Source organism: Tessaracoccus pujii, from assembly GCF_055326215.1.
The window spans coordinates 396980-452917 of sequence record NZ_JBUZNP010000002.1 but is presented as its reverse complement, the minus strand read 5'-3'; the positions used below and the strand labels follow the sequence as shown (position 1 = coordinate 452917).

The 55938-nt window shown below is 71.1% G+C and carries 52 protein-coding genes, 2 pseudogenes and 1 riboswitch (2 of these 55 only partly in view); of the genes and pseudogenes, 25 read left to right on the top strand and 29 right to left on the bottom strand.

All coding sequences use genetic code 11. The features are described 5' to 3' along the window. Nucleotides 1-872: the 3' portion of a glutamine synthetase family protein gene (locus ACZK5N_RS04160; protein WP_459020414.1), read on the top strand. Its footprint begins 421 nt before the window's first position; the window shows 872 of its 1293 coding nt (coding positions 422-1293); the start codon falls outside the window, past its left edge; it ends in the stop codon at nucleotides 870-872. 147 nt (nucleotides 873-1019) lie between these two features. Here the strand turns inward: ACZK5N_RS04160 and ACZK5N_RS04155 are convergent, their stop codons facing one another. After that, nucleotides 1020-1439: a sterol carrier family protein gene (locus ACZK5N_RS04155; RefSeq protein WP_459020224.1), complete on the bottom strand. Its 420-nt coding sequence runs from the start codon at nucleotides 1437-1439 to the stop codon at nucleotides 1020-1022. A gap of 104 nt (nucleotides 1440-1543) precedes the next feature. On the opposite strand from ACZK5N_RS04155, the gene ACZK5N_RS04150 reads away from it, so the two are divergent. The 3 genes from ACZK5N_RS04150 (at nucleotide 1544) to ACZK5N_RS04140 (ending at nucleotide 6553) form a co-directional block, all read left to right on the top strand. Continuing rightward, the gene (locus tag ACZK5N_RS04150) at nucleotides 1544-4462 is read left to right on the top strand and encodes a bifunctional [glutamine synthetase] adenylyltransferase/[glutamine synthetase]-adenylyl-L-tyrosine phosphorylase (protein WP_459020223.1); all 2919 of its coding nucleotides are present in this window, start codon (nucleotides 1544-1546) and stop codon (nucleotides 4460-4462) included. 46 nt (nucleotides 4463-4508) lie between these two features. Further along, a riboswitch (FMN riboswitch) is annotated at nucleotides 4509-4641 on the top strand. An 86-nt stretch (nucleotides 4642-4727) separates the two neighbouring features. Next, entirely contained in the window at nucleotides 4728-5567 is an 840-nt protein-coding gene (locus ACZK5N_RS04145) for an ABC transporter permease (RefSeq protein WP_459020222.1), read from the top strand. Beyond that, complete coding sequence (locus ACZK5N_RS04140) at nucleotides 5564-6553, top strand: ABC transporter substrate-binding protein (RefSeq protein WP_459020221.1); 990 nt, start codon at nucleotides 5564-5566, stop codon at nucleotides 6551-6553. The genes ACZK5N_RS04145 and ACZK5N_RS04140 overlap by 4 nt, the downstream gene beginning before the upstream one ends. Nucleotides 6554-6574: 21 nt before the next feature. Here the strand turns inward: ACZK5N_RS04140 and ACZK5N_RS04135 are convergent, their stop codons facing one another. The 6 genes from ACZK5N_RS04135 to ACZK5N_RS04110 form a co-directional block, all read right to left on the bottom strand. Then, nucleotides 6575-7540, bottom strand: a complete 966-nt coding sequence (locus ACZK5N_RS04135) for an MDR family oxidoreductase (protein ID WP_459020220.1) — start codon at nucleotides 7538-7540, stop codon at nucleotides 6575-6577. A gap of 9 nt (nucleotides 7541-7549) precedes the next feature. Continuing rightward, nucleotides 7550-9697 carry an MMPL family transporter gene (locus ACZK5N_RS04130; RefSeq protein WP_463624611.1) on the bottom strand — a complete coding sequence of 716 codons (2148 nt, stop codon included), beginning with the start codon at nucleotides 9695-9697 and terminating at the stop codon, nucleotides 7550-7552. A gap of 129 nt (nucleotides 9698-9826) precedes the next feature. Then, nucleotides 9827-11248: a type I glutamate--ammonia ligase gene (gene glnA / locus ACZK5N_RS04125; RefSeq protein ID WP_459020218.1), complete on the bottom strand. Its 1422-nt coding sequence runs from the start codon at nucleotides 11246-11248 to the stop codon at nucleotides 9827-9829. A 128-nt stretch (nucleotides 11249-11376) separates the two neighbouring features. Further along, nucleotides 11377-12159: an ABC transporter permease gene (locus tag ACZK5N_RS04120; RefSeq protein WP_459020217.1), complete on the bottom strand. Its 783-nt coding sequence runs from the start codon at nucleotides 12157-12159 to the stop codon at nucleotides 11377-11379. Beyond that, nucleotides 12156-12875, bottom strand: coding sequence for an ABC transporter ATP-binding protein (locus ACZK5N_RS04115; protein ID WP_459020216.1), 720 nt, complete (start codon nucleotides 12873-12875; stop codon nucleotides 12156-12158). The genes ACZK5N_RS04120 and ACZK5N_RS04115 overlap by 4 nt, the downstream gene beginning before the upstream one ends. A 97-nt stretch (nucleotides 12876-12972) precedes the next feature. Then, on the bottom strand, nucleotides 12973-14322 hold the full coding sequence (locus ACZK5N_RS04110; RefSeq protein WP_459020215.1) for a dicarboxylate/amino acid:cation symporter: 1350 nt from the start codon (nucleotides 14320-14322) through the stop codon (nucleotides 12973-12975). A 192-nt stretch (nucleotides 14323-14514) separates the two neighbouring features. Between ACZK5N_RS04110 and ACZK5N_RS04105 the strand changes: the two genes are divergently transcribed. Then, nucleotides 14515-14937 carry an RDD family protein gene (locus tag ACZK5N_RS04105; RefSeq protein WP_459020214.1) on the top strand — a complete coding sequence of 141 codons (423 nt, stop codon included), beginning with the start codon at nucleotides 14515-14517 and terminating at the stop codon, nucleotides 14935-14937. A 6-nt stretch (nucleotides 14938-14943) separates the two neighbouring features. Here the strand turns inward: ACZK5N_RS04105 and ACZK5N_RS04100 are convergent, their stop codons facing one another. The 4 genes from ACZK5N_RS04100 to ACZK5N_RS04085 all read right to left on the bottom strand — a co-directional run bounded on the left by ACZK5N_RS04100 (nucleotide 14944) and on the right by ACZK5N_RS04085 (nucleotide 19796). Continuing rightward, nucleotides 14944-16089, bottom strand: coding sequence for an AAA family ATPase (locus ACZK5N_RS04100; RefSeq protein ID WP_459020213.1), 1146 nt, complete (start codon nucleotides 16087-16089; stop codon nucleotides 14944-14946). 239 nt (nucleotides 16090-16328) lie between these two features. Continuing rightward, on the bottom strand, nucleotides 16329-18089 hold the full coding sequence (locus ACZK5N_RS04095) for an ABC-F family ATP-binding cassette domain-containing protein (RefSeq protein ID WP_459020212.1): 1761 nt from the start codon (nucleotides 18087-18089) through the stop codon (nucleotides 16329-16331). A 3-nt stretch (nucleotides 18090-18092) separates the two neighbouring features. Then, the gene (locus ACZK5N_RS04090) at nucleotides 18093-18848 is read right to left on the bottom strand and encodes a DUF4191 domain-containing protein (RefSeq protein ID WP_459020211.1); all 756 of its coding nucleotides are present in this window, start codon (nucleotides 18846-18848) and stop codon (nucleotides 18093-18095) included. 12 nt (nucleotides 18849-18860) lie between these two features. Next, a complete protein-coding gene (locus ACZK5N_RS04085; protein ID WP_459020210.1) occupies nucleotides 18861-19796 on the bottom strand; it encodes a lipoyl synthase in 936 nt (311 codons plus the stop codon). 58 nt (nucleotides 19797-19854) lie between these two features. On the opposite strand from ACZK5N_RS04085, the gene ACZK5N_RS04080 reads away from it, so the two are divergent. After that, a complete protein-coding gene (locus tag ACZK5N_RS04080) occupies nucleotides 19855-20787 on the top strand; it encodes a DMT family transporter (protein WP_459020209.1) in 933 nt (310 codons plus the stop codon). Here the strand turns inward: ACZK5N_RS04080 and lipB are convergent, their stop codons facing one another. After that, nucleotides 20788-21429, bottom strand: a complete 642-nt coding sequence (lipB, locus tag ACZK5N_RS04075) for a lipoyl(octanoyl) transferase LipB (protein ID WP_459020208.1) — start codon at nucleotides 21427-21429, stop codon at nucleotides 20788-20790. 20 nt (nucleotides 21430-21449) lie between these two features. After that, complete coding sequence (locus ACZK5N_RS04070) at nucleotides 21450-22232, bottom strand: DUF554 domain-containing protein (RefSeq protein ID WP_459020207.1); 783 nt, start codon at nucleotides 22230-22232, stop codon at nucleotides 21450-21452. A gap of 101 nt (nucleotides 22233-22333) precedes the next feature. Here ACZK5N_RS04070 and ACZK5N_RS04065 point away from each other — a divergent pair, with 101 nt between their 5' ends. Genes ACZK5N_RS04065 through ACZK5N_RS04050 form a run of 4 tightly spaced genes read left to right on the top strand, consistent with a single transcriptional unit; the run spans nucleotide 22334 to nucleotide 26333 of the window. Further along, complete coding sequence (locus ACZK5N_RS04065; RefSeq protein ID WP_459020206.1) at nucleotides 22334-23056, top strand: CPBP family intramembrane glutamic endopeptidase; 723 nt, start codon at nucleotides 22334-22336, stop codon at nucleotides 23054-23056. Nucleotide 23057: 1 nt separating this feature from the next. Continuing rightward, nucleotides 23058-24071: an NAD(P)H-binding protein gene (locus ACZK5N_RS04060; RefSeq protein ID WP_459020205.1), complete on the top strand. Its 1014-nt coding sequence runs from the start codon at nucleotides 23058-23060 to the stop codon at nucleotides 24069-24071. A gap of 1 nt (nucleotide 24072) precedes the next feature. After that, complete coding sequence (locus ACZK5N_RS04055; protein WP_459020204.1) at nucleotides 24073-24819, top strand: class I SAM-dependent methyltransferase; 747 nt, start codon at nucleotides 24073-24075, stop codon at nucleotides 24817-24819. Beyond that, on the top strand, nucleotides 24816-26333 hold the full coding sequence (locus ACZK5N_RS04050) for an FAD-dependent oxidoreductase (protein ID WP_459020203.1): 1518 nt from the start codon (nucleotides 24816-24818) through the stop codon (nucleotides 26331-26333). The genes ACZK5N_RS04055 and ACZK5N_RS04050 overlap by 4 nt, the downstream gene beginning before the upstream one ends. Nucleotides 26334-26346: 13 nt before the next feature. Here the strand turns inward: ACZK5N_RS04050 and ACZK5N_RS04045 are convergent, their stop codons facing one another. The 4 genes and pseudogenes from ACZK5N_RS04045 to idi all read right to left on the bottom strand — a co-directional run. Then, nucleotides 26347-27243: a phytoene/squalene synthase family protein gene (locus tag ACZK5N_RS04045; RefSeq protein WP_459020202.1), complete on the bottom strand. Its 897-nt coding sequence runs from the start codon at nucleotides 27241-27243 to the stop codon at nucleotides 26347-26349. After that, nucleotides 27240-28757, bottom strand: coding sequence for a phytoene desaturase family protein (gene crtI, locus ACZK5N_RS04040; RefSeq protein WP_459020201.1), 1518 nt, complete (start codon nucleotides 28755-28757; stop codon nucleotides 27240-27242). Before crtI ends, ACZK5N_RS04045 begins: the two co-directional genes overlap by 4 nt. Next, nucleotides 28754-29665: pseudogene (locus ACZK5N_RS04035) on the bottom strand (polyprenyl synthetase family protein); the annotation flags it as partial. The gene crtI and the pseudogene ACZK5N_RS04035, both read right to left, overlap by 4 nt. A 207-nt stretch (nucleotides 29666-29872) precedes the next feature. Next, nucleotides 29873-30415, bottom strand: a pseudogene (gene idi / locus ACZK5N_RS04030) (isopentenyl-diphosphate Delta-isomerase); the annotation flags it as partial. A gap of 133 nt (nucleotides 30416-30548) precedes the next feature. On the opposite strand from idi, the gene ACZK5N_RS04025 reads away from it, so the two are divergent. After that, nucleotides 30549-31445, top strand: a complete 897-nt coding sequence (locus tag ACZK5N_RS04025) for a MerR family transcriptional regulator (RefSeq protein ID WP_459020200.1) — start codon at nucleotides 30549-30551, stop codon at nucleotides 31443-31445. A 256-nt stretch (nucleotides 31446-31701) separates the two neighbouring features. Here the strand turns inward: ACZK5N_RS04025 and sucB are convergent, their stop codons facing one another. Together sucB and ACZK5N_RS04015 are read right to left on the bottom strand one after the other, a co-directional pair. Continuing rightward, nucleotides 31702-33528, bottom strand: coding sequence for a 2-oxoglutarate dehydrogenase, E2 component, dihydrolipoamide succinyltransferase (gene sucB, locus ACZK5N_RS04020; RefSeq protein ID WP_459020199.1), 1827 nt, complete (start codon nucleotides 33526-33528; stop codon nucleotides 31702-31704). A 51-nt stretch (nucleotides 33529-33579) separates the two neighbouring features. Next, nucleotides 33580-34980 (bottom strand): FAD-dependent oxidoreductase, encoded by a 1401-nt coding sequence (locus ACZK5N_RS04015; protein ID WP_459020198.1) that lies wholly within the window; start codon nucleotides 34978-34980, stop codon nucleotides 33580-33582. A gap of 55 nt (nucleotides 34981-35035) precedes the next feature. Between ACZK5N_RS04015 and ACZK5N_RS04010 the strand changes: the two genes are divergently transcribed. Then, nucleotides 35036-35365: a hypothetical protein gene (locus ACZK5N_RS04010; protein WP_459020197.1), complete on the top strand. Its 330-nt coding sequence runs from the start codon at nucleotides 35036-35038 to the stop codon at nucleotides 35363-35365. A 32-nt stretch (nucleotides 35366-35397) separates the two neighbouring features. Here the strand turns inward: ACZK5N_RS04010 and ACZK5N_RS04005 are convergent, their stop codons facing one another. Beyond that, nucleotides 35398-36894 (bottom strand): leucyl aminopeptidase, encoded by a 1497-nt coding sequence (locus ACZK5N_RS04005; RefSeq protein ID WP_459020413.1) that lies wholly within the window; start codon nucleotides 36892-36894, stop codon nucleotides 35398-35400. A 69-nt stretch (nucleotides 36895-36963) separates the two neighbouring features. Between ACZK5N_RS04005 and ACZK5N_RS04000 the strand changes: the two genes are divergently transcribed. Continuing rightward, entirely contained in the window at nucleotides 36964-37272 is a 309-nt protein-coding gene (locus tag ACZK5N_RS04000; RefSeq protein WP_459020196.1) for a hypothetical protein, read from the top strand. Here ACZK5N_RS04000 and ACZK5N_RS03995 read toward each other — a convergent pair. Then, the gene (locus ACZK5N_RS03995) at nucleotides 37241-37447 is read right to left on the bottom strand and encodes a hypothetical protein (RefSeq protein WP_459020195.1); all 207 of its coding nucleotides are present in this window, start codon (nucleotides 37445-37447) and stop codon (nucleotides 37241-37243) included. The two genes, ACZK5N_RS04000 and ACZK5N_RS03995, sit on opposite strands and share 32 nt — an antisense overlap. After that, nucleotides 37447-38097, bottom strand: a complete 651-nt coding sequence (locus tag ACZK5N_RS03990) for a DUF3043 domain-containing protein (RefSeq protein ID WP_459020194.1) — start codon at nucleotides 38095-38097, stop codon at nucleotides 37447-37449. Before ACZK5N_RS03990 ends, ACZK5N_RS03995 begins: the two co-directional genes overlap by 1 nt. Before the next feature lie 148 nt (nucleotides 38098-38245). Between ACZK5N_RS03990 and ACZK5N_RS03985 the strand changes: the two genes are divergently transcribed. The 7 genes from ACZK5N_RS03985 (at nucleotide 38246) to ctaF (ending at nucleotide 43865) form a co-directional block, all read left to right on the top strand. Beyond that, on the top strand, nucleotides 38246-39064 hold the full coding sequence (locus ACZK5N_RS03985; protein ID WP_459020193.1) for a PspA/IM30 family protein: 819 nt from the start codon (nucleotides 38246-38248) through the stop codon (nucleotides 39062-39064). Then, a complete protein-coding gene (gene pspAA, locus ACZK5N_RS03980) occupies nucleotides 39061-39396 on the top strand; it encodes a PspA-associated protein PspAA (RefSeq protein ID WP_459020192.1) in 336 nt (111 codons plus the stop codon). Before ACZK5N_RS03985 ends, pspAA begins: the two co-directional genes overlap by 4 nt. After that, a complete protein-coding gene (locus tag ACZK5N_RS03975; RefSeq protein ID WP_459020191.1) occupies nucleotides 39393-40283 on the top strand; it encodes a glycerate kinase in 891 nt (296 codons plus the stop codon). Before pspAA ends, ACZK5N_RS03975 begins: the two co-directional genes overlap by 4 nt. A gap of 99 nt (nucleotides 40284-40382) precedes the next feature. Further along, the gene (locus ACZK5N_RS03970; RefSeq protein ID WP_527252172.1) at nucleotides 40383-40727 is read left to right on the top strand and encodes a HesB/IscA family protein; all 345 of its coding nucleotides are present in this window, start codon (nucleotides 40383-40385) and stop codon (nucleotides 40725-40727) included. Between the two features lie 95 nt (nucleotides 40728-40822). After that, nucleotides 40823-41740, top strand: coding sequence for an aa3-type cytochrome oxidase subunit II (ctaC, locus tag ACZK5N_RS03965; RefSeq protein ID WP_459020190.1), 918 nt, complete (start codon nucleotides 40823-40825; stop codon nucleotides 41738-41740). 74 nt (nucleotides 41741-41814) lie between these two features. Next, nucleotides 41815-43470: an aa3-type cytochrome oxidase subunit I gene (ctaD, locus tag ACZK5N_RS03960; protein WP_459020411.1), complete on the top strand. Its 1656-nt coding sequence runs from the start codon at nucleotides 41815-41817 to the stop codon at nucleotides 43468-43470. Next, complete coding sequence (gene ctaF / locus ACZK5N_RS03955; protein WP_459020189.1) at nucleotides 43467-43865, top strand: cytochrome c oxidase subunit 4; 399 nt, start codon at nucleotides 43467-43469, stop codon at nucleotides 43863-43865. The genes ctaD and ctaF overlap by 4 nt, the downstream gene beginning before the upstream one ends. A gap of 82 nt (nucleotides 43866-43947) precedes the next feature. Here ctaF and ACZK5N_RS03950 read toward each other — a convergent pair whose 3' ends face one another. After that, nucleotides 43948-44457, bottom strand: coding sequence for a hypothetical protein (locus ACZK5N_RS03950; RefSeq protein ID WP_463624609.1), 510 nt, complete (start codon nucleotides 44455-44457; stop codon nucleotides 43948-43950). A 175-nt stretch (nucleotides 44458-44632) separates the two neighbouring features. Beyond that, a complete protein-coding gene (locus tag ACZK5N_RS03945; protein WP_459020187.1) occupies nucleotides 44633-46093 on the bottom strand; it encodes a GuaB1 family IMP dehydrogenase-related protein in 1461 nt (486 codons plus the stop codon). Between the two features lie 289 nt (nucleotides 46094-46382). Between ACZK5N_RS03945 and ACZK5N_RS03940 the strand changes: the two genes are divergently transcribed. Continuing rightward, nucleotides 46383-47363, top strand: coding sequence for a pirin family protein (locus tag ACZK5N_RS03940; protein WP_459020186.1), 981 nt, complete (start codon nucleotides 46383-46385; stop codon nucleotides 47361-47363). 68 nt (nucleotides 47364-47431) lie between these two features. Here ACZK5N_RS03940 and qcrB read toward each other — a convergent pair whose 3' ends face one another. Genes qcrB through ctaE form a run of 4 tightly spaced genes read right to left on the bottom strand, consistent with a single transcriptional unit; the run spans nucleotide 47432 to nucleotide 51813 of the window. Further along, nucleotides 47432-49222 carry a cytochrome bc1 complex cytochrome b subunit gene (gene qcrB, locus ACZK5N_RS03935; RefSeq protein WP_459020185.1) on the bottom strand — a complete coding sequence of 597 codons (1791 nt, stop codon included), beginning with the start codon at nucleotides 49220-49222 and terminating at the stop codon, nucleotides 47432-47434. After that, nucleotides 49222-50286: a cytochrome bc1 complex Rieske iron-sulfur subunit gene (gene qcrA, locus ACZK5N_RS03930; protein ID WP_459020184.1), complete on the bottom strand. Its 1065-nt coding sequence runs from the start codon at nucleotides 50284-50286 to the stop codon at nucleotides 49222-49224. The genes qcrB and qcrA overlap by 1 nt, the downstream gene beginning before the upstream one ends. Continuing rightward, nucleotides 50283-51083, bottom strand: coding sequence for a cytochrome bc1 complex diheme cytochrome c subunit (gene qcrC / locus ACZK5N_RS03925; RefSeq protein WP_459020183.1), 801 nt, complete (start codon nucleotides 51081-51083; stop codon nucleotides 50283-50285). Before qcrC ends, qcrA begins: the two co-directional genes overlap by 4 nt. 25 nt (nucleotides 51084-51108) lie before the next feature. Beyond that, on the bottom strand, nucleotides 51109-51813 hold the full coding sequence (ctaE, locus tag ACZK5N_RS03920) for an aa3-type cytochrome oxidase subunit III (RefSeq protein ID WP_459020182.1): 705 nt from the start codon (nucleotides 51811-51813) through the stop codon (nucleotides 51109-51111). A 99-nt stretch (nucleotides 51814-51912) separates the two neighbouring features. Here ctaE and ACZK5N_RS03915 point away from each other — a divergent pair, with 99 nt between their 5' ends. The 3 genes from ACZK5N_RS03915 to trpD are packed head-to-tail and all read left to right on the top strand — an operon-like array spanning nucleotide 51913 to nucleotide 54328. Further along, nucleotides 51913-52887 carry a cytochrome c oxidase assembly protein gene (locus ACZK5N_RS03915; RefSeq protein ID WP_459020181.1) on the top strand — a complete coding sequence of 325 codons (975 nt, stop codon included), beginning with the start codon at nucleotides 51913-51915 and terminating at the stop codon, nucleotides 52885-52887. Continuing rightward, complete coding sequence (locus ACZK5N_RS03910; protein ID WP_459020180.1) at nucleotides 52884-53291, top strand: response regulator; 408 nt, start codon at nucleotides 52884-52886, stop codon at nucleotides 53289-53291. The genes ACZK5N_RS03915 and ACZK5N_RS03910 overlap by 4 nt, the downstream gene beginning before the upstream one ends. Further along, nucleotides 53291-54328 (top strand): anthranilate phosphoribosyltransferase, encoded by a 1038-nt coding sequence (trpD, locus tag ACZK5N_RS03905; RefSeq protein WP_459020179.1) that lies wholly within the window; start codon nucleotides 53291-53293, stop codon nucleotides 54326-54328. The genes ACZK5N_RS03910 and trpD overlap by 1 nt, the downstream gene beginning before the upstream one ends. Before the next feature lie 49 nt (nucleotides 54329-54377). Here trpD and ACZK5N_RS03900 read toward each other — a convergent pair whose 3' ends face one another. Beyond that, complete coding sequence (locus ACZK5N_RS03900; protein ID WP_459020177.1) at nucleotides 54378-55019, bottom strand: prepilin peptidase; 642 nt, start codon at nucleotides 55017-55019, stop codon at nucleotides 54378-54380. Between the two features lie 167 nt (nucleotides 55020-55186). Here ACZK5N_RS03900 and ACZK5N_RS03895 point away from each other — a divergent pair, with 167 nt between their 5' ends. Then, nucleotides 55187-55938, top strand: the 5' portion of a protein-coding gene (locus tag ACZK5N_RS03895; protein ID WP_459020176.1) for an ATP-binding protein. It continues 502 nt past the right edge of the window; the window shows 752 of its 1254 coding nt (coding positions 1-752); the start codon lies at nucleotides 55187-55189; the stop codon falls past the right edge of the window.

Below are 55938 nucleotides of genomic sequence, written 5' to 3'. Positions count from 1 at the left end.
ACCACACCACCCTGGGCGACGGCACCGACTTCCGCCGCGACGCCATCACCATGCTCGAGCAGATGGGCATCTCGGTGGAGTTCAGCCACCACGAGGCCGCCCCCGGGCAACACGAGATCGACCTGCGCTACGCGGACGCCCTGACCATGGCGGACAACGTCATGACGTTCCGGGTGGTGGTCCGCGAGGTGGCCGTCAGCCAGGGGATCAACGCGTCGTTCATGCCCAAGCCGTTCTCCGAGCATCCCGGGTCCGGCATGCACACCCACATGTCGCTGTTCGAGGGCGACACCAACGCCTTCTACGACGCCTCGGACGAGTACAACCTCTCCAAGACGGCCAAGCAGTTCATCGCCGGGCTGCTGCGCCACGCGCCGGAGATCACCGCGGTGACCAACCAGTGGGTCAACTCGTACAAGCGGCTGATCGGCGGCGGCGAGGCGCCGTCGTACGCCTGCTGGGGCAGGGCCAACCGCTCGGCGCTCGTCCGGATCCCGCAGTTCACGCCCGGGAAGACCTCGTCGGCCCGCATCGAGTACCGCGCCGTCGACGCCGCCGTCAACCCGTACCTCGCCTACGCCGTGATGCTCAACGCCGGCCTCAAGGGCATCGAGGAGGAGTACCCGCTCCCCGAGGAGACCGAGGACGAGGTGTGGCGCCTCACGGACCGCGAGCGCCAGGCCATCGGCATCCAGGAGCTGCCGCGCAACCTCGACGAGGCCCTGCGTCTCATGGAGGCGAGCGAGCTGGTGGCCGAGACCCTCGGCGAGCACGTCTTCGAGTACTTCCTGCGCAACAAGCACGAGGAGTTCGCCGCCTACCGCAAGCAGGTCACGCCCTGGGAGCTGGAGCGCCACATCCGCGTGATGTGAGCCCGGCCGGTGTCGCTGCAGGGGGGTTGGCGGGGGCCGGGCGTTGAGCCGATGGATGGGTTCGCGGAGCGTCCCCGCGTGGCTTGAGCGTGGCGCCCGCCGCGAACCCATCCATCGGCTCAAACCGCGGGGCCGGGAGGCCAGGGCTCAGAGGGGGAAGACGCGCGCTGCCTCGGCGGCGTGCACCCCCGACGCGCTGACCCGCGCGTCGTGCCAGGCCAGGCGGCCGACGGCGAGGGCCACGAACGTCTCCGGCGGCATCTCCACCACGTTGGGCGGCGTGCCGCGGGTGTGCTTCGGGCCGGTGTCGAAGCCGATCTGCACGGCCGCGAACGGCGGCACCCGCACCTCGATCGACGCCCCGGGGTGCCGCTCACCCAGCAGTGCGCAGCCGGCCCGGCAGACCGCGGCCGTGAGCTCGCGGGGCAGCGGCCTCGGGTCCGCCGCCGCACGGAGCAGCACGGCCGTCAGGTCCGGGCGACGGCGGGCCAGCTCAGCCTCAAGCGCCGGGTCCGCGCCCAGGCGCTCCCGCAGCGCCGCTACGACCGTCGGGGTGGGTTTGAACATGATCGGGCCAGGATATCCGCCCCGCCGCGACACCTGCGCCCCCGGTGGGCCGCGGCGTGACGAGGACTCACCCGCCGGCGGTCCCCCGTCGATAGTCTGGGCGCGTGGCCAGGTATCAGTCGCAGCCGGGGGAGTTCGCCCGCCGCGGGTTCGACTCAGCGACGGCGAGCGCGCGCGTCTGGGAACGCTGGCAGCAGCGGCTGGGCGCGGATCCGCCCGTGGATCTTGCGGTCTTCGAGCCGGTGGCGGACCGGGACCTGGCACTGGACTGCCTGGAGCGCCTGTCCGCGGCCGCGCCTGAGATGTTCGCCCGCATCGTCGACGAGGACGCCTGGCTCCGGCGGCTGGTCCTCGTGCTCGGCGGCTCGTCGGTCCTCGCCCAGACCCTCGTCCGTCACCCGGAGGAGGCCGAGAGACTCCGCGGGGACCCGCGCCCCCGGGGTCGCGGCGGGTGGCGCGAGTTCTTCGCCACCCGAGTCGGCGTGGTCGACGGCGTGGCGAGCGGGTCCGGGGACGCCCTCCGGCTCGCCAACCGGGTGGCGCTGCTCGAGATCGCCGCGCGCGACCTCAGCGCGACCGACCCCTTCGCCATCGCCGACGACATCGCCAACGAGATCGCCTACGTCGCCGACGCGGTGCTGGAGATGTCGCTGGCGCACGCCAGGGCCGAGGTCCCCGGATGGGAGAAGGCCCGGGTCGCGATCCTCGCCCTCGGCAAGACCGGCGCCGAGGAGCTCAACTACATCTCCGACGTCGACGTCGTCTACGTGGCCGAGCCCGCCCCGGGGGCCACCACGGACGAGGCCATCACCGTCGCCACCAGGCTGGCAGCCGCCCAGGCCAGGCTCTGCTCCGCCCACACGGCAGAGGGCACGATCTGGCAGGTCGACGCGGCCCTCCGCCCCGAGGGCAAGGCCGGTCCCCTGGTCCGGACGCTCACCAGCTACCGCTCCTACTACGAGAAGTGGGCGAAGAACTGGGAGTTCCAGGCCATGCTCAAGGCCCGGCCCGCCGCCGGCGACCTCGCGCTCGGCCAGGACTTCGTCGACATGGTGTGGCCGATGGTGTGGCAGGCCGGTGAGCGGCCGGAGTTCCTCGCCGAAGTGCGCGCCATGCGGGAGCGGGTGATCTCGCTCATCCCGGCCAAGCAGGCGGACAAGGAGATCAAGCTCGGTTCGGGGGGCCTGCGCGACACGGAGTTCTCCGTCCAGCTGCTGCAGCTGATGCACGGCCGCGCCGACGAGCGGCTCCGCGTGCGGGGCACGTTCACCGGGCTGAAGGCGCTGGTCGGTAACGGCTACATCGGGCGGGCCGACGGCGCCGAGATGATCGCCGCCTACCGGTTCCAGCGCGTCCTGGAACACCGGGTGCAGCTGAGGCGGCTGCGCCGCACCCACCTGGTGCCCGACGAGGAGGTGGCGGTCCGTCAGGTGGCCCGCTCGCTCGGACTCACGGGTGAGGAGCTGCTCGCCCGATGGCGGGACTCCACCCGCCGCGTCCGCCGGCTGCAGCAGCGCATCTTCTTCTCACCGCTGCTCGACGCCGTCAGCCACCTGCCCACCGATGGGCTCAAGCTCACGCCGGAGGCGGCCAAGACCCGCATGCGCGCCCTGGGTTTCGCGGATCCGCAGGCGGCGCTGGGCCACATCCAGGCCCTCACCCGCGGCGCCGACCGCGGGGCCGAGATCCAACGCCAGCTCCTGCCGGCCATGCTCGAGTGGTTCGCAGAGGGCCCCAACCCGGACTTCGGGCTGCTGGCCTTCCGGCAGCTGTCCGAGGCGCTGGGCACCTCGTCGTGGTACCTGCGGGCGCTGCGCGACGAGGGCTACATGGCGCACCGCCTGGCGCGGGTCGCCTCGTCGAGCCGGTACGTGGTGGACCTGCTCAAGCGCGCCCCGGACCACATCCAGATGCTGGCCGGCACCGACGAACTGCGCCCCCGCTCCGTCGAGGAGCTGACCGACGCCATGACGCGCGCCGCCAGCCGGCAGGATGATCCGGACAAGGCCATCGCCTCCGTGCGGGCGCTGCGTCGGGCCGAGCTGTGCCGCATCGCGTTGACCGACGTGCTCGGCAGCGCAGACCTGGCCACGGTGGGCTTGGCGCTGAGCGACCTCGCGTCGGCCACCATCGACGCCGGCCTGCTGCTGGCGCGCCGACGCGTGGACGCGCCCGAGGTGGGCGTCATCGCGCTGGGCCGCTGGGGCGGACGCGAGATGTCCTACTCCTCGGACGCGGACTGCATCTTCGTGGTCCCCGACGGCGTCGAGGGGGAGGACCTGACCCGCGCCACGGAGCTGGTGCGGCACCTGGCCGACATCGTCGGCAAGCCGGGCCCGGATCCGGCGCTGGTGCTGGACACGGACCTCCGGCCCGAGGGCAAGGGCGGGCCGCAGGTCCGCACTGTCTCCTCCTACGCCTCCTACTACGCCAAATGGGCCTCCACCTGGGAGGCGCAGATGCTGCTCAGGGCCAGGCCCGGCGCCGGGGACAGAAACCTGGCGGCCACCGTGGTGTCGGGCATCGACGGCTTCCGGTATCCGGACGGCGGGCTGCGGCCAGCGCAGGTGGTCGAGATCCGGAAGCTGAAATCCCGCATGGAGAACGAGCGGATCCCCAAGGGGGTCCCGCGGGAGCGGCACCTCAAGCTCGGCCCCGGCGGGCTGTCGGACGTGGAGTGGACGGTCCAACTGCTGCAGTTGCAGCACGCGCACGCCCACCCGGGGCTGCGCACCACCTCGACGCTGGACCCGTTGAGGCTCCTCGCCCGCCTCGACCTGCTGCAGGACTCCCAGGCCGCCCGGCTCGAGGCGGCGTGGGTGCGGGCCAGCGCGCTGCGTGACGCGATCATGCTGGTGCGTGGGCGCGCGGGCGATGCGCTGCCCGCGGACATCCGGGAGCTCGCGGCCATCTCCGTGCTGCTCGGGTACGGCCCAGGGGAGGCCTCCCGGCTGGTCGACGACACCCGTCGCCTCCTCCGCCGCGCCGGCGACGTGGTGGAGACCGTGTTCTGGGGCGGTTGAGACACCCCGTCGGGGGCCGCGGGGCCCGGTGCTACCATCGGAGGCAAACGTGTTCCGGGGTCGGTGCAAGTCCGAACCGGCGGTGACAGTCCGCGACCCCCGAGGCCCAGCAGGGCCGAAGGGTTGACTCGGTGGAATTCCGAGACCGACAGTCAGAGTCTGGATGGGAGGAACACGCGCCACGACGGCGCGCGCACGTCAACTGCGCGCACTCACGCCGTCGTCCCTGCGCGTACCCCGGGACCTGAATCGAAGGACCGGGCAGATGACCATCCAGGAGCGGCGGCGGGCGCGCACCCTCGCGCATCTCGGCGTGTGGTCGGCCTACCCTGCCCGCACCCGCCCCGCGGTGGGGGGCTGGAGGACCACGGTCGCGGCCTTCGCGGCCGTGCTGCTGCTCTGGTGGGCGGTCACCGCGGCCGGGCTCGTCGCCCCGCTCTACCTGCCCAACCCGGTCGACGTCGCGGCCCGCCTCGTGACGCAGGCCACCACCGGCGTCGCCTGGCGGTACCTTGCGCCCACGCTCGGGGCGGCGCTGCTGGGCGCCGTCCTGGCCATCGCCGTGGCCATCCCGCTCGGCGTCGTCATCACCCACTCCCGCCTCCTGGCGGCCGTGGTCGAGCCCTTCGTCGCCATCTCCCAGACCGTCCCGCTCGTGGCCATCGCCCCGCTGCTGGTGCTGTGGATCGGCTACGGCACCGTGCCCATCGCCGTGCTGTGCGCCATCATTGCGTTCTTCCCCATCGTCACCACGACGGTGGTGGGCCTGCGCTCGCTCGACATGCGGGTGGTGGAGAACGCGCTCCTCGACGGGGCCACCGCGTGGCAGCGCCTCGTGCACATCGAGGGACCCATGGCCGCCCCGGCCATCCTCGCCGGCGTCCGCGGAGGAGTGGTGCTTACCATGACCGGCGCCGTCGTCGGCGAACTCGTCATGGGCGGCGCCGGCCTAGGCACGCTCCTCACGCTCACCAGGGAGGCGGCAGACACAGCCGGACTGTTCGCCGTCGTCGCCTGGATCAGCCTCACCGCACTCACCCTGCACGGCCTCGTCCACGTCGCGGAACGCGCCGCCGTCGCCAGACTCCAAGGAGAAACCTCATGATCGCTCGTCGTTGCCTGCTGCTGGGCGGGATCGCCGCCGCCGGCGCCGTCGGACTCGCCGGATGCAGCCGGCCCGACGCCCGCCTGGCCGACGGCGCGCTCACCGTGGGACTCACCTACATCCCCAACGTGCAGTTCAGCGCCTTCTACCTCGGCGTCGCGCAGAGCATCTTCGCCAAGCACGGCCTCGACGTGACCCTGCGGCACCACGGGCAGCAGGAGGATGTGTTCGGGGCGGTGCTGGCGCGCGAGGAGCACGTCGTGTTCGCCTCCGCCGACGAGGCGATGGTGGCCGCCGCCAACGGCCAGGACCTGCGCACGTTCGCCACCAGCTACCAGACCTACCCGTTGGAGGTCATGGGCAGCGCGGCCCTCGGATCGGCCGACGACGGACTGGCCGTGCTGGCGGGGCGCAGACTCGGCATCCCCGGGCACTACGGCTCCAGCTACTACGCGGCGTTGGCCGCCATTCACGAGGCGGGCCTCACCGAGGGGGATGTGACGCTGATGGACATCGGCTACACGCAGCTGAGCGCGCTGGCCGCGGGCCAGGTGGACTTCATCATGGGATTCCGCAACAACGAGCTCATCCAGCTCCAGGCGCAGGGGGAGCCGGTGCTCTCCATCCCCATCTCCGACCCGGCGTCGCCGCGGCTCGTGGGCCCGAGCCTCGTCACTGTCGGGACGGAGGTGTCCGAGGACGTGCTGGCCGCGGTCGCGGCGGCCATGAAGGAGGCGGAGGAGGCGGTCATCGCCGACCCGGAGGCCGCGCTCGACGCCACCGCGGAGGAGGTGCCCGCCCTGGCGGACCCGGCCCAACGCGAGTCCGCCGCCCGGGTCCTGGAGGCGACGACGGCGCTGTGGACGCGCGACGGGGCGGTGGACGTGTCGCTGGACGTCGCGGCGTTCGGCCGGATGGCGGAGTTTCTCGTCGAGGTCGGCGTGATCGAGCAGGCCCCGGCCAGCCCCTACGTGGACCTGGCCTGACCTCGGGATCAGGGGGAGCGGTCAGATCTCGACGAGGGTGCGCCCGTGGCGCCGGCCCGCCAGCAGGTCCTCGCCGGCCGCGATGACTCCGTCGAGGCCGATGCGCGTGGTCATCGCGTCCAACAGGTCGACGTCGACGCCCCGGGCCAGCACCCGCCAGGCGTCGGCGCGGTCGTCGATCTCCGCCCACACCGAGTCGATGCCCGCGAGAGTCACGCCCCTCAGGATGAACGGCAGGACGCTGGTGGGCAGGTCCGCCGAACCGGCGAGCCCGCACGCCGCGACCACGCCGTGCGGCGCCGTCTGGGCGATGGCGTTGGCGAGGATCTGGCCCCCGACCGAGTCGATGACGCCACCGTAGGCGGCCTTCTGCAGGGGCCGGCCGGCGGCGCCCAGCTCGTCGCGCGGGACGACGGTGTCCGCGCCCAGCTCCCGGAGGTAGTCGCCGAGCTCCTCCGGCCTGCCGGTCACGGCCGTCACGTCGAAGCCCGCCGAGGCGAGCAGCATCGTCGCGATCGACCCGACGCCGCCCGTGGCCCCGGTCACCAGGACCGGTCCGTCGCCGGGGGAGACGCCCTCCATCACGAGCCGCAGCACGGCGAGCGCGGCGGTGTAGCCGGCGGTGCCGAGGGCGGCGGCGCGCTCGGGGGTGAGGCCGTCGGGGACGCGGACGGCGAGGTCGGCATCCGCTCGGGCCAGGGTGGCGTACCCGCCGTGCCTGGTCTCCGACAGGCCGGCGCCGTTGAGGACCAGCCACTCGCCCGGTGACCAGCGCTCGTCAGGGGATTCGACGACGCGGCCCACCATGTCGATGCCCGCGATGAGCGGCTTCTGCCGCACCACCCCCGGGCGTCCGGTGACAGCGAGGGCATCCTTGTAGTTGAGGTCCGAATAGACCACCTGCACCAGGACACCCTCGTCGGTCAGCAGCTCCTCGCAGCCCTCCTCGAGGGCCACACCGTCATCTCGCACCACGATTCCACGCATGGCACCACCCTACGGGGTGCGCCCGGGGAGGGACCTGCGATCGGAGTCGAGTTTCGCGGGCCACCAGATGGCGGGCCCGATGTCGTGGCTGAGCGCCGGCACCAGCAGCGTGCGCACCAGGAAGGTGTCGATGAGCACGCCGAACGCGACGATGAACGCCAGCTGCAGCAGGAACAGGATGGGCAGCACCGCCAGGGCCGCGAAGGTCGCGGCGAGCACCAGCCCGGCCGAGGTGATCACACCGCCGGTGACCGCGAGGCCGCGCGTGATGCCCTCCCGGGTGCCGTGCGCGAGCGACTCCTCCCGCACCCTTGTCATGAGGAAAATGTTGTAGTCGATGCCCAGGGCCACCAGGAACACGAACCCGTACAGCGGCACCGACGGGTCGGCCCCCGGCAGGTCCAGCACCCGGTTGAACACCAGCGCGGCGGTGCCCATCGCGGTGCCGAACGACAGCACCGTGGTGATGATCAGCACCACAGGGGCCACGATGCTGCGCAGCAGCAGGATGAGGATGAGCAGGATCACGACCAGCACCAGCGGGATGATGACGTTGCGGTCGCGGATGGACGTGTCGCGGGTGTCGATGTTGGTGGCGGTCTCGCCGCCGATTTGCGCGCTGCCGTCGAGCTCCGCGCGGAGCGCGCGCACGGTGTCGGCGGCCTCGTCGCTGTCCGCGCTGTCGGCGAGCGTGGCCAGCAGCATGACCTGGCCGTCGCTGACCGTGGGCGCAGGCGCGGGTGTTCCGGGCGGGCCGAGCGGCTGCACGCCGTCGGCGGTCACCGGGGCCGTGCCGGCTGGGGAGTCCGCGGCCACGACGGAGACGGAGTCCACGCCGTCGCCGGCGAGGAGGCGGTCGGTGACCTCCTGCAGGCGGGCCTCGTCCGTCAGCACGCGGGCGGGGCTGCCGGAGCCGGCGGGGAAATGCTCCGCGAGCTCGGCCTGGCCGTCGCGGGCCTCGGACCGGCCGAGGACGAACTCGCTCGGCGGCACGCCGTCGGCCTTGAGGGTGGGCACGAACGCCGCGCCGAGGGCCAGGAGGAGGGCGGAGACGATCCACACGGTCCGCGGGCGCCTGGCGACCAGGCCCGCGGCCTTGGCGTAGACGCCGGTGGTCATCTGGGTGTCGTCGCCGCGGTGCGGGTCGAAGCGGGGGCGTCGGGGCCAGTAGGAGGCGCGGCCCATGAGGTAGAGCATGCTCGGCAGCAGGGTGAGCGCGGCCAGCATCGCGAACACGATGCCGATGGCGGCGACGGGGCCGAGGGAGCGGCTGGATCCGAGGTCGCTGAGCAGCAGGCACATGAGCCCGGCGATGACGGTGCCGCCGGAGGCGAGAACGGGCTCGACGACGCCCTTGATCGCGGCCCTGGTGGCCTCCGCCCTGGACGCGCGGCGCTTCAGCTCCTCGGCGTAGCGGGCCGTGTAGAGCAGCGAGTAGTCCGTGGCGGCGCCGATGACGAGGATGAACAGGATGCCCTGGGTCTGCCCGGTGAGCGTGACGACGCCCGCCTTCGCCAGCCACCAGTTGGTCAGCAGCGCCACGCACAGGGCGAACAGGCTGGTGGCCAGGACCGCGAACGGCAGGACGAGCGAGCGGTACACCACCAGCAGGATCACCAGCACCACGGCCAGCGCGACGATGAGCAGCAGCCCGTCGATGCCGCTGAACGCCTCGGTGATGTCGGCCGTGAAACCGGCCGGGCCGGTGACGTACGTATTCACGCCGTCGGGCAGGCCCTCGGGGAGATCGGTGCGCAACTGCTCGACGATCCCCGCGATATCACCCTCGGAGTCCACGCCCGCGAACACCTGCGCTGCCATGCCGTCCTCCGACGGGATCAGCGGCGAGATGCTCTCCACGCCCTCGACGTCGACCAGCGCCGCCGCGCGGTCACCCAGCTCGGCCAGGGTCTCGGCCGAGAGCGCCTCGTCGGAGCTGAACAGCACGATGGCCGGCACCGTCGAGCTGTCGACGAAGTCCAGGTAGCGGTCGCCGACGATCGTGGCCTCCGCACTGGTGGGGAGGAACGTGGACTGGTCGTTGGTGGCCACCTCGTCGATCCGGCCGAAGTAGGGGCCCCCGATCCCAGCGCTGACGAGCCAGATGAGGATGAGGGTGAGGGGGATCGCGATGCGCGCGAGTCTGGTCTTGGGCACGGGCTCAGCCTAGGGTCGCGAGGCTGAGCGGTGGAGGGTCGCAGGGTCGGCCGAACGGTTGATGTCAACGCCAGCGGTCCCCGGCCCTGCACTGCTGCAGGGCCGGGGACCGCCGTCTGGTCTCACATGTCAGAGCGCGTAGTACAGCTCGAACTCGTGCGGGTGCGGCCGCATCGCGATGGCCTGGATCTCAGCGCGCTTGAGCTCGATCCACGTCTCGATGAGGTCCGGGGTGAACACGCCGCCAGCCAGCAGGAACTCGTGGTCCGCCTCGAGGGCGTCGAGCACCGCGCCGAGCGAACCCGGCACCGTCGGCACCAGGGCGTGCTCGTCCGGGGGCAACTCGTAGAGGTCCTTGTCGATCGGGGCCATGGGCTCGATGCGGTTCTGGATGCCGTCGAGGCCGGCCAGCAGCATGGCCGCGAAGGCCAGGTACGGGTTCGACGACGGGTCCGGGCAGCGGAACTCGATGCGCTTGGCCTTCGGGTTGGATCCCGTGATCGGGATGCGGATGCACGCGGAGCGGTTGCGCTGCGAATAGACCAGGTTGACCGGGGCCTCGAAGCCGGGCACCAGGCGGTGGAAGGAGTTCACCGACGGGTTGGTGAACGCCAGCAGCGACGGGGCGTGCTTGAGCAGGCCGCCGATGTACCAGCGGGCCATGTCGGAGAGCCCGGCGTAACCGTTCTCGTCGTAGAACAGGGGCACGCCCTCGTTCCAGATGGACTGGTGGCAGTGCATGCCGGAGCCGTTGTCACCGAAGATGGGCTTCGGCATGAAGGTGGCCGTCTTGCCGGCCTCCCACGCGGTGTTCTTGACGAGGTACTTGAACTTCATCACGTCGTCCGCGGACTTCAGCAGCGTGTCGAACTTCCAGTTGATCTCGGCCTGGCCGGCGGTGCCGACCTCGTGGTGGGCGCGCTCGACGATGAGACCGGCGTTGGCCATGTGTCGCACGATGTCGTCGCGGAGGTCACCGAAGTGGTCCACGGGGGCGACGGGGAAGTAGCCGCCCTTGAACTTCACCTTGTAGCCGCGGTTGCCGCCGTCCTCGACGCGGCCTGTGTTCCATGCGCCGGCCTCGGAGTCGATGTGGTAGTACGACGAGTTCGCCGTCGTCTCGAACCGGATGTCGTCGAAGACGTAGAACTCGGCCTCGGGGGCGAAGTAGGCGGTGTCGCCGATGCCGGTGGAGGAGAGGTACGCCTGCGCCTTCCGCGCGATGTTGCGCGGGTCGCGGGAGTAGGGCTCCTTCGTCAGCGGGTCGTGCACGAAGAAGTTGACGTTGAGCGTCTTCGACTTGCGGAAGGGATCCACGTAGGCGGTGGTGGGATCGGGCATCAGCGACATGTCCGACTCGTGGATCTTCTGGAAGCCCGTGATCGACGAGCCGTCGAAGTTCAGCCCCTCCTCGAAGACCTCGGGGCCGAAGAACGCGGCCGGGACGGTGAAGTGCTGCATGACCCCGGGCAGGTCGCAGAAGCGCACATCGATGGTCTCGATGCCTTCTTCCTTGACGTAAGCCAGCAGGTCGTCTGCGCCTTGGAACATGGGCGGATCATTCCTAACGTGTCGGTGTAGTGGTGCTGACGTTACTGTGGCATCTTTGCTCGGCAGTTGCCGGTGGGTAACAGCACTGTTACAGCTTCGGCGAGGGCGGGGCGGTGCGGGGACCGGCGTCAGCGGGTCTGGCGGGGCATCGACGCGGCCGCCAGGATCAGCATGCCGACGACGAGCCCCGCCAGGAGCCCGATCCCCACCCACGTGCCGGACGCCACCTCCGCGTTGCCGGTCAGATCCACCACGGCATCGGCGGCCCACGTCATGGGCAGGACCCGCGCGACGGCGGCCAGCGCGTCGGGCATCTGGTCCACGGGAGCGAAGAGCCCGGACAGGAAGATCTGGGGCCCGATGAACATCGGCATGAACTGCACCGCCTGGAACTCGGTCCGGGCGTAGGCGCTGGCCAGCAGCCCGAAGGACACCCCGACGAGGGCGTCGAGCAGGGTGATCACCAGCAGCACCCAGAGGGGACCCTCGATGTCCACGCCGAACACGCCCAGCACGAACGTGGCGAGCAGCGAGGCCTGGGCCACGCCGAGCACGCCGAACACCAGCCCGTAGGAGGCCAGCAGGTTCCAGCGGCTCAGCGGTGTGGTGAGCAGCCGCTCGAGGGTTCCGGTGGTGCGCTCGCGCAGCATCGCGATGGACGTGACCAGGAACATCAGCATCATCGGCAGCACGGCCAGCATCGTCGGCCCGATCCTGTCGAACGCCGTCGGCGCCCCCGGCGGGGTGGGCAGGTCGATCATCACATAGTACAGCAGCGAGATGAACACGAGGGGCAGCACCATCACCAGGCCGATGGTGCGCGGGTCCGCGTGCAGCTGGGCCAGGATCCGGGCGACGGTGGCCAACGGTGCCATGCGGCTGCGCTCCGCGGCGTGCCGCGGCCCGCTCATGCCGCGACCTCGCGTCGGACGAGCGCCAGGAAGGCGGCCTCAGGGGTCGCGGCGCCGCTGGCGGCCAGGAGTTCGTCCATGTGCCCGCTGGCCAGGAAGTGGCCCTCGCGCATGAGCAGGACGGAGTCGCAGCGGGTGGCCTCGTCCATGACGTGGCTGGAGACCAGCAGGGTCGTCCCGCCCGAGGCGAGCTTCCGGAAGTGCTCCCACAGCGATTCCCGAGTCAGCGGGTCGAGTCCGACGGTGGGCTCGTCCAGGATCAGCACCTCCGGCTTCCCGACGAGCGCGCAGGCCAGGGACGCCCGGCTGGCCTCGCCGCCGGAGAGGGTCTCGACGCGCCGGTTCGCCAGGGCCGCCAGTTCGACGTAGGAGATCGCGTCGTCGGCGGCCTCGTCGGGGGCGCCGTGGAGGCGGGCGAAGAGGAGGACGTTGGCGCGCACGGAGATGTCACGGTAGATGCTCAGGGCCTGGCTGGTGTAGGACACGCGACGGCGCAGCTGCGGATCCCCGGCAGGGAGGCCGAGAACGTTCAGCGTGCCGGACGTGATCTTCTGGACCCCCACCATCGACCGCATCAGGGTGGTCTTGCCGCACCCGGACGGGCCGAACAGGCCGGTGACGGAGCCGGGGGCGAGGGTGAAGTCGATGCCGTGCAGGATCTCGTTCCTGGCCCGGTGGACGACGAGGCCGCGGGCCTCTGCGGCAGGATGCGCCATGCCCAGGAATCTACTCCTGGCCCGATGTCCCAGGCCCTGGGGACGCATGGCGCGCCGACGCCCCGCCTCCGTGCGGGGGCGGGGCGTCGGCGGTTGTTCAGGCGCTGAACTGCGGCCGGGCGTCGTAGACGCCCTGGTCCAGGATGCCCTCGCGCTTGCCGACGATCGCCGCCACCAGCGCCTGGCCGGTGACGTTGAGCGCGGTGCGCCCCATGTCGACGATGGGCTCCACGGCCAGCAGCAGTCCCACGCCGGCCAGCGGAAGGCCGAGCGTCGACAGCGTCAACGTCAGCATCACCGTCGCGCCGGTGGTGCCGGCGGTGGCGGAGGACCCGAGCACCGCGACGAACGCGATGAGCAGGTAATGGGTGAGGTTGAGGTCGATGCCGTAGAACTGGGCCACGAAGATCGAGGCGAGCGCGGGGAACACCGCGGCGCAGCCGTCCATCTTCGTGGTGGCGCCCAGCGGCACGGCGAAGCTGGCGTACTGGCGCGCGACCCCGAGGTTGCGCTCGACCACCTGCTCGGTGACGGGCATGGTGCCCATCGACGAGCGGGTCACGAAGCCCAGCGAGATGGCCGGCCAGACGTTGCGGTAGAACTGGCGAACCCCGAGGCCGTGCAGCCTGAGGATGGCGGGGTAGACGACCACCCACACGATGATCAGGCCGATGTAGAGCGCCACGACGAAGGATCCGAGCGAGGCCAGCGAGGTCCACCCGTAGGTGGCCACGGCCTTGCCGATGAGCGCCGCGGTGCCGACGGGGGCCAGGCGGATGATCCACCACAGCACCTTCTGGATCACGGCAAGCGCGGACTCCATGAAGCCCACGAGGGGTGCGGCCTTGTCGCCCACCTTGACCGCGGCGATGCCGAAGAGGATCGACACCACGAGGACCTGCAGGACGGAGAAGTTGGGCGCGGCCGTGAAGCCGGCCTCGGCGTCACCTGAGACGCGGATGCCAAGGCCGAGGATGTTGGACGGGATGAGGCCGAGCAGGAACGCCGACCAGGACCCGACACGGCCGGGTTCGGCGGCGGTCTCGGGGTTCACCCCGGCGGTCAGCCACGGCCCGGAGACCAGGCCGACGGCGATGCCGACGACGACGCTCGCGAAGGCCGTCACGGCGAACCAGATGAGCGTCTGAACGGCCAGCCGGGCCGCGTTGGTGACCTCGCGGAGGCGGGCGATGGACGAGATGACGGCGGTGACGACGAGCGGCACCACCAGGAGGGTGAGCAGGCTGACGTACGCGCTGCCCACCTCGGACAGGAGCGTGGCGAGCCAGTTGCGTTCCTGGCCGGCGGGGCCGATGGCGACGGCCACCAGGCCGAGGATCAGGCCGACGACGAGGCCGACGCCGATCTGGAATCCGAGGTTGGCATAGAAGGGTTTGCGGGGCTGCGGCGTCGCCTCAAGGGCGCGCTCAGAGGTGGCTGTGGACATGATGGGGTGTTTCCTTTGCTGGGGTGGAGGGGCCGGCGGAGCGAGGTCAGCGACAGCCGCTGACCTGGACGCGGCAGAGGTCCACCCACAGGCGGACGACGAGCAAAGGCATGCACCCACCTTCCCACGCCGTGCCCGTGGGGAGCAAAAGCGTTCGCCACCGGCGGATCGGGCGCTGCTAGGCTGCCGCGCGTGACCACCACCCCCGCTGAGTACCCCGGCTCCACCCTCGGCCTGCGCGTCTCCGGGCCGGGCTCGCTGGCGTCGTGGCGGGCGCGCGTGGCGGCGATGATCGGCGACTGGGCCGCCAGCATGGTCGTGGCGATCGCGCTGTTCGGCATCGAGGTGATGACGGCATCCGGCTGGAAGTCGTTCATGATCCTGGCCGTCTACTTCGTCGAGGCGAGCCTCCTGACGGCACTGGCCGGGGGATCCTTCGGCCAACTCATCGCGCGGATCGGCATCACGAGGACCGACGGGGGGCCGCTGGGCTGGTGGCGCCCCGTGGTGCGCACCGCGCTCAAGTGCCTCGTGGTCCCCGCGATCGTGGTCGGCGCGGAGCGCCGGGCGCTCACCGATCTCCTCCTCGGCACCGTGGTGGTCAACCGCCGTTGACCGCCTTCAGCGGCGGCCCCACTCCCAGGCGGGCCGGCTGAGCATGCCCTGGCCGTCGACGATGGTCTCACCCAGGTCCTTGACCAGCTCCACCACCTCCAGGTCCTCGTCCGGCACCGCATCGGTGAGGGCCCCCACCAGCGCCGCGGAATGCGTGACCACGACGATCTGGGTGTCCGCCGACGCCCGGCCGATCAGCCGCGCGAGCGGCGCCACGAGGCTGGGATGCAGGCTGTTCTCCGGTTCGTTGATGGCCATGAGCGGCGGCCGGACCGGCGCCAGCAGCGCCGCCAGCCACATGAGGTACCGCAGCGTCCCGTCCGACAACTCGGCGCCGCGGAGGGGACGGAGCATGCCCGGCTGCTGGAGCGTCAGCTCGAACACGCCGTCGCGCACGTCCACGCGCACGCGGCTGCCGGGGAACGCGTCCGCCACGGACTCCGGGAGGGGCTCCTTCCCGCGCTCGACGATGGTCTGCACCGCCGCCGCGACGTCCGAGCCGTCGGAGGCCATCGCCCACGTCCTGGTTCCGACGCGCGGCTGGCGGGCTGGGGCGTCGGCGTCTGTACGCAGCGCGTCGTAGAAGCGCCAGGCGGCGAGGTGATCGCGCAGCGGGCGGAGCTCCGGCGCGTCCGCCAGCATGGAGGCGTGGGTGGGCAGCTGGAAGGGCAGCTCGTGCCAGGGGCCCTCGTCGCGGACCTCGACGGCGGAGCGGCGCCGCCTCGCCACCATGGTGCCGGGCCGCATCACGGGGCCGCCCCAGGCGGCCTCGCGCTTGATCTCCGGGTCCCGGCCGAACGCCGTCGAACAGTCCGGCGTGGGGAGGCCGAGGTCGATGAGGTAGGACAGCGCGTCCGCGCCGACGCCGAGCCGCAGCGACACCGGGCCCACCCGTCGGGTGCCCTCGACGGCGTGCCCGCGGCGCGCCCCGGCCAGCGACTCGGGCCCGGCCCACAGGGCGGAACTCAGACCGCCCTCGCGGGCCAGCGAGCCGACCGCGTCTCCCAGCGCGCAGCCCGCCAGCAGGCGCAGCGCGCGGTACAGGCTGGACTTGCCTGAGCCGTTGGCGCCAGTGACGACGGTGACGCGCCCGAGGCGGACCACTACATCCCGCAGTGAGCGATACCCGGCGACGGCGAGGGTGCGATACATGCCGGCCACCCTAGGCGGCCCCTCCGACGCTTCTCAGGGCTGCCTGCTGGCTGGGGCATCGAGTTGAGCCGATGGAGGGGTTCGACGGCTGGCCCCCGCGTGACCTGAGCGCGACCCTCGCCGCGAACCCCTCCATCGGCTCAACGCACGACCCTCGCCGCGAACCCCTCCATCGGCTCAACGCACGACCCTCGCCGCGAACCCCTCCATCGGCTCAACGCGCGTGCCCGACGGTGGGGTCAGTCGGCCGTCTCCAGCCACGCCTCTTCGAGCCGCTCGTACCGGGCCTCGGCCTCGCGCAGGGCCTTGTCCAGGTCTCCCAGCTGGCCGAAGTCCGTGGCCGCGTCCGCCATCCTGGCGTGCAGGCGGTCGATCTCCGCAGCGGTCTTCTCCAACTGGCCCTCGATCCGGGACAGGTCCTTCTTCCGCTGCCGCTCCGTCGCGGCATCCGATCGCGCGGCCGGGCCGGCGGAGGAGGCCGCCTGGCCCGCCGTGGACTTCGCCCGCCTGCGCCGGTCCAGGTACTCCTCGACGCCGCCTGGCAGCAGCGCGCAGGAGCCGTCGCCGAGCAGCGCGTAGGTGTAGTCCGTGATCCGCTCGAGGAAGTACCGGTCGTGGCTGACCACGATCAGGGTGCCCGGCCAGCTGTCGAGGTAGTCCTCGATGATGGTGAGGGTGTCGATGTCGAGATCGTTGGTGGGCTCGTCGAGGATCATCACGTTGGGCTCGGTGAGCAGCAGCCGCAGCAGCTGAAGGCGCCGACGCTCGCCGCCGCTCAGATCACCGATCCGGGCGACCAGCTTGTCTCCGGTGAACCCGAACTCCTCGAGCAGAGACGACGCCGTGGCCTCGCGGCCGGTGGCGAGCTTCGTCTCCTCCTTGAGGCGCTTGACCGAGTCCAGCACGCGGTCCGCGTCGTCCAGCTCGCCGACGGTCTGCGACAGGTAGCCCAGCCGCAACGTCTTGCCGCGCTTGATCCTGCCCGACTGCGGCTCGCGGTCCCCCGAGAGCAGATCCAGCAGGGTGGTCTTCCCTGCGCCGTTGACGCCGACCAGCCCGATCCGGTCGCCGGGCCCGATGGACCACGTCAACCGGTCCAGGAGCGTGCGGTCCTCGACGGCGTAGGTGACGTTGGTGAGGTCGAACACGTCCTTGCCGAGCCGGGTCACGGCGAACTGCTGCAGCGCCATCTTGTCGCGTGGCTCGGGCTCGTCGGCGATCAGGACGTTGGCGGCGTCGATGCGGAACTTCGGCTTCGACGTGCGCGCGGGCGCGCCCCTGCGCAGCCACGCCAACTCCTTGCGGGCCAGGTTCTTGCGCCGCGACTCGTTGACCGATGCCTGCCGCTGGCGTTCCACGCGGGCGAGCACGTACGCGGCGTATCCGCCGTCGTAGGCGTCGATGACGCCGTCGTGCACCTCCCAGATCCGCGTGCAGATGGCGTCGAGGAACCAGCGGTCGTGGCTGACCACCAGCATGGCCAGCCCCGCCCTGGTGCGGGCCTGCAGGTGGGTGGCGAGGAAGGCGATGGCCTCGACGTCGAGGTGGTTGGTGGGCTCGTCGAGGACGACGAGGTCGTGGTGGCCGAGCAGCACCGCGACCAGCCCGACGCGGCGTCGCTCGCCGCCCGAGAGCGTGTCCAGGCGCCTGTCGAGCTCCACGTCAGCCAGCAGCGCCTCGACGACACCGCGCTTGTCCGCGTCCGCCGCCCACACGTGGTCCGGTTCGCCGTCGACGATCCAGTCTCGCACCGTCTGGGCGTCGTCGCCGACGGTGGTCTGGGTCAGCACGCCGATGGAGGAGTTGGTGGCCACGGTGACGCGCCCGGCGTCCGGCTCGAGGTCGCCGGTGAGGATGCGCAGCAGCGTGGTCTTGCCGTCGCCGTTGCGGCCCACGACGCCGATCACCTCGCCGACGCCGAGGCCGAGGGAGACCGAGTCGAGCAGGATGCGGGTCCCGAAGCCGTGCGTGACGGCCTCCAGGTTGACCAGGTTCGCCACGCGTCAGCGGCCGCGCATGGCGGACCGGGCGCCCTTCATCTGGATGGGGCCCTTCGGGATGGGGGCCTTCGGGCGCATGGCGTCGAGGGCGCGCAGGCGCTGGCTGACCTCGGTGATCTTGGCCGGCGTGAGGGTCTTGGGGAGCTTCTTGATCTCGGCCGCCAGCTTGTCCAGGGGCACCTGGCCGGCACCCTTGCCCATCTGGATGACCTTCACCGCGACCCCGAACGCGACCTGCTCGTGCTTCTTCTTCTCCGCCGCCAGCAGGGGCTTCAGCCGGGCCGGCTCGCCCTCGCCGATCAGGACCAGGCCGCCGGGGCCCAGCGTGCGGTGCACCGCGTCGAGGCTCCTCGTCGCGGTGATCACCGGCGTGGAGATCCACTGCTTGGGCAGCATCTGCAGCGCCACCTCGGCCGAGCCGGCCTGGCCCTCGAAGCGGCGGTAGACGGCCTTGCGGGCACGCCACGTGAACACCGACATGGCGCCCAGGACGCCGGCGGAGATGCCGACGATGCCCCAGATGAGCCAGGCGTCCAGCACGATGCCCAGGATCAGCAGCGCGGCGAACGGCACGACGAAGCCGCCGAGCATGAGCCACGGGAGGACCTTGTCGAACTGCGATGTGACCTTGTAGGTCTCGCGCAGCTGGCGCCACCAGCCCCAGTCCTTGGGGTCTGTGGAGTTCTTCTTCGCCAGTTTGGCGGCTTTCAGTTCAGCCTTCTGCTTCTCCGCTAGCGCCTTGGCTCTCTCGCTGGCCATCGTGTCTCCGTCTCAGCTGATCTTCATGCGGGCGTCCATCGCCGTCCGGTAGAGGCGGCCCGCCCGATACGACGAGCGGACCAGTGGCCCGGACAGCACGCCAGAATATCCGATGCCGCGCGCCTCATCGGCCAGGGCCTCGAACTCCTCCGGCGTGACCCACCTGTCGATGGGGTGGAGGGTGGCGTTGGGTCGCAGGTACTGGGTGATGGTGATGAGCTCGGTGCCGGCGTCGTACAGGTCGCGCAGCGCCTGGCTGATCTCCTCACGCGTCTCGCCCATGCCGAGGATGAGGTTGGACTTGGTGACCAGGCCGGCCTCGCGCGACATCGTCAGCACCCGCAGGGACCGGTCGTAGCGGAAGCCGGGACGGATCCGCTTGAAGATGCGCGGCACCGTCTCGACGTTGTGGGCGAACACCTCCGGGCGGGCGTCGAACAGCTGCTGCAGGAGCTCGGCCCTGCCGGAGAAGTCCGGGGCGAGCATCTCGACGCCGACGCCAGGATTGACGGCGTGGATCTGGCGGATGGTCTCCGCGTAGAGCCAGGCGCCCTCGTCGGGGAGGTCGTCGCGGCAGACGCCGGTGACGGTGGCGTAGCGCAGCCCCATCTTCCTCACCGACGCCGCGACGCGCAGCGGCTCGGACGGGTCGTAGCTCTCGGGCTTGGCGGACTCGATCTGGCAGAAGTCGCAGCGGCGGGTGCACTGGTCACCGCCGATGAGGAAGGTGGACTCCCGGTCCTCCCAGCACTCGTAGATGTTGGGGCAGGCCGCCTCCTGGCAGACGGTGTGCAGGTCGCCGGAGCGCACGATGTTCTGCAGGTCCGTGTAGTTGGGCCCCATCCTCGCGGTGGTGCGGATCCAACTCGGCTTGCGTTCGATCGGGGTCTCGGCGTTCTTCGCCTCGACTCGGAGGAGGCGTCGTCCATCGGGCTGCACTGCGGTCACCCGGACAGCCTACCCGCTGCGGGCCGGGGGTCCCCGGTCGTGGCGGTAGTCTGAGCCGGTGCTCACGCGCCCTGCCCCCTCGACCCCTCCGGTGACCGCTGGTGTCGCGGCGCTGGTGGTCGCCGGCATCGCGTGGGGCACGTCCGGCACGCTCGGCACTCTTCTGCGCGGCACGTCGGGGCTCGGATTCCTAGCCGTCGCGGGGTACCGGATCCTCGTGGGCGGGCTCCTGCTCATGCTCGCGGTGGCGCTGACCGGCCGCGTGCGGTGGCCGCGGCGTCGCTCCGGGTGGACCCGGGTGGCGGCCATGGCCGCGTGCTCGGCGGTGTACCAGTTCGGGTTCTTCAGCGCGGTGGGGTTGCTGGGCGTGTCCATCGCCACGCTGGTCACCGTCGGCTCGGCGCCCGTGCTGGTGCTGATGGTGGACCTCGCCACGGGCCGGCAGCGCCTCACGCAGCCGTTGGCGTTGGCGCTGGGTTTCACCGCCGTCGGTCTGGCCCTGTTCATGGGCGCACCGCCGCAGGGGGCCTCGGCGGCGGATGCGCTGTGGGGGGCGGGGCTGGCGCTGGTGGCGGGGGCGGCGTTCGCGGTCATGAGCCTGCTGGGCGCCAGGCCGGTGCCGGACTACCACGACGCCACCGGCTCGGCCCTGGCGTTCCTCCTCGGGGGCGCGGTGGTGCTGGTCGCCGCCGCCGGCGCGGGCCAGAGCGTCCGGTTCGATCCGGCGCCCGCGAGCGTGGCCCTGGTGGTCGCGCTCGGGCTCATCCCCTCCGCCATCGCCTACCTCGCCTACCTGCGGGGCCTGCGCACGCAGAGCTCGACGACAGGGGTGATGGTGGCGCTCCTGGAGCCGCTCACCGGTGCCGCGCTGGCGTTCCTGGTGCTGGGGGAGCGCCTCAGCCCCGCCGGGCTCGTCGGCGCGGCGCTGCTGCTGGGTGCGGTGGTGCTGTCGTCGCGGCGGGCGGCCGCGCCGCCCCATGCCGTCGAGTGATCAGCCGAGAAGTGGGGCCAATGCGCTCGCCAGCGGGGCCCGAAGGTCGTCGGCCACGCCCTTGACGCTCCACTGGCCGGGCAGTTCCTCGACGATGGAGGTCACGCCCGCGTCGGCGATGCCGCAGGGGATGATGTTGCTGAACCGCTCGGCGGAGCTCAGGACGTTGAGCGCGAAGCCGTGCATGGTGGTGCGCCGTGCCACCCGCACGCCGATGGCGCAGATCTTGCGCTCCGGCCTGCCTGCTCCGGCGGGCAGCCACACCCCGGTGCGGCCCTCGACCCGTCCGCAGTCCAGCCCGTATCCCGTCAGCAGGGTGACGACGGCCGACTCCAGCGTGCGCACGTAGTCCACCACGCCGACGCCCTCCCGCAGCCGCACGATGGGGTATCCGACGAGCTGGCCCGGCCCGTGGTAGGTGATCAGCCCGCCGCGGTCCACGTCGATCACCGGCGTGCCGTCCACGGGGCGCTGGTCCGGCGTGGTGCGCCTGCCCGCGGTGTAGACCGGGGAGTGCTCCACCAGAAGGATCCGCCCGGGAGCGCCCGCCGCCACGTCGTCGTGCAGGGCGCGCTGCCGGTCCCAGGTCTGCTGGTAGTCGGCGAGCCGCTGGCCGAGCCCCTCGTCGTCGTAGGTGAGCATGTCCACGATGCTATCCCGGGTCAGAACAGGGCCGCGGTGAGCGAGACCAGCGGGGGAGCGAGCAGGAGGGCCGGCAGCAGATCCCCGACGGGGATCTGCTTGAGGTTGAGCAGCCGTAGCCCCAGCGCCAGCAGCACCACACCGCCGGTGGCGGTGAGCGCGTCCACCTGGGCGGTGCTCAGCACGTCGCCGGCGAAGTAGCCGACGGCGGTGAGCGAGCCCTGGATCAGCGCCACCGCGCCCGCGGAGGCCAGCACCCCCCAGCCCAGCGTCGAGGCGAACGCCATGGCGGCGAAACCGTCGAGCACGGACTTGACGAGCAGTTGGTCAGCGCCCCGGCCGAGGCCGTCGGAGAGCGAGCCGAGGATGGCCAGCGGGCCGACGCAGAACAACAACGTCGAGGTGACCATGCCGTCGACGAACCGCGACGCGTCGCCGGAGGCCGTGAACCGCCCGCGCAGCCAGGCCGCGCCCTGCTCGAGTCGGTCCTCGACGCGCAGCCAGGAGCCGAGCAGCGCGCCCAGCAAGAGGGCGGCGAGGACGATCAGCATGGCGGCGCCGTCCACGTCCGCACGGAGTGCCTCGGAGCTCATCGCCATGACCGACATGCCGCCGAGCACGATGGTGATGAGCCCCAGGACGGAGGTGACCGTGTCCTTGGTCTTCTCGGGGATGCGGTTGCCCAGCGCGATGCCGATCAGCGAGCCGACGACCACTGTGATGACGTTGACGACCGTCCCGAGCCCGATGAACACGTCCGCCATCCAATCAGATCGCCGCATCCCGGGACGACTCGGGTCCATCCGTGGCAGCGTAGGGGCGTGTGGCGTCAGGCCACCGCGCGGCTTGTTCAAACTTTGTAGAACCTTTAGGGTGGGGTCACCGACGGGAGAAGGGGGGCACCGTGCGCCGACTACTGGGCGAACCGCGCGCCTTCCTCGCCGCCGCCCTGATCAACCCCGTGGAGAGGGTCCGCACCGAGACGCCCGGCATGCGGCGCCGTCGCAGGGTCGTGGTGGGCATCACCACGGCGCTGGGCGCGGTCGCGCTGGGGCTGGCGCTGTCCATTCAGCCGGGAGCCCCCGAGTTCTACGCCGCGACACTGGGTGTCGCGGGGCTGTGGATCGGCGGCGCCTTCCTCTCCGGGCCGCTCTACCTCGGCGAGGGCCGCACCCGCGACGGCGGCCGCAGCAGGGGCGTGCTGCAGGGCTTCGTGCTGGGCCTGATCCTGCTGGCCGTCTTCGTGGCGGGCGCCCTGGTGGTGACCCGGATCCCGGCGCTGGCAGCACCCGTCGAGGACCTCCTGGACCACGCCCGGTTCGGGTCGCTGTGGCTCGTGGCGCTCATCACCGCGATCAACGGCGTGGCCGAGGAGTTGTTCTTCCGTGGCGCCGTCTACGCCTCGCTGGACCGACGATTCAACGGGATCGGCTCCACCGCCCTGTACGCGGCGTCCACACTGTTCACAGGCGTACCTCTCCTGACGTTCGCCGCGGTCTGCCTGGGCCTGCTCACGGCGGCGCAACGCCGCGTCACCGGGGGTGTCCTGGGCCCGATCGCGTCGCACCTCACCTGGTCCCTGGGCATGCTCTTCCTACTGCCGCCGATCCTGAGCCCTGGAGGCTGACATGACCACCCGCACGGCTCTCGTCACCGGGGCCACCGGCCACGTCGGGGCCCAGCTCGTCCCCGCCCTGCTCGACGCCGGGTGGAGCGTGCGCGTCCTGGCCCGCAGCCCCCAGAAGCTCGACCGCGCCTGGCGCGACCGCGTGGAGGTGGCCACCGGCGACGCCACCCGCCGAGGCGACATTGTGCGCGCCCTCGACGGAGTGGAGGTGGCGTACTACCTGCTGCACTCCATGGACGGCCGGGGCGACTACCGGCGCCGCGACCTCGCCCTCGCCGAGACCTTCGCCGAGGCCGCCCGCACGGCGGGTGTGGAGCGGATCGTCTACCTGAGCGGGCTCCATCCCGACGGCGAGCTGTCCGAGCACATGGCCTCGCGCGTCGAGGTGGGCGAGGTGCTCATGGCCTCCGGCGTGCCGACGGCGGTCCTGCAGGCCGGCGTCGTGCTGGGCGCCGGATCCGCCTCCTTCGACATGCTGCGCCACCTCTCAGAGCGGCTGCCGGTGGCCGTGGGGCCCAAGTGGCTGCGCAACCGCATCCAGCCCATCGCCATCGACGACGTGATCCACTATCTGGTGCGCGCCGCCGATCTGCCGGCGGAGGTCAACCGGTCGATCGACGTGGGCATGGACGAGGTGCTCACCTACGTCGAGATGATGCGCCGCTACGCCACCGCGACGGGGCTGCAGCCGCCCATGGTGGTCACGCTGCCGGTCCTCACGCCCAACCTCGCGTCGCTGTGGGTGGGGTTGGTGACGCCGGTGGACCCGGGGGTCGCGCGGCCGCTGGTGGGCAGCCTCATCCACGACGCCATCAAGCGGGATTCGGACGCGGCGCACCTCCTCGGCGACCCGGAGGGAGGCATCACGGGCTTCGACGAGGCCGTCCGGCGCGCCACCGCCGCCGTCGACCCGGCGGGTCCGCGGCGATGGTACGCGCGGGTCGGCTCGGTGCTGCTGGGGGTCGCGCTCCTCGTCGTGGCCGTCAAGGCCGTCCGGGCCTGGACGGGCCGCTGACATGCATGACCGGTACCCGCGGCTCCGCCGCTCCACCACGGCGGACGCCTTCGACCGCGGCGCGAAGCGCTACGACCTCATGGTGGCCCTCAACCCCGGCTACCACCGCGAGCTGCGGCGGGCCGCCGCGGCGCTCGTCGGACGGGTGGGGGCGCGGGAGGGACTGACGCTGATCGACCTGGCCTGCGGCTCCGGCGCCTCGACGCGGGCGCTGGTCGACGCAGCACCCCCGGGCACCACGGTCCTCGGCCTCGACGCGTCCCGCGGCATGCTCGCGGAGGCCACCGGCAAGCGGTGGCCGGCGGGGGTGAGCTTCGCGCAGGTGGTGGCCGGGGAGATGGACCTCGACGAGGTGGGCGGCGGCCGCGACGGCATCCTGACCTGCTACCTGTTCCGCAACGTGCCCGAGGACGCGCGGGACCGGGCGGTCGCGGAGACCTTCGCGCTGCTGAAGCCCGGCGGCTGGCTCGTCGTCCAGGAGTACTCGGTGGCCGGCGATTCCCGCGCCCAGCGCGTGTGGGACGCGGTGTGCCACGCCTGCATCATCCCCCTGGGCGCCGTCGTCGACCGCAACGTCCGCCTCTACCGCTACCTGTGGCGCAGCGTCCGCGAGTTCGACTCGGTGGCGCGTTTCACCGGCCGGCTCGCCGCCGCCGGTTTCACCGGCATCGAGCACCGCACGGCCGCGGGATGGCAGCGCGGCATCCTGCACACCGTCGTCGCCCGCAAGCCCGAGGAGCCCGCATGACCCCCCGCCCGTACCCAGGCCGCGACCCTCGCGCCGTGCGTCACCCCGGCCCCACCGGATCGTCGAGGGTGGGCGACGCGCGCAAGGTCGCGGTGGTGGGCGGCGGCATCGCGGGCCTGGCGGCCGCCGTCGGGCTTGCCGAGCGTGGGGTGGCGGTGACGCTGCTGGAGTCGTCGGACCGGCTGGGCGGGCGGGTCGCGGCCTGGCCCCTGGGCGACGGCCGCACCATGAGCCGCGGGTTCCACGCCTTCTTCCGGCAGTACTACAACCTGCGCGCGCTCCTGCAGCGCATCGACCCGGCGCTCGGCATGCTGGTGCCCATCGAGGACTACCCGCTGCAGCGGCCCGACGGTATGCGCGATTCCTTTACGGGGTTGGCCACCACGCCGCCGTGGTCGGTGATGCAGTTCGTGCTGCGCAGCCCCGCCTTCACCGGGCGGACGCTCGCGGGCGTGAACGTGCCCGCGGCCGTGGAGCTGTTGCGGGTGAAGTTCCCCGAGACGTACTCGGCCTACGACGGCGAGTCCGCGGCCGCGTTCCTCGACCGGCTGCGCTTTCCCGAGGCCGCCCGCGACCTGGCGTTGGAGGTCTTCGCACGGTCCTTCTTCGCCGATCCGTCGCAGTTCGGCGCCGGCGAGCTGGTGGCGATGTTCCACACCTATTTCATGGGGTCGGCCGAGGGCCTGCTCTTCGACGTGCCCGACGACGACTACGACACGGTCCTGTGGGCGCCGCTGGGCCGCCACCTCGAGCGCCTGGGCGTTCAGGTGAGGACGGGTGCGCACGTGGAGGCGATCGGGACCGGGCAGGGCGCGGCCACGGTGGTGGTCGACGGCGAGGCCGGCCCGTTCGACGCGGTGGTGCTGGCCACGGACCCGCGCGCCGGCCGGGCACTGATCGCCGGCCTGGAGGGGCCGGGTCTCGAGCCCTGGCAGCGCCGGGTGGCGGGCACCGTCAACGCCCCGCCGTTCGTGGTGGTGCGGTTGTGGCTGGACCGCGCCGTCGACGCGGCGCGCCCGGCGTTCGTGGGCACGTCGGGGTACGGGCCGCTGGACAACGTCTCGGTGCTGGAGCGCTTCGAGCGGGGCGCCGCGGACTGGGCGCGGCAGCACGGCGGTTCGGTGGTGGAGCTGCACGCCTACGCGGCCGACCCGGCGGTGTCCTCGGATGCGGCGGCGGGCGAGGTCGCGGCGAGGCTGGAGGCGGAGCTGCACCGGATCTTCCCGGAGACGGCGTCGGCCGTCGTGTTGGAGCGCGAGGTGCTGGTGCGCGACGACTGCACGCTCATCGGCCCGGACCGCTGGGCCGACAGGCCGGGCGTGCGGACCCCGTCGCCCCGGCTCGTCGTGGCAGGAGACTGGGTGCGCTGCGACTACCCGGTGGCGCTGATGGAGCGGGCCGCGACGACGGGCTTCATCGCGGCCAACACCCTCCTCGCCGGCTGGGGCGCGGCGGGCCACGACGTGTGGACGGTGCCGATGCGGGGCCTCCTGGGCCGCTGGCCCCACCGCTGAGCCCTGTTCGGTCTCAGGGGACGTTGGGTCGGGGCAGCCGCCCAGCGACCGCCCTCGCCGCGACCCACAGCTTCTCCCGGGTCGGCACGCGGATGCGACCCGAGAACACGTCGTAGTCCGCCGCCTCGATCCTGTCCAGGATCCGGCTGTACAGCACCAGGGCCGTCCCGACGCAGCGCCGCGACGCCGGCGGCAGCAGGTCCAGCCCCCGGGCCCCCTCGGCGTACAGCTCGCGGTTGCGCGCCACCTGCTCGGCCATCATGGAGCGCCACTCGGGCGTGACCCGACGAAGGCGCGGGTCCGCGCCGTGGCGAGCCAGATCCTCCTGCGGCAGGTACACCCGCCCGCGGTCGAGGTCCTCGTCGACGTCGCGCAGGAAGTTGGTGAGCTGGAACGCCTGCCCCAGCGCCCGCGCCGGTCCCATCGCCTCGGGCGTCAGGGGCTCCAGGACCGGCAGCATCATTTCGCCGATCACCGCCGCCGACCCCTCCATGTAGCCGTCGCGCAGATCCTCCCACGTGTCCCACGTCGACCGGGTGAAGTCCGAGGCCATGGCGTCGAAGAACCGCTCGAAGCACTCGGGGTCGGTGCCGCGACGGTTGATGCTCTCGACGATGGCCGCCATCACCGGCTGATCGGCCGTCCCGCGCGCCAACGCGTCGAAGAAGGAGGCGCGGAAGGCGGCCAGGCGCTCGTCCGGCGTGCCGTCGCGGGGGACGGCGGCGTCGTCGGCGTCCACCTTCTCCGGCTCGTCGACGATGTCGTCGGCCAGCCGGCACAGGGCGTAGACCGTGAACACGTCCCTGCGCTGGGACTTCGGCAGCAGCAGCGCCCCCCAGTAGTAGGTGGTGCCGTGGTCGCGGGTCAGCTCGGCGCAGCGGCGGTAGCCCGCCTCGAGGGACGCGCTCACCGGCCCATCTCCGCGACGCGCGCCGCCGCCAGCTTGCCGGAGACCAGCACCATCGGGATCCCGACGCCCGGGGTGGTGCCGGAACCCGCGAACACCAGCCCCGGCACCCGCCGGTCGATGTTCTTCGGCCGGAACGGCCCGGTCTGCGGGAACGTGTGGGCCAGCGCGAACGGCGTGCCCGCGGCCATGCCCTGACGCTCCCAGTCCGCGGGCGTGACGAGTTCCTCGGTGACGATGTCGGTGGGGTAACCCAGGCGCTCCAGCTCGCGCAGCATCCGTTCCCGCAGCAGCGGCCCGTCGACGTCCCAGTCCAGCCGGCCCACCTTGAGGTTGGGCACCGGCTCCAGGAAGTAGAGCGTGTGGCAGCCCTCGGGAGCCGCGCCGGGATCGTCCATCGACGGGACGGACAGGAACCGCGACGGGTCCGTCATGGCCACGCCGTCGTCGAGCAGTTCGCGGAACGACTCGTCCCACGCCTTGCCGAAGTGGATGTTGTGATGCCCCACGCCCTCGGGCAGCTCGCCGCGGACGCCGACGTGCCACACCAGGGCGCTGGGTGAGTAGCGGCCCTTCCGGGCCACCCTCGGCGCCGGCAGGCCCGGCAGGAGCGTGTCGTAGGCCACCGGCAGGTCGGCGGTCACCACGACGGCGTCCGCGGCCACCACCTCACCGTCGGCCAGCCGCACCCCGGCGGCGGACCCGTCGGCGCGGCGCTCCACCCTCGCGACGGGCGTGGAGTAGCGGAACTCGACGCCCGCGTCGGTGGCCGCCTGAGCCATGGCCCGCGGGACGGCGTGCATGCCGCCCTCGGGGAAGAACACGCCCTCGATGGAGTCCATGTAGGTGATCACCGCGTACAGCGCCAGCGCCCGCGCCGGCGCCAGGCCCGCGTACATCGCCTGGAAGCTGAACACGCGGTGCAGCCTGTCGTCGTCGAACCGGCGGGCGACGGAGGGGCCGAGCCGGCCGAAGCCGCCGAGCCGCACCAGCTCCGCGGCCGCGATCGGCGAACGGAACAGGCTGAGCGGGGAGTTGAAGTTGGCGTCGATGAAGTGGGGCAGCTCGACGTCGTTGAGGCGCTTGAGCCAGGCTACGAACTTGTCGAACGCCGCCGCGTCCTTCGCGCCGCTCTGTGCCGCGATCTCGGCGCGCATCGCCTCGTGCCCGGGCCGCACCAGCAGCGTCGACCCGTCTGCGAAGTGCGCGTGGTAGGCGGGGTCCAGGAGCTTGAGGTTCACGTGGTCGGCCACGCGGCTTCCGACGGCGTCGAAGGCCTCCTCCAGCAGCGAGACCATCGTGAAGACGGTCGGGCCGGTGTCGAAGCGGAAGCCGTCGCGCTCCAGCGAGCCGTTGCGCCCTCCCGGAATGGCCTCGCGCTCGATCACGGTGACCCGGTGCCCCGCGCCGGCCAGGTGCATCGCCGCCGCGAGCCCCGACAGCCCGGCCCCCACCACGGCCACGTGCCGCCTGCCGCCGCGGGGCGCGCCGGTCGCGGTGCGACGGCGCCCGATCATGATTCCCTCCACGCCAGCGAGCGGGCGGCCTCGCGGAGTCCGGCCACGCCGCCCTCCACCAGAGTCAGGGGGTCGAGACAGGCGAGGCCTGAGGTCACTTCATCTCCGATCATCGTTTCCAGCTCGTCGGCCACGCCGACGGCGCGGATGGCGTCGGCGAGGCGGTCCACGTCGTCGCGGCTGAAGTCCTGCCCGCCGAGCCGGGCGATCAGCTCGGCGTCGGCGCCGGTCAGCCGTTCCTGAGCCAACGCCAGGAGCACGGTGGCCTTGGCCTCCAGCAGGTCATCCCCTGCGGGCTTGCCGGTGACGGCCGGGTCCCCCCAGACGCCCAGGTACTCGTCGCGCAGCGCGAAGGCCTGCCCCAGGTGGTCGCCGCACGCCATGAGGGCGGACTGGACCGCGGGGCCGGCGTTGGCGGCGGTGGCGCCCAGCTGCAGGGGGCGCGCGACGGTGTAGCGGCCGGTCTTGGCTCGCGCGATGTGCTCGGCGTGCGCGCGGTCGCGGCGGGCCGCCGCGGCTCCCGTGAGGTCCGCGCGCTGGCCGGCGATCAGCTCCACCGACAGCGCGTACCAGACCTCATGCAAGGGCTGGGGCAGGCCGTCGACGAGGCGGTCGGCGATGGTGTGTGCTAGGTCGCCGAGCAGGACGGCGATGTTGCGGCCGAACAGCTCCGGCTCGCCGCTGGCGCCGGCGGCCCGATGCCAGGTGGAGCCCTCGACGTGTGCCGAGGGGCGCCCGCGCCGCGAGTCGGACTCGTCCATCACGTCGTCGTGGATGAGCGCGAACAGGTGCAGGGTCTCCAGCGCGGCCGCGGCGCGGATGAGGTGGCGGTAGCCGGTGGAGCCGTGGGTCCCGCCGGTGGCGATGAAGCCCCAGTAGGCCAGCGCCACCCTCAGGCGCTTGCCGTGCCCGACCAGGAGGGTGCCGAGCCACTGGGGCAGGTCCGCCTGGAGCACGTCGAGCTCGAGGTCCCCGGCGTAGCTCTGCCACTCCACCGACAGCGTGTTGACCTCGGCCGACAGCAGCGCGTCAACGTCGGCGATGGCGGCGTGGACGTCGACGGTGGGGGGCGCCGGGCGCCACGCCGCGTCGGGGTGGGCGGTGGCGATGAGCGGCACCTGGAGGGCGGCCCACGGGCTGTAGACGTGGGGGGTCGCGGTGATCGCGGCCGACAGGTTCTCCCAGGGCACCCACGCCCACTCGGCCACCTCGTCGGCGTTGGGGACGGGCTGCTCGTCCGGCACGAACGCGGCGAACACGGGGCAGATCTCGTTCTCGACGATGCCGGAGGCGTCGACGGCGCGGTAGCGGAAGTCCGGCAGCAGGCTCACCAGGGGACCGACGCTCATCCCGAGCTCCTCGCGGATGCGGCGGCGGGCCGCGTCCTCCAGCGATTCGCCGGGCTTCGGGTGGCCGCAGCACGAGTTGGTCCACACGCCGGGCCAGGTCTTCTTCGCCAGAGCGCGGCGGGTGACCAGCACCTCGCCGCGGGCGTTGAACACGTAGGTGGAGAAGGCCAGGTGCAGGGCCGTGTCCGTGGTGTGCACTGCCACGCGGTCTGCGCTGCCGATGGGCGTGCCGTCGTCGGCGAGGAGGACGACCTCGTCGCGGGCGGCCGCGTTGCCCCTCAGCCTCGGGGATCTCGATTCAGCGATCATGAGCTGTCCAATGTTTGTCTAAGCTTGTGTCGACGATAGCGGGAGAAGGCCGCCGGTGCAACGTCGTGCACAAGGTTTGTTCAATGTTTGCTAGCGTTGACCCTGCACGGACGTTGAGCCGGGGAGGACGTGGATGTACACAGTCAAGCAGGTTGCCTCGCTGACCGGGGTGGCCGAGGCGACCCTGCGGGTCTGGGAGCGCCGCTACGACGTGGTCCGGCCCTCCCGCACGCCCGCGGGGTACCGGCTCTACGACGACGCCCAGGTGGCGGCGCTGCGCGAGATGGCCGCGCTCGTCGAGGCCGGCGTGCCCGCTTCCCGGGCGGCCGAGGCGGTGCGGGGTCTGGCGGGCACGAGGGTCGCGGCGGGGGCCTCGGTGAACGGGTCGGGGGCGCGGGAGCCGTCGTCGGAGCTGCCCGGCGAGGACGCCCTGGTGTCCGCCGCCGAGTCGCTGGAACCGGCCAACCTGGCCGACGTGATGGGCCGCGCCTTCTCCGGCGGTCCGTTCGAGGAGGTGGCCGATCGTTGGATCCTGCCGCAGCTGACCCGCATCGGCGAGGCGTGGGAGTCGGGCCGGTTGTCCGTGGCCCAGGAGCACTTCGCCAGCGCGGGACTCATGCGCGCCATCTCGGCGGTGTTCGACGCCGCCCCCACCGCCCCCACCGGGCCGACGGTGCTCGTCGGCCTGCCGCCGGGGGACCGGCACCAGATCGCGCTGTTCACCTTCGCCACGTGCCTGAAGCGTCGCGGCGTCAACGTGGTCTACCTGGGCGCCGACATCCCCGTCGACGAGTGGGTCCGGGCGGCCGACGGTCGCGGCGCGCGCGGCGCCGTCATCGGGGTGACGGGGGAGCGGTTCGTCGAGCGCGCCCAGACCGTCGTCGACCAGCTGGCCGCGGTCACGCCGCCGCTCTCGGTCTGGGTGGGCGGGTCGCGCCGCGACGCGGTCTCGGGCGTGCATCATCTCCCCGACGCCGTCGCCGAGGCCGCGTCGATCCTCCACGTCAGCCTCGCCGCCGGCCGCATCTGACCCGCCCGCCCGCGTGTCCGCCCCCGCGCCCGTACCCGTCCCCGGGCTGGGAGCGGAGTTGAGCCGGACACGGCTCTCGCGGGGACACCTTGAGCCGGACACGGCCTTCGATGCTCGATCTGGTCGCTTTGAACGATCAAGACACGATTGAGAGCAGTTTCCGGCTCAAGTTGGCCCGCCGGCACGCACTCGCACCACGACGCGACAAGGGGGCGCCACCCCGCAGGATGGCGCCCCCTTGTCGTCGATCAGTGACTCAGAGCCCGAACTCGCCTCCGAAGTCCCCGTCCTCCAGCCGCGCCTTGACGGCCGAGAGGAACCGGGCCGCGACGGCGCCGTCGATGAGACGGTGGTCGTAGCTGAGCGACAGGTACATCATGTGCCGCACCGCGATGGACTCCTGGCCGAACCGGTCCTCGATCACGACGGGCCGCTTGACCAGCGCGCCGGTGCCGAGGATGGCGGCCTGCGGCTGGTTGATGATGGGCGTGTCGAACAGCGTGCCCGCCGAGCCGTAGTTGGTGATGGTGAACGTGCCGCCCGAGAGCTCGTCCGGCATGACCTTGCTGGCCCGCGTCCGCGCGGCCAGATCCGCGATCTTCTTCGCCAGGCCGGTGAGGTTGAGGTCACCGGCATCCTTGATGACGGGAACCAGCAGGCCCTTCTCCGTGTCCACCGCGAGGCCGATGTGCTCGCCGTCGGCGTAGGTGACGGTGCCCGCCTCCGTGTCGATGGTGGCGTTGACGATCGGGAACTGCTTGAGCGCCTCGACGGCGGCCATCGTGATGAACGGCAGGTAGGACAGCGAGGCGCCCTCGCGCTTCTTGAAATCGTCCTTGACCTGCGCACGGATGTAGCTGATTGCGGTGACGTCCACCTCGACGGTCGCGGTGAGCTGGGCCGAGACCTGCAGCGACTCGACCATGCGGGTGGCGATGGTCTTCCGCAGCCGCGACAGCTTCTCCGTGGTGCCCCGCACCTGGGCCGCAGCGGGCGCAGCCTTCGGCGCCGCCGGAGCAGCAGCAGCCGCCGGAGCCGCGGGGGCAGCGGCAGCCTTCGCAGCCTCCGCCTTCGCGGTCTCCGCCGCGGCGATCACGTCCTGCTTGCGGACGCGGCCACCGACGCCGGTGCCCTTCACCGCGGAGAGTTCGACGCCGTGCTCCTTCGCCAGCTTCCGCACCAGCGGGGTGACGTAGGTGCCGTCGGTTGACGCCTCAGCGGCGCGACGCGCCACGGCGGCCTCGACGGCGGGGGAGTGCTCCGGCTTCGGCTCGGCCTTGGCGGGGGCCGGGGCGGGAGCTGGGGCTGGCTCCTTCTTGGCCGGGGCGGATTCAGCCTTCGGTTCGGCCTTCGGCTCGGGCTTGGGCTCCGCCTTCGGGGCGGGCTCGGGCTCAGGTGCCGGCTCAGGGGCAGCCTCAGCCGCCGCGGCGTCGCCGATGATGGCCAGGACGGCGCCCACCTCGGCCACCTCGTCCTCCTTGAACCGGATCTCCAGCAGCGTGCCGGCGGCCGGGCTGGGGATCTCGGTGTCCACCTTGTCCGTGGAGACCTCCAGCAGCGGCTCGTCGGCCTCGACGGTGTCTCCGATCTCCTTCAGCCACCGCGACACCGTGCCCTCGGTGACCGACTCGCCCAGCGCGGGCAGCGTCACCTCGACACCGGAGGACGACGCGGCGGCCGACGGCGCGGACGCGGGTGCGACCGCGGGGGCCTCGGCCGCGGGCGACTCCTCGGCCTCCTGCGCCTCGACGGGCTCCTCCTCCGCGTTCTCCTCCTCGGGCACCGGCTCGGGCTCGGGAGCGGCGTCCTCAGCGGGAGCGGCGGCGGGCGCGGAGCCCGACTCGTCCGCGTCCCCGATCACGGCGAGGACGGCGCCGACCTCGGCCACGTCGTCCTCCTGGAACCGGATCTCGAGCAGCGTGCCCGCCACGGGGCTGGGAATCTCGGTGTCGACCTTGTCGGTGGAGACTTCGAGCAACGGTTCGTCGGCTTCGACGGTGTCCCCAATAGCCTTCAACCAGCGTGAAATGGTGCCTTCGGTGACTGACTCGCCCAGCGCCGGGAGAGTTACTTCGGTTGACATGTGAGATGGCTCCTTTGCAGACCGCGGTAGTTCCCCCAGCCTATAGGTGAATCAGGCGTGCATGTGCAGGGGCCGCCCGCCCAGAGCCCAGGTTGCTTCGGCGAGTGCCTCGCTGAGGGTAGGGTGAGGATGCACGATTCCGGCCAGGTCCTCGGGCGTGGCCTGCCACCCCACGAGCAGGCCGCCCTCCGCGATGAGCTCGGCCACGTCCTCACCGACGGCGTGCACCCCGACGATCGCGCCCTCCCGCCCCCGCACCATGCGCACGACACCGATCTCCCGCTCGCCGGGGGCCCTGAGGATCTGGGCGCGGCCGTTGCCGGTGAGGTGGTAGTCCACCACCTCGGCCTCGGGCCCGGCCTGCTCCGCGGTGAGCCCGACCGAGGCCACCTGCGGGCTGGAGTAGGCCACCCGGGGCATGTCCGAGTCGCGCGGCAGGATCGGGCGCTCCGAACGCCTGCCCTGCAGGTGCGCGATCCGCTCGGCCAGGAAGAGTCCGTGCGCATAGCCGCGGTGCGCCAGCTGGGGCCCGGCCACCACGTCGCCCGCCGCGAACACGCCGCGCACGGCGGTCTGCAGCTGGTCGTCGACGACGACGTGTGCGCCGTCGCTCACCTCGACGCCCGCCTCCACGAGCCCGAGCCCGTCGGTGACGGGACGACGGCCCACGGCCACCAGCAGGACGTCCGCCCGCAGCGTCTCGCCGCCGAGGTTCACCGCGACCCCGTCGTCCCCGGTCTCCGCGCCCTCGACGGTGGCGCCGAGCCGCACGTCCACGCCCCTGCCCCGCAGGGCCCGAGCCAGGATCCTCGAGTGGCCCGGCTCCTCCGCCGGCAGCAGCCGGTCCATGGCCTCCACGAGCGTCACCGCGACCCCCAGGTCCGCCCACATCGACGCGAACTCCACCCCGATCACCCCGCCGCCCAGCACGACGGCGCGCTCCGGCAGCCGCTCCAACCGCAGCGCGTGGTCGCTGGTGAGGATTCGTCGACCATCCACGGGGAGGCCGAGGGTGGCCGGGGCGGCCCCCGTCGCGACGACGACGGCCCGCGCCCGGTGCACCACCGCACCCGTCTCGATGCCGGGCCCCCGGTCGTCGACCATCAGCCGGCCGCGCTCCCGGATCACGGTGATCCCGCGCTGCGCGATGAGCCCCTCGAGCCCGCGGTGAAGGTTCGCCACGACACCGTCGGCATAGCGCCGCACGGCGCCCGCGTCCGTGGCGCCGAGCTGCGCCTCGATCCCGAACGACGGTGCCTTCGCGACGGTGCGGCGCACCTTCGCGGCCTGCAGCCATGCCTTGGTGGGGATGCAGCCGCGGTGCAGGCACGTGCCGCCGAGGGGGGTGTCGTCGACGAGGGCCACCCGCAACCCCAGCTGCGCCGCCCGCAACGCGCAGGCGTAGCCGGCCGAGCCGGCGCCGAGAACGGCCACGTCGAAGGCATCAGTCATGCGCCCCAGTCTCCCACGGCGCACCCACCTTGCCGCCGCTCGGCATAATGGGCGCGTGGGGTGGTTTCGACGGCGACAGCGCGAGGCACAGGTGGCCCGGGAGGACCGCCAGGTGCCCGATGCCCTGCGCGACCACCTGAGCCAGTTCGTCGCCACCCGTCGAGGCGTGGAGGCGTGGGTGGAGCAGCCCACGTCGTTCAACAAGCCGTCGCTGCTGCTGGTGGCCGCCGACGGCGAGTCAACCCGGCGCGGCCTCCCCAGCGCGGCCTACGGCTACGAGTTCGCCGCCCGCTGCAACATCCCCTGCTACGACGCCGGGGTGGTGCCGTACCCGAAGCGCATGCGCGAGTACGGCCTGCGCGCCAAGCGCGCCCGCCAGGCCTGACCCCGCCGGGCAGACCCCCGCCGGGCCGGGCCTCAGCCCTGCAGCAGCTTCGCCAACGCCACGAGCGTCCGGACGCCCACCCCGGTGCCGCCCTTGGGCACGTACCCGTACGGCGCGTCGGCGTTCTCCGCGGGTCCGGCGATGTCCAGGTGCGCCCAGGCCACGCCGTCGGCGACGAAGCGTTCCAGGAACGCCCCCGCCACCAGCGCGCCACCCCAGCGGTGACCGGCACCGGACTTCATGTCCGCGACCGTGGACTTCAGCTGTTCGCGCGTGTGCTCCGTGATGGGCAGCTCCCAGAAGTCCTCGCCCGCCGCCTCGGCCGCGTCGAGCAGCAGGTCCGAGGTCTCCTCGCCGTTGGTGAGCAGGCCGCCGGTACGCATGCCCAGCGCCACCATGCAGGCTCCCGTCAGGGTGGCCACGTCGACGATGAGGTCCGGCTTGTCCTGCCCGGCGCGCGCGATGGCGTCGGCCATCACCAGGCGGCCCTCGGCGTCGGTGTTGTAGTTCTCCACCGTCTGCCCGTCGACCATGGTGAGCACGTCGCTGGACCGGTACGAGGTGCCCGACGGGAGGTTCTCCGCCAGCGCCGCGTAGGCGGTGACCTTGACCTTGAGCCCGAGTGCGGCGATGGCGCGCGTGGCCGCGACCACGGCGGCCGCGCCGGACATGTCGTACTTCATGCCCGCCATCTGGCCGGCGGGCTTGATGTCCAGGCCGCCGGAGTCGAACGTGATGCCCTTGCCCACCAGCGCCAGGTGTGTCACCGCGCCGCGGGGGGTGTAGCTCATCCGCACCAGCCGTGGGCCGCGCGCCGAGCCGCCGCCCACGGCGAGGATGCCGCCGTAGCCGCCCCGCTCGAGCGCCTTCTCGTCGAGGATCTCGACGGTGATCCGCTCGTCGCGCAGATAGCCGCGCGCCGCCTCGGCGAACGTCTCGGGGTAGAGCAGGTTCGGGGGGGTGTTGCCCCAGTCGCGCGCCTGGCAGACGGCCTCGGCGATGGACTTGGCGCGCGTCACGGCGTCCTTCTGCTCGGCGCCGAGCAGCGTGGACACCAGCGCGACCGAGGCCACCGCCGTCGGAGTGTCCTTGGCCGTGATGGGCTCGAACCGGTAGGCCCCCAGCAGGGCGCCTTCACCGGCGGCCTGGAGGAGCTCGGGGTCCGTCACCTCCAGGGAGACGGCCACCTCCAGCCCGGAGGCGTCCGGCAGCTCGGCGATCTTCCGCAGCGCGGAGCCCACCGCGAGCCGAGTGCCCGCCGGGGTGACGTCCGCGTCCCCGAGGCCCACCACCGCCACGCGGGCGCCGTCGACGGCCGGGAGGAAGGTGACGTCCTCGCGCTTGGACGACGCGCCCATGGACCTGGCGAGCTCGGCCACGCCGCGACCGTAGGTCTTCGTGCACGCCTTGTCGAGGTCGCCGACGAGGCCGACGAGGGCCTGGTCCGCGTCGTTGATCGTCACCAGGCCGAGGACGACCACGTCGGTGGACCTCGGCAGGGTCTTGGTCAGGGTCAGGTTCGGATTCATGCGGGTCACCCGGCCAGCCTACCGAGTTGCGAGTTGGGCGTCGCGGCCCACGCAGGTAGCTTTGCCCGCATGATCAAGCGGGCGGGTCTCTTGGCGTTCATCGTGGCGGGCCTTGCCGTCGCGGCCTGGGGCGTGGTGTCGTGGGCGTCGCCGTCGACGTCCTGCCGCGGCATCGAGATGGGCCCGGGCGACACCTGTGAATACTCCAGCCTCACCAACGAGCGCGGCGGCAAGGTCCAGCTCTACGAGGACCGGATCGCCATCGCCCGCCAGCAGGCGCCGTTCGCCGTGGCGGCGGGCCTGGGGATGGTGGCGTTCGGGGTGGTGGTGGCTCGGCAGGGCCGGGTCACGGATGCAGCGACATCGGACCGTAGATGAGGCGGTCCTCCTCGTAGAGGCTCACCTCTGCCACGCCGTGCTGCAGCAGCTCGCCGTAGAACAACCCCAGCCATTCCTCGGCCGCTGCCTGGTCCTCGAAGCTGTGCAGCAGGCCGGCGGACTCGAGATCCGCGACGGCGAACGCGCCGGTCTCCGGCGTCCAGTGGTAGCTCATCAGATGGGATCCCCGCGCTTGATGCGCGCGGCCGGCTGGCGGAAGCGTCGGATCATCAGCGACCGGTTGAACATGTAGACCAGCAGGCCCTTGGTGGAGGCCTCGGGGTGACGCTCGGCCAGCAGCTTCTTGAAGCCGCGCCACATGATGCCCACGTTGATGACGGTGAAGCCCAGCAGCACCCACAGGCTCATCGAGATCCAGCTGGAGAGCAGCACGTTGTTCATGGTGACCATGACCGCGGCCATGACGAGGATCATGGCGGGCAGCATGAACTCGGCCACCGTCCAGCGCGTGTCCACGTAATCGCGCACCAGCTGACGCTCGGGCGAGTTCTCCACCCGCTCCCACGACGAGTTGCGGGCCGTCGAGCGGGCGCGCGCGTCCGCCTTCCGCTGCTCCTTGGCCGAGAGGGTGGGGTGCAGCCGCTCCATCCGGGCCGCCTCGGCGGCGCGACGGGTGGGGGTGGCGCCCTGCTTCTTCCGAATGACCTGCTTCTGCGGGCCGGGCGCCTCGACGGCGGGTTCAGGGGCGACGGCGGGCGTGGGGGACGCCTTGGCCGCCGCCTTCTCGCCCTTGGGGGTGAGCGTCGAGATGCGGTCTGTGGAGCGCGACTTCTCGGTGCGCTCGTACGGGCGGAACAGTGCCACGGTGCGGTGTCCTTGTGCAGGGGTCGGATACGTCCGCCCATTCTACCTGAGGTGTTTCAGGGTTGAGTCAGGGCTCGGGCGACTCCGGTGGGACCTCGGCCGCGCTACCGTGGAGGCGAACATCGCACGTTCCGTGGAAGGACACCCCGTGGCCAGCATTTTCGAACGCATCTCCCTGGTCTTCAAGTCGAAGGCCAACAAGGCTCTCGACAAGTATGAAGACCCCCGCGAAACCCTCGACTACTCGTACCAGAAGCAGCTCGAGCTGCTGCAGAACGTCCGCCGCGGCGTCGCGGATGTCGCCACCAGCCGCAAGCGCGTGGAGCTGCAGGCCACGAAGATGAGCCAGGAGGTGTCGCGGCTGCAGTCGGCCGCGCAGCGCGCCCTGGAATCCAACCGTGAGGACCTCGCCCGCGAGGCGCTGACCCGCAAGGCCGGTCTGCAGACCCAGCTCGACGAGCTGCAGACCCAGCACGCCCAGCTCCAGGGCGAGGAGGAGAAGCTGGTTCGCGCCAGCTCCCGCCTGCAGGCGAAGGTGGACGCGTTCCGCACCCGCAAGGAGACCATCAAGGCCACCTACTCGGCGGCCGAGGCGCAGACGCGCATCAACGAGGCGTTCACCGGCATCTCGGAGGAGATGGGCGACGTCGGCCTCGCCATCCAACGTGCCGAGGACAAGACCCTGCAGCTGCAGGCGCGGGCGTCCGCCGTCGACGAGCTTCTCGCGTCCGGTGCGCTCGAGGACCCCACCGGCACCGTGAAGGACGACATCACGCGCGAGCTGGACGCTCTGGCGTCCGACTCCACCGTCGAGAGCGAGCTGGCGGCCATGAAGGCCCAGCTCACCGGCGGACCCGCCGCGCGCGCGGAGCTCTCCGCCCCCGCCGAGGGCGCCACCGCCCCGGCCGGCGCTGAGGCGCAGCAGGCCGCCTCCCAGGAGGCGCCGGGTCAGGGGTCGCAGGCATGATCGTGAGGATCATGGGCCAGGGCCAGTGGGTCCTGGAGCCCGAGCACCTGATGGAGCTCAACGAACTGGACCGGGCCCTGGAGGAGCGGGTGGACGCGGGCGACGAGCCGGGCATGCTCCTGGCGCTCCAGCAACTCGTGGAGGGCGTGCGTACCCGCGGCATCGAGGTGCCGGAGGACGTGCTGGCGGAGTCGGACCTGGTCCTCCCGGACGTGGACGTCACCCTGGAGGAGATGCGCGCGCTGCTCGAGGAGATCAGCGAGTACTACGGCCTCATCCCCGATGCCGATGACGAACTCCACGAGGGCGACCCGGAGGCCACCGAACTTTGAGAGTCGTCGTCGCCTCCGACGCCCTGGCCGGGCTGAGCGCGGCTCATGCGTCGGAGACCATCGCGCATGCCTTCGCCGAGCGCGGGGCGCAGGTGGTCGTCGTGCCCCTGGGCGTGTCCGGTGCGGCGCTGCGCGAGGCGGTGGGTGTCGCGGCTGCCGGCGCCACCCTCGCCTCACCCGCGGATGCCGCCGAGCTGGGCCGCGTGCTGGCGCAGGCACAGGGTGACCTCGTGGTCGATCTGACCGGCTGCCACGTCGCGGACCTGGGGCGGGAGGTGCTCGACGCGTTCGACGAGCACCCCCTTCCGGCGCTGAGGGCCGCGAAGGAGTCGTGGGCCGGGCGTCGGCTCGTGGCGCTCGTCGACGAGGGGCAGCCCGAACGGCCGCTGACCGGGCTCACGGGCCTGGCCGCGACGGAGGGTCGCGAGCGCGGGGCGGATCTCGGCGCGGTGCTCGCGGCGGACTCGGTCGCGGGGCGGTGGGCGGCGCACCTGGGCCTCGCCTCCGTGCCCGGCGCCGGCGCCGCCGGGGGAGCGGGCCTGCTGATCCAGGCGATGGGCGGCGTGGTGACGGACCCGCTCACCTACCTGGAGGAGAGCTACGGCCTGGCCGGCACGCTGGCGCAGGCCGACGTGGTGGTCACCGGTGCAGATTCGCTGGACTTCCACTCCGTCGGCGGGCCGGTGGTCAAGCGCGTGGTGACCCTGGCCGGCGAGGCGCTGCGCCCTGCGATCGCCATCGTCGGCCACAACTTCGTCTCCGCCCGCGAGCTCCGCCTCGCAGGACTGGAGGCCGCCTACCCGATCCTCCCCGGAGCAGAGGGCGCCCCGACCCCCGAGCAGCTGGCCGACGCGGCCGCCAGGGTGGCGATCACCTGGTCCTGGTGACCGGCGTTCGCCGTCGGCTCAGCCCAGGGATGGGGTTTCCGGCAGAAGCAACGTAGAATCGACACACACCCGAACACCACGAACGACTTGGAGCCAAGCGTGACCGATACCCAGATCCAGACCGGCGTCGTCCTCACCGACGTCGCCGTGCAGAAGGTCCGCGCCCTGCTGGACGCTGAGGGCCGCACAGACCTCTCGCTGCGGATCGCAGTGCAGCCGGGCGGTTGCTCCGGCCTGCGGTACCAGCTCTACTTCGACGACCGTGAGCTCGACGGCGACGTCACTACCAACTACGACGGCGTGCTCGTCGTGACGGACAAGATGAGCTCCCCGTACCTCGGTGGCGCCAGCATCGATTTCGTCGACACCATCGAGAAGCAGGGCTTCACGATCGACAACCCCAACGCGCAGGGCTCCTGCGCCTGTGGGGACTCGTTCCACTGAGTTTCGCCCAAACTTCCTATCGTAGGCCACCCCCGCGGAGACATCTCCGCGGGGGTGGCCTTTTGCGTTAAGGTAGGCGCCAACAGTGGTGTCCTGTGGTCCTGCGCGGATTCTCACGGGGCTGTTGGTCTACGGAAGGGCAACTTGTGAGTGGCAATCCTGCGCCATTGCGTCGGCGATCGGCTCGTGCAGCCTTGCTCGTCGGAGCCTCGGTGTCGCTGCTGGGACTGACGGCGTGTTCCGGCCAGGGGGCCCGCTTCGGTCTTCCCGAGGCGGCCACCGAGCAGGCGCCGATCATGGGCAACGTGTGGGTGGGCGCCTGGATCGCCTCCCTCGTCATCGGCGTGCTCGTGTGGGGGCTCATCGGATGGGCCGTCATCCGCTACCGCCGCAAGGACCAGGACAACATCGACGCCCCTGCGCCGCGCCAGACCACCTACCACCTGCCGCTGGAGCTGCTCTACACGCTCGTGCCGTTCCTCATCATCGGGGTGCTGTTCTTCTACACGGTCAAGGCGTCCGACGCGGTGCTCCAGACCTCGGATGATCCGGACGTCACCATCAACGTGATCGGCCAGAAGTGGTCGTGGACCTTCAACTACATGGAGGCGGACAACCCGGACATCGGCACTGACGCCCACGAGACTGGCACGCTGGAGAAGATCCCGGATCTGTACCTCCCCGTGGACAAGACCGTGCGGTTCAACCTGCAGTCCGCAGACGTCATCCACTCGTTCTGGGTGCCGGCCTTCTACTTCAAGATGGACGTCATCCCCGGCAACCCCAACTCGTTCGAGGTCACGCCCAACAGGCTCGGCACCTACGACGGCAAGTGCGCCGAGCTCTGCGGCGAGTACCACTCGTTGATGCTGTTCAAGCTCCACGTGGTATCCGAAGAGGAGTACGCGGAGAAGATCCAGGAGCTGGCCGCCTCGGGCAACGCCGGCGAGAAGAAGCTGCAGGAGGCCTTGCAGGCCGTTCTGCCCACGGAAGCCCCGGAGGAGGACAAGTGAGCAGCGCCACCGTCACGGAACGCACCTCGCTCCAGCAGGAGGCCCTGGTCGAGCCGCACCGGCTTGGCAAGACCATGATGAAGTACCTGACGACGACGGACCACAAGGTCATCGGCAACATGTACTTCGTCACAGCGTTCGGCTTCTTCATGTTCGGCGGCATCCTGGCGCTGTTCATCCGCGCCGAGCTCGCCGCGCCGGGAATGCAGTTCGTCAACTACGAGACGTTCAACCAGTTCTTCACCATGCACGGCACGATCATGCTGCTGATGTTCGCCACGCCTATGTTCGCGGGCTTCGCCAACGCCATCCTGCCGCTGCAGCTCGGGGCGCCGGACGTCGCGTTCCCGCGCATGAACGGCTTCTCGTTCTGGCTGTATCTGTTCGGCTCGCTGATGGCCTCGGCCGGCTTCCTCAGCCCCGACGGCGCCGCCAGCTTCGGCTGGTTCGCCTACGCACCGCTGTCGAACGCCATCCACTCGCCCGGCGTCGGGCACGACCTCTGGCTCATGGGCCTCTACCTCCTCGGCCTGTCCACCATCCTGGGCGCGGTGAACTTCATCACCACGATCATCACCATGCGCGCCCCGGGGCTCACCATGTTCCGGATGCCGATCTTCTGCTGGAACATCCTGGTCACGTCGCTGATGGTGCTCATCGCGTTCCCGGTGCTGGCGGCCGGGCTGCTGGTGCTCGAGGCGGACCGCGTCCTCGGCTCCCACGTGTTCGACCCGGCCTCGGGCGGCCCCGTCCTGTGGCAGCACCTGTTCTGGTTCTTCGGCCACCCCGAGGTCTACATCATCGCGCTGCCGTTCTTCGGCATCATCACCGAGGTGCTGAGCGCATTCAGCCGCAAGCCGGTGTTCGGCTACTACGGCCTGGTGTTCGCCACGCTGTCCATCGGCGCGCTGTCGGTGTCGGTGTGGGCGCACCACATGTTCGTCACCGGCTCGGTGAACCTGCCGTTCTTCTCGTTCATGACGTTCATGATCGCGGTGCCCACCGGGGTGAAGTTCTTCAACTGGATCGGCACCATGTGGCGAGGATCGTTGACGCTCAACACGTCGATGATGTTCGCCATCGGGTTCCTCACCACGTTCCTGTTCGGCGGCCTCACCGGCATCATCCTCGCGGCGCCGGCGCTGGACTTCCAGGTGTCGGACACCTACTTCGTCGTGGCGCACTTCCACTACGTGCTGTTCGGCACCGTGGTGTTCGCGATGTTCGCCGGCTTCTACTACTGGTGGCCGAAGTTCACCGGCAAGATGCTCAACGAGACGTGGGGCATGGTGCACTTCTGGACGCTGTTCGTCGGCTTCCACACCACCTTCCTGGTGCAGCACTGGCTGGGCGTCGAAGGCATGCAGCGCCGCATTGCGGATTACGGCGCATGGGAGGGCTTCACGTTCCTCAACCAGCTGTCGACGTTCGGCGCGTTCCTGCTCGGCGTCTCGATGCTGCCGTTCCTGTGGAACGTGTGGATCACCCGCAAGGCACCGCTGGTGGGCGTCAACGACCCGTGGGGCTGGGGCCGCTCGCTGGAGTGGGCCACGTCCTGCCCGCCGCCGCGGCACAACTTCGACTCGCTGCCCCGCATCCGCTCCATCAGCCCCGCGCTGGACATGTCGCGTCCGGAGCTCGTGGAGCACGCGGACCTGCACGCCAATGACCCGGGCGAGCTGCTCGACAGGGTCGACCCCATCGTCGAGCCGGAAGGTGCCAAGCAGTGAAGCCCGAGAAGTACGTCTTCTGGTTCATCTTCGTGTTCTTCGCGGTGGTGACGCCCATCTACTGGTTCATGGCGCGTGAGATCGCCGGCACGTTCGTGCTGGGCTTCTCAGGCCTCCTGGGCCTCATGATCGCGGGCTACCTCACCCTCACGGCGCGCCGGTTCGACCCGCGCCCGGAGGATCGGGAGGATGCGGAGGTCATCGAGGGCGCCGGCACCATCGGCTTCTTCGCCCCGAAGAGCGTCTGGCCGTTCTGGGCGGCCGCCACGGTGGCGATCATCTTCCTCGGCCCGGCGCTGTCGCAGCCGTGGATCAGCCTCGTGGGCTTCGGCATCGGCATCTGGTCGGCCAGCGGCTGGATCCTCGAGTTCTACCGAGGCGACTACAAGCACTGAGTGATGCCACAAGGAAGGCCCGCCCCGGTGGGGCGGGCCTTCGCATCTCGCTGGAGGGGCAGCTTGCGCGGCCGGGAGCGATCTAGGAGTAGCAGGGGCAATCGGGCGGGGTCGATCCCACACTGAATACGCCAGTGGCCTTAGTGTGCGGGTAGTTGTCAGGAGCGGCGTGTTGCCACGTGAGCTCGACGTATCCATCGAAGACTTTGTTGGCCGAGTTCGTGGAGAGGAACACGAAGGTGATGGTCTCAGTGTCCCCAGCCGCGATCGTGTAGTCCTCTCCCGGAAGCTTCTTCCACGTGTAGGGACCGGCCGGGCAGTCGGCCCCGCTGGTGCAGAACATCTCTGCATTCGTGATGTAGATCGTCTTATCGTCGTTGTTCGTGACCTCGTAGGTCAGCGCGTAGCCAAACTTGAAGGTTGCGCAGCTGCCTCCTGGTGACTTGCAGGCCGACACAAACTTCATGGTCGGCGCCGGACCGGAGACGGCGAAGGCCGGGGCCGTGGACGCGATGGCGACGGCGGGCACCGACCAGGCGATGCCCTTGGCCACGGTGCGACGATTGATGGGTGCGGCTGAGTCAAAAGCCATAGTGGTTCTCCCCCTTGGGTCCGGCACGTGAGCGCCGAGGCGTACGGACACGTTCACTCTAACACCACTACGGGGCGCGCGAGAATAGCGTCCCGACGGCGAATGTTACAACCTGGGGACAAGCTCATGGCCGATGGTGAGGATCCTTGTCGGCCGGAAGTTAGCCCACAGGCGCTCACCAGCTCTGGTCGAGCGGGCGGCCCTCCTCGTAGCCGGAGCCGGACTGGACGCCCACAACGGCGCGCTCGGTGAACTCCGCCAGGCTCCGCGCCCCGGCGTAAGTGCACGAGGACCGCACCCCGGAGGTGATCCAGTCGATGAGATCCTCCACGCCCGGGCGCCGTGGGTCCAGGTACATCCGCGACGACGAGATGCCTTCCTCGAACATCGCGGCGCGCGCCCGGTCGAAGGCCGACTGCTCGCGCGTGCGCTGCCGCACCGCGCGGGCCGACGCCATGCCGAACGACTCCTTGTAGACGCGACCCTGGTTGTCGACGATCTGGTCCCCCGTGGACTCGTGCGTCCCGGCGAACCAGGAGCCGATCATCACGGACCCCGCGCCCGCGGCGAGCGCGAGGGCCACGTCGCGGGGGTGTCGGACGCCGCCGTCGGCCCAGACGGACTTCCCGCGCTCCTTCGCCGCCTCCGCGCACTCCAGCACCGCGGAGAACTGCGGCCGCCCCACGCCGGTCTGCATGCGGGTGGTGCACATGGCACCCGGCCCCACGCCCACCTTGAGGATGTCGGCGCCGGCGTCGATGAGGTCGTCGCAGCCCTCCGTCGTCACCACGTTGCCGGCGACGATGAGTACACGTCGGCCGGTCTCGGCCGCGAACGCGTCGCGCGCCTCCCGGGCGAGGCTGAGCGCGGAGATCATCTTCTCCTGGTGCCCGTGGGCGGTGTCCATCACGATGACGTCGGCCCGACCCTCCAAGGCGGCCCGGACCTTGGCCCGGATGTCGCCGTTGATCCCCACCGCGACACCCGCGCGCAGCCGTCCCTCGTGGTCGACGGCGGGGGAGTAGATCGCCGAGCGCAGGGCGCCCTTGGGCGTCATGAGCCCCACGAGCCGCTCGTCCGCGTCGACTGCCACCGCCACCTTCTGATGCTGCTCGCTCAACGCGGCGAACACGTCGGCCGGCGTCGCGTCGGCGGACACGCGGGTGACGTCACTGGTCATGACGTCCTTGGCCTGGGCGAAGCGGTCGGAGTCGACGGTGTCCAGCGGGGTCACCAGGCCCACGACGCGTCGGTCCCTGTCGACCACGACGGCCACCCCGTGCGCGCGCTTGCCGATGAGGCCGAGCGTCTCGCCGACGGTCGTGGTGGGGGAGACGGTGACGGCGGTGTCGAAGACGGGGTGCGCGGCCTTGACCTTGTCGATGGACCTGGCCACCACGTCGCCCGGGATGTCCTGCGGGAAGATCGCCAGCCCGCCGCGGCGCGCCATGGTCTCGGCCATTCGTCGCCCGGAGACGGCGGTCATGTTCGCCGCGACCAGGGGTGTGGGCGTGGCCAGCCCGTCGGTGGAGGTGAGATCCACGTCGAGCCGTGAGCTGACCCCCGAGCGGGAGGGGACCATGAAGACGTCGCTGTAGGTCAGGTCGTAGCTGGGGTCACCGTGTAGGAATCGCACGAGGGGCGAGTCTACCCTTCAGGCGAGGCCCGAGGGCGGCCGCACACCGCACCGCGACCCCCCGCCGCCCCCCGCGACCCCCCGCCGCCCCCCGCGACCCCCCTCCGCGACCCCCGCGACCCCCCGCGACCCCCATTCGTGCACGACACGCCGACGAAGAACCTGCCGACGACCGCATGTGGCTCCGGGGGTGCCAAAGGACGGTCATTGGTGCCGCCGCAGTCGGAGAATTGAGGACGGCAGAGCGGGCGCCGGGTAGCGTGGAGTCCACGTCGACCAAGGAGTGGACATGAGCAACACCGAGGCCTCGCCGCAGATGCTGGACTGCGAGCACCACAACCACCCGCCCGCCGAGGTCCAACGGCTCGCGCCGAAGCTCGTCAGCCTGGGCGAGGGCCCCGACGCGATGACGGTCCGACGAACCCTCCCGCAGCTCGAGCGCTCCTTCGTCGGCGCCTGGTGCTTCGCCGACCACTACGGCCCCAACCTCGTCGAGGCCACCGGCGGCATGGACGTGGCCCCGCATCCGCACACCTCGCTCCAGACCGTCAGCTGGCTGTTCGACGGCGAGATCGAGCACCGCGACTCCGGCGGCGTCCACGACCTCGTCCGCCCCGGCGAGGTCAACCTGATGACGTCAGGCTTCGGCATCGCCCACTCCGAGGTGACGACGGCGCAGACCGAGTACCTGCACGGCGTGCAGCTGTGGGTGGTCCTGCCCGAGCACGCCAAGGACATGGAGCGCGGCTTCCAGCATCACCGTCCCGACCCCGTCGAGATCCCGGGTGGCACCGCGCGCGTCATGGTGGGCAGCATCGCCGGCGCGACGTCGCCCATCGTCACCGAGACCGGCCTCCTCGGCGTCGAGGTGATCCTCCGGGCCGGCGCCGAGTGGGAGTTCGACGTGGACCCGGGCTTCGAGCACGGTGCGCTCGTGGACATCGGCGCCGTCGAGATGGACGGCGTGCTGATCGACAAGGACGCCATGGGCGTCCGCGACGCCGGCCTCGACCACCTGCGCCTCCGCAACCCCACGGACAAGGACGCCCGCCTCATGCTGCTCGGCGGCGAGCCGTTCGAGGAGGGGATCGTGATGTGGTGGAACTTCATCGGCCGCAGCCACGAGGAGATCGTCGAGCTCCGAGCGGCGTGGCAGGCCGGCGACGACCGCTTCGGCGGTGTCCGCGGCTACCAGGGAGCGACGCAGCGGCTCGAGGCGCCCCCGATTCCGACGGCGAGGCTCAAGCCGCGCTTCCGCCGTCGACGCTGACCCCGACCGGAAGCGCGGAGGGCGCCGTCTGCTCGACGACGCCCTCCAGCTCTGCAACCCCCGCGAGCCTAGTGGTGCAGGCCCGCCCGTTCGGGGCCGTGACCCGTGCTGTGACGCGGGCCCTCCACCCCGCTGCCGTCGAGCGAGGCGCCGTCGAGCTCCGGGCCGTGATCGTCCAGCCCGTTCAACTCGTGCTCATGAGCCGCATGCGCACCGTGGTGGGACGCCGCCTCAAGCTCCGCGACGCTCGGCTTGGCGATGTCGTGCCCGAGGTACCACCGCGACAGTCGGGCCCGCAGCTTCGACACCCCGCCCGTCTTCCGACGGACGCCTGCGGCGTCGTTCTCGGACCCTGTCTCCAGGACGCGGTGCTGCAGGTGCTGCGTGAGCGTGAACTGCTCGTCGACGCTGAGGGGCACGTGTGCCTCGGAGTAGCCGCCGCCGGGGGAGCGGACGATGACGCCGTCCTCGGAGCCGTGCAGCGCCCGCTCACGGTCCGCCCGCTGCAGGCTGAGCGCGATCCGCTTGGTGATGATGAACGCCACGACCGGGGCGACGAACACCGCGACCCTCGTGAACTGCGTGATCACGTTGAGGTCCAGCGCGAAGCGCGTGGCGATGATGTCGTTGCCGCCCGCGATCCAGAACATGCCGTACCAGGTCATGCCCGCCACGCCGAGGGCGGTGCGCGTGGGCGCGTTGCGCGGCCTGTCGAGCAGGTGGTGTTCGCGCTTGTCCCCGGTGATCCACGCCTCGATGAACGGCCACAGGCCGAGCCCGGTGAACAGGACGCCCATCAGGCCGACGCCGGGCAGGAACACGCTCCACGTCCAGGTGGTGCCCCAGAAGCTGGACTCCAGCGCGGGCATGATGCGGATGGCGCCCTCGACCCAGCCCATGTACCAGTCGGGCTGGGAGCCTGCCGTGACCTTCGCCGGGTCGTAGGGGCCGTACAGCCACACCGGGTTGATCTGGAACAGCCCGCCCATGAGGACGAGGAACCCGAACACGATGAAGAAGAAGCCGCCGGCCTTGGCTGCGTAGACGGGGAACAGCGGGTAGCCGACGACGTTGTTCTCGCTGCGTCCGGGGCCGGGGTACTGCGTGTGCTTGTGGTACACCACGAGCGCCAGGTGCGCCGAGATCAGGCCGAGCAGGATGCCCGGCACCAGCAGGATGTGCACCATGTAGAGGCGCGGGATGAGGATGTCGCCCGGGAATTCGCCACCGAAGACGAAGAACTCCGCCCACGTCCCGATGATGGGGATGGATCTGATCAGCCCGTCGACGAACCTCAGGCCCGTGCCGGACAGCAGGTCGTCAGGCAGCGAGTAGCCGGCGAAGCCCGCGATCAGCGACAACGACAGCAGGCCGACGCCGATCAGCCAGTTCACCTCGCGCGGCTTGCGGAACGCGCCGGTGAAGAACACGCGCAGCATGTGCACGGTGGCCGCGGCCACGAACAGAAGCGCCGCCCAGTGGTGGATCTGGCGCACCAGCAGGCCGCCGCGCACGTCGAAGGAGATGTCCAGCGTGGACGCGAACGCCTCCGACACCGGCATGCCCTTGAGGAGCTGGTAGGAGCCGTCGTACTCGATCTCCGCCATCGACGGCTTGAACCAGATGGTGAGGAACACGCCGGTGATCAGCAGCACGATGAAGGAGTACAGCGCGATCTCGCCGAGCAGGAAGGACCAGTGGTCCGGGAACACCTTGCGCAGCCCCGCGCGGCCGATCTTCGCCAGGCCGATGCGGTCGTCGGCCCACTTCACGGCCCCGGGCATCTGCGGGTTGGTGGCCGGCGCGACCTGGGGCTCAACCGTCGGCGACGACGGCGCGACACTCGTGGGCTTGGCCATCACGCGTCACCTTCCTTGAAGTCCTGGCTCGAGTCACGCTCGAAGTAGCTCGGGCCGACGGGGACCGTGAAGTCTCCCTGAGCCACGAGGTAGCCGTCGCTGTTGACCCGGATGGCCAGCTGCGGCAGCGAACGGGCCGCGGGCCCGAACACCACGACGCCGCTGTCACCCAGGTCGAACGTCGACTGGTGGCACGGGCACAGCAGGTGGTGCGTCTGGCGCTCCCACAGCGAGATGGGGCAGCCCACGTGGGTGCAGATCTTGGAGTAGGCGAGGATGCCGGACACGTGCCAGTCCTTGCGCGATTCGGGGATCTTGATGGAGTTGGGGTCCATCCGCACGAGGATGACGGCGGCCTTGGCCTTGGCCTGGTGGGCCTCCACGCCGTGGAGTTCGCGGAGGTTGGCGGGCTGGGCGTTGACCAGCTGACCCACCTCCAGCATCTCCGGGCGGATGGGCAGCCAGTTCTCGTCGTTGAGGATGAGAACGTCCTCCGCCCAGATGGTCCGCTCGACGGTCTCCTCGCGCAGCCCCTTGACGGGGTGGGGGCCCATGTCCGCCAGCAGGATGACGGCGGGCACCAGGGAGATGCCGACGGCGCCGCCGAACGCGCCGAGGAGGAGCTTGCGACGGCGCACCGCGGACTGCTCCACGCCGTCGTTCCACAGCTCCATCACCGCCGTGCGGTCCTCCTCAGTGGAGGACGCGGCGTGGCGCATCTCGACCGACTCCTCGTCGCCCATCAGCACGCGCGCCCACTGGATCACCGCGACCCCGATGAGCACGGCCGCGAGGCCGCCGGTGAGCCCGAAGCCCACGTTCTGGGCGTTGGCCTGGAGGATGCCGAAGTCGAGGTACATGTCGCGGGGCACCGCGAAGTAGATCACGACGAACGCGATCGCCAGCACCGGCACCGCGGCCAGCATCAGCAGGATGGCCGCGTACGCGCGGTTGCCCGCGCCCTTGTCGACGTCCGTGTAGCGGGGGAGGTGCTCCTCGAGGCCGGGGTTGGCGACGCTGTGCCCAAGGTCGGCGTCGCGCACCGGCAGATTGTCGTGGCTCATCGGGCCCGGGCCCCCTTCTTCGCGATCCAGGTGGCCACCAGCGCGAGTCCGCCGATGCCGAGCACGAAGGCCCACAGGCCCTCGGACACGGGGCCGGCGTCACCCATGGTCAGGCCGCCGTAGTTGGGCTGTTCGTGGACCTCTTCGAGGTACCCGACGATCTCCTTGACGCTCTGGTCCGGCATGACGTCCTTGGAGAACGAGGGCATCTGCTGGGGGCCGGTGCGCATGGCTTCGTAGATGTGGACCGCGCTGGTCTCCACCAGGGAGGGGGCGTACTTGCCGTTGGGCATCGCGCCGCCGCCGCCGACGACGCCGTGGCAGGCGGAGCAGTTGGCGCGGAAGAGGGCGCCGCCGCGGGCGATCTCCTCCTCGGTGAGGCCCTCGGGCGAGTACTGGCTCTCCGCCGGGATGGCGGGGCCGGCGCCGAGGGTGGCCACGTACGCCGCGACCGCCTCGATCTGCTCCTGCGAGTAGTTGACCTGCCGGGCGGGCAGCTGCGCCTGCTCGCGGGCGGCCGGCATGCGGCCGGTGCCCATCTGGAAGTCCACCGATGCCGCGCCGACGCCGATCAGCGACGGCCCCTGCGTGGTGCCCTCACCGCCCAGGCCGTGGCACGACGAGCAGGTGAAGTCGAACAGGGCCTTGCCCTCTTCGATCTGTTGGGTCATCTCGGTCTCCGCTGAGGACCGCTGCGGGCTGACGACGCTGTAGCTGAGGCCGACGACGAGGAGGGCCAAGATCAGCAGCAGTGGCCGCGCCGCCGTATGCCGCCGGAGGTTGGTCAGAAACTTCACGGTGTGTGTCTCCAGGTCTTCTGAGCTAGCGGAGGAAGTAGAGAACGCCGAAGAGCAGGATCCAGATGACGTCGACGAAGTGCCAGTAGTAGGACACGACGTGGGCGCCGACGGTCTGCTCGTGGGTGTGGGTGCGGGTCATGTAGCTACGCGCCAGGACGAACCAGAAGGCGATGATGCCGCCCAGCACGTGGAGGCCGTGGAATCCGGTGGCGAGGAAGAACACGGACCAGTACTGGTTGGTGGAGATGAACAGGCCCTCGTTGAACAGGGTGAAGTACTCCCACACCTGGCCGGCGACGAAGACGGAGCCCAGGATGGCGGTGATGATGAACGCCTCACGCATGCCCCACCGCAGCGGGTTGAGCCACGGGCCCGACGCGCGCCCGGCCTCGGCGGCGTTGGCGCCCAGCTGGGCGGTGATCGACGACGTCACCAGGATTGCCGTGTTGATCGACGCGAAGGTGATGTCCAGGTGCTCGGTGTTGATGGCCCACAGCGACTCGACGCCCGCGGCGGCCGCAGCGTCGTTGGTGATGCTGCGGATCCAGAAGTAGGCGGCGAACAGGGCCGCGAAGAACATCAGCTCGCTGGCCAGCCAGACGATCACGCCGACGGCGACAGTGTCGGGCCGGCCGTAGGGCTTGTTCAGCCGCGCCGAGGGGATCTGATGGACTGCGCCCGTCGGCAGCTGCGCCGGCGCGGTGAGGGTGTCATGATTCGTCGCCACGGGGTCATTATTGCGGTAAAACCCGTTGAGGTCACGCCAGTGACCGGATTAGGCCCACCCCCCTGTGAACGGCCGGATGCCCCGTGCCATAATCCGCGCATGTTTCCCCGGGCTCTGGCCGTACTTCCGCTGCACGCCAAGCCCGACGACGACATCATCCCGCTCGAGGGCGCGCGCTACGTCACGGCCTGGGAATTCCCGCTGTACGCCGTGCTCGCGCTGCTCATCGTCGGGGGCCTGTACGTGTGGGGGGTGCGGACGCTGCACCGCCGCGGGGACCGGTGGCCGGTCTCGCGCACCGTGTCGTTCCTCGGCCTGGGGCTGGGCAGCGTCGCGGTGGCCACGTTCAGCTTCCTCGGCGTCTACGACACGGTGCTGTTCTGGGCCCACATGATCCAGCACATGCTGCTCAACATGATCGCGCCGGTGTTCCTCGTGGCCGGGGCGCCCGCCACCCTGGCGCTCCGCGCGCTTCCGAAGCGTCCCCGGGCGTGGCTGCTGGCGGTGCTGCACTCGACGGTGGCGAAGGTGCTGCTGTTCCCGCCGCTCACCACCGGGCTGATGGTGGCCAGCCCGTTCGCGCTGTACATGTCCGGCTGGTACGAGCTGACGCTGCGCAGTGACTTCTGGCACGACTCGCTGCACTTCTATCTGGTCACCGTGGGCTGCCTGTTCTTCTTCCCGCTGCTGGGTGTGGACCCGGTGCCGATCAAGATGCCCTACCCCATCCGGATCCTGCTGTTCCTGCTCACCATGCCGTTCCACGCGTTCCTGGGGGTGACGATCATGGGGTCGACGCAGCTGATCGCGGAGGAGTGGTACCTGGCGTTCGAGCGGTCGTGGGGCCTGTCGCCGATGGAGGACCAGTCCTGGGCGGGCGGCCTGATGTGGGCCACGGGCGACATCACGATGTTCGCGGCGATGAGCACGATCTTCATCCAGTGGATCAAGGACTCGAAGAGGGAGGCCACGCGGATGGACCGGGCGCTGGACCGGGAGGAGGCCCAGCGCGCCAGGCGGGCCGGTCTTGGCTACGATGACGGCAAGGACAACGCGAAGGAAGACCCAAGATGAGCGAAGCTACCGTCAAGGTGCTGGTTTTCTCCGACGACCGCACCGTGCGCGAGCAGGTCCGGCTGACGTTGGGCAGTCGCGTCGCCAGCGACCTGCCGCAGATCGAGGTGCTGGAGGTGGCCACGCAGGGCGCGCTGTTGCGCACGCTGGACGCGGGCACGGACTACGCGGTGATGATCTTCGACGGCAATGCCCAGCCCTCCGGCGGTTTCGGCCTGGCCCACCAGGTGAAGGAGGAGTACGCCGACTGCCCGCCGGTGATGCTGCTCGTCTCCCGCGAGGCCGACGCATGGCTGGCCTCCTGGTCGCGCGCCGAGGCCGTGGCGCCCTTCCCGATCGACCCTGTCACCATGCCGGTGCAGGCCGCCAATCTCATCCGCGCCCGCCTGGCGCAGGTGGGCTGATGTCGGGCTACACCTGGCCGGACATCCTCACCGGCCTGGTGCGCAGCGAGGGGCTTGAAGCCACCGCCGCCACCTGGGCCCTCAACGAAATCCTCGCGGGGCGCGCCTCGGACGTTCAGATCGCGGCGCTGCTCACCGCGCTGCGCGCCAAGGGCGAGTCCGAGGACGAGATCGCCGGGCTTGCGGATGCGATGCTGGCCAACGCGCTGCCGATCGCCCTGGATCCCGACGCGGTGGACATCGTCGGCACCGGCGGCGACCGCGCCAACACGGTCAACATCTCGACGATGGCCGCCATTGTCGCGGCGGGCGCGGGCGCGAAGGTGGTCAAGCACGGCTCCCGGGCGGCGTCGTCGATGTCCGGCACGGCGGACACCCTCGAGGCGCTGGGCGTGAAGATCGACGTGGAGCCAGCCAAGCAGGCCGGCATCCTCGACGAGGTGGGCCTGGTGTTCCTCTTCGCGCAGCTGTACCACCCGGCCATGAAGAACGTGGCAGGGGTGCGGAAGGCGCTGGGCATCCAGACCACCTTCAACTTCCTCGGCCCCCTGGCCAACCCGGCCCGCCCCCGGGCGATGGCGCTGGGCGTGGCCAACGACGACGTGGCCCCGGTCATCGCACGCGTGCTCGCAGAGCGTGGCACGCGGGGCATGGTGTTCCGCGGCTTCGACGGGCTGGACGAGCTGACCACGACGTCGGAGTCGGACGTGTGGATGATCTCCGAGGGGCGGGTGCACCGCACGGTGCTCGACCCGGAGGACCTGGGCCTTGAGCCCGCGGCCCCGCACGACCTCCACGGCGGCGACCCGGCCCACAACGCGCAGGTGGCGCGCGACATGCTGGCCGGCCAAGCCGGCCCGGTCCGAGACATCGTCGTCCTCAACGCCGCGGCCGCGCTCCTCGCCTACCGGGGGATTTCGACGGTCCTGCCGCTGGTGGACCAGATGCGCGAGCCGCTGCGCGCGGCCAATGAAGCCATCGACACCGGCGCGGCAGCCTCGACGCTGGACCGCTGGGTCGAGGCCACCAACCGCTGACGGCACCCGGGGCAGGTCTGCGCCGCGCTGGGGTTGTCAACCAGTCGAGTCATCTCATCACCCAAGCCGCGACAATCGGTCCCAGCCACAACGCCGGCCCGTACGGGAAGTGCTTCGGACGATCCTCATCCCGCCGCGCCCACAGCGCATGCCCGACGGCGTGCACAGCGCCCAGGGCGGTGCCGAAGAACAGCGCCGCCGTCCACATCGACACCCCCGACTGACCGGCCACCGCACCGATCAGCAGCGCCAGCCGAACGTCGCCGAAGCCGAGTCCGGGGGAGAGGTACCACGCCAGGTACAGCAGCCCGAACGCCGCCACCGCCCCGACGACGGCGCCCACGGCCGCCCGGATGTCCAGCACCGCCAGCCCCACCAGTCCCAGCCCCATCGCCGCGACACCCACGTAGTGCAGCTGTTTCGGCAGGAATGTGGTCCGGAGGTCGACGTAGGCCAGGGGGGCGCCGATCCCGAGGTACGGCACCCACAGCCACCACAGCTCCGTCGGCAGTACCCAGAGCGCCAGGGCCGCCAGGAACGCCCCGGCCGTCACCCCCGCAACGCTCCATGCGTTGACCAGCGTGGCAAAGTCCGGCGCCTCGTCGTCGTCCAGCACGCGCACCCGTGGCACCGCGAGCGCCATGACGACGGCGGCCACCACCGCGACCACCCCGGCAGCCACCCACACCATGCCCCGACCCTAGCCCCTGCCCGGTCCTCCTTGATGGCCAAGGTCGTGCCAGGCGTCCTGCGGTGAGGATCTGCAAAGTGCCAGCACACAAGGCTGCAAAGTGTAAGCGTAGAGCGCTGCAAAGTGTAAGCTTTCCCACGATCCAACCCCGGTTGATAGGAGGCGAGATGGATTACCTTCCCCGGATCGTCGACACGCTCCTATCGGCCCGCCTGGCATCCTCGGGTGCGGTCCTGATCGAGGGGCCCAAGGCATGTGGCAAGACCCGCACAGCCCAGCGGGCGTCCGCCAGCGCGGTTTACCTCGACGTCGATGAGGCTGCCCTTCGTGCGCTGGAAGTCGATCCCGCCTTGGTGCTGTCAGGTGCCGCCCCACGCCTCATCGATGAGTGGCAGCTGGATGGCACTCGTGTCTGGAACTTCGTGCGTGCTGAGGTGGACAAGCGTGGCGCACCTGGACAGTTCGTCCTGACCGGTTCGGCGGTGCCCAGCGATGATGTGCGCCGGCATTCCGGCGCTGGGCGATTCGCGCGGCTGGTCATGCGCCCGCTGTCCCTCTTCGAGTCGGGGGAGTCCACTGGGGTGTTGTCCCTCGAGGCCATGCTTGCTGGCGATCGCCCCACTTCGCCAGCTGATGCCACGACCCCCCAGCGGACAGCAGAACTGGTGGTTCGAGGCGGCTGGCCGTTGAACCTCGGTTTGTCGACGCGTGATGCAGCTGCGGCAAACCGTGACTACCTGCGCACAGTCGCAGAGGTCGACCTCCCACGGATTTCGGGGCCTCGCCGAGACCCTGTGCGGGTCATGCGATTCATTCAGGCACTGGCCCGAAACACGGCGATGGAGCACAACGTGACCAGGTTGGCCACAGAGGCTGAAGGCCTCGACGCCACAGTCTCGCGGCTCTCGGCCCATGAGTA

Excerpts from the sequence above, each read along its gene's own strand:
- ACZK5N_RS04155 (WP_459020224.1), bottom strand. The coding sequence starts at position 1,439 with ATGTTCAAACCCACCCCGACGGTCGTAGCGGCGCTGCGGGAGCGCCTG.
- ACZK5N_RS04145 (WP_459020222.1), top strand. The coding sequence starts at position 4,728 with ATGACCATCCAGGAGCGGCGGCGGGCGCGCACCCTCGCGCATCTCGGC.
- ACZK5N_RS04140 (WP_459020221.1), top strand. The coding sequence starts at position 5,564 with ATGATCGCTCGTCGTTGCCTGCTGCTGGGCGGGATCGCCGCCGCCGGC.
- ACZK5N_RS04135 (WP_459020220.1), bottom strand. The coding sequence starts at position 7,540 with ATGCGTGGAATCGTGGTGCGAGATGACGGTGTGGCCCTCGAGGAGGGC.
- glnA (WP_459020218.1), bottom strand. The coding sequence starts at position 11,248 with ATGTTCCAAGGCGCAGACGACCTGCTGGCTTACGTCAAGGAAGAAGGC.
- ACZK5N_RS04120 (WP_459020217.1), bottom strand. The coding sequence starts at position 12,159 with ATGAGCGGGCCGCGGCACGCCGCGGAGCGCAGCCGCATGGCACCGTTG.
- ACZK5N_RS04115 (WP_459020216.1), bottom strand. The coding sequence starts at position 12,875 with ATGGCGCATCCTGCCGCAGAGGCCCGCGGCCTCGTCGTCCACCGGGCC.
- ACZK5N_RS04110 (WP_459020215.1), bottom strand. The coding sequence starts at position 14,322 with ATGTCCACAGCCACCTCTGAGCGCGCCCTTGAGGCGACGCCGCAGCCC.
- ACZK5N_RS04100 (WP_459020213.1), bottom strand. The coding sequence starts at position 16,089 with ATGTATCGCACCCTCGCCGTCGCCGGGTATCGCTCACTGCGGGATGTA.
- ACZK5N_RS04090 (WP_459020211.1), bottom strand. The coding sequence starts at position 18,848 with ATGGCCAGCGAGAGAGCCAAGGCGCTAGCGGAGAAGCAGAAGGCTGAA.
- lipB (WP_459020208.1), bottom strand. The coding sequence starts at position 21,429 with ATGCTCACCTACGACGACGAGGGGCTCGGCCAGCGGCTCGCCGACTAC.
- ACZK5N_RS04070 (WP_459020207.1), bottom strand. The coding sequence starts at position 22,232 with ATGGACCCGAGTCGTCCCGGGATGCGGCGATCTGATTGGATGGCGGAC.
- ACZK5N_RS04060 (WP_459020205.1), top strand. The coding sequence starts at position 23,058 with ATGACCACCCGCACGGCTCTCGTCACCGGGGCCACCGGCCACGTCGGG.
- ACZK5N_RS04055 (WP_459020204.1), top strand. The coding sequence starts at position 24,073 with ATGCATGACCGGTACCCGCGGCTCCGCCGCTCCACCACGGCGGACGCC.
- ACZK5N_RS04050 (WP_459020203.1), top strand. The coding sequence starts at position 24,816 with ATGACCCCCCGCCCGTACCCAGGCCGCGACCCTCGCGCCGTGCGTCAC.
- crtI (WP_459020201.1), bottom strand. The coding sequence starts at position 28,757 with ATGATCGGGCGCCGTCGCACCGCGACCGGCGCGCCCCGCGGCGGCAGG.
- ACZK5N_RS04025 (WP_459020200.1), top strand. The coding sequence starts at position 30,549 with ATGTACACAGTCAAGCAGGTTGCCTCGCTGACCGGGGTGGCCGAGGCG.
- sucB (WP_459020199.1), bottom strand. The coding sequence starts at position 33,528 with ATGTCAACCGAAGTAACTCTCCCGGCGCTGGGCGAGTCAGTCACCGAA.
- ACZK5N_RS04015 (WP_459020198.1), bottom strand. The coding sequence starts at position 34,980 with ATGACTGATGCCTTCGACGTGGCCGTTCTCGGCGCCGGCTCGGCCGGC.
- ACZK5N_RS04005 (WP_459020413.1), bottom strand. The coding sequence starts at position 36,894 with ATGAATCCGAACCTGACCCTGACCAAGACCCTGCCGAGGTCCACCGAC.
- ACZK5N_RS04000 (WP_459020196.1), top strand. The coding sequence starts at position 36,964 with ATGATCAAGCGGGCGGGTCTCTTGGCGTTCATCGTGGCGGGCCTTGCC.
- ACZK5N_RS03995 (WP_459020195.1), bottom strand. The coding sequence starts at position 37,447 with ATGAGCTACCACTGGACGCCGGAGACCGGCGCGTTCGCCGTCGCGGAT.
- pspAA (WP_459020192.1), top strand. The coding sequence starts at position 39,061 with ATGATCGTGAGGATCATGGGCCAGGGCCAGTGGGTCCTGGAGCCCGAG.
- ctaD (WP_459020411.1), top strand. The coding sequence starts at position 41,815 with ATGATGAAGTACCTGACGACGACGGACCACAAGGTCATCGGCAACATG.
- ACZK5N_RS03950 (WP_463624609.1), bottom strand. The coding sequence starts at position 44,457 with ATGGCTTTTGACTCAGCCGCACCCATCAATCGTCGCACCGTGGCCAAG.
- ACZK5N_RS03940 (WP_459020186.1), top strand. The coding sequence starts at position 46,383 with ATGAGCAACACCGAGGCCTCGCCGCAGATGCTGGACTGCGAGCACCAC.
- qcrB (WP_459020185.1), bottom strand. The coding sequence starts at position 49,222 with ATGGCCAAGCCCACGAGTGTCGCGCCGTCGTCGCCGACGGTTGAGCCC.
- qcrA (WP_459020184.1), bottom strand. The coding sequence starts at position 50,286 with ATGAGCCACGACAATCTGCCGGTGCGCGACGCCGACCTTGGGCACAGC.
- ACZK5N_RS03915 (WP_459020181.1), top strand. The coding sequence starts at position 51,913 with ATGTTTCCCCGGGCTCTGGCCGTACTTCCGCTGCACGCCAAGCCCGAC.
- ACZK5N_RS03910 (WP_459020180.1), top strand. The coding sequence starts at position 52,884 with ATGAGCGAAGCTACCGTCAAGGTGCTGGTTTTCTCCGACGACCGCACC.
- trpD (WP_459020179.1), top strand. The coding sequence starts at position 53,291 with ATGTCGGGCTACACCTGGCCGGACATCCTCACCGGCCTGGTGCGCAGC.
- ACZK5N_RS03900 (WP_459020177.1), bottom strand. The coding sequence starts at position 55,019 with ATGGTGTGGGTGGCTGCCGGGGTGGTCGCGGTGGTGGCCGCCGTCGTC.